40 protein-coding genes (1 of these 40 only partly in view) are annotated in these 52,601 nt (G+C 53.3%); 21 read left to right on the plus strand and 19 right to left on the minus strand.

Annotated features, from left to right (window positions below; genetic code table 11):
- Positions 1–1,014, minus strand: partial view of a citrate synthase gene (locus ABNT34_RS20380; protein WP_348734742.1) — the 5' portion only. Its footprint begins 276 nt before the window's first position; the window shows 1,014 of its 1,290 coding nt (coding positions 1–1,014); its start codon is at positions 1,012–1,014; its stop codon lies off the left edge, out of view.
- 326 nt (positions 1,015–1,340) lie between these two features.
- Here ABNT34_RS20380 and sdhC point away from each other — a divergent pair, with 326 nt between their 5' ends.
- The 8 genes from sdhC (at position 1,341) to sucD (ending at position 11,092) form a co-directional block, all read left to right on the plus strand.
- On the plus strand, positions 1,341–1,760 hold the full coding sequence (gene sdhC, locus ABNT34_RS20385) for a succinate dehydrogenase, cytochrome b556 subunit (RefSeq protein WP_084164489.1): 420 nt from the start codon (positions 1,341–1,343) through the stop codon (positions 1,758–1,760).
- Positions 1,751–2,098, plus strand: a complete 348-nt coding sequence (gene sdhD, locus ABNT34_RS20390; protein WP_348734743.1) for a succinate dehydrogenase, hydrophobic membrane anchor protein — start codon at positions 1,751–1,753, stop codon at positions 2,096–2,098. Before sdhC ends, sdhD begins: the two co-directional genes overlap by 10 nt.
- The gene (sdhA, locus tag ABNT34_RS20395) at positions 2,099–3,871 is read left to right on the plus strand and encodes a succinate dehydrogenase flavoprotein subunit (protein WP_348734744.1); all 1,773 of its coding nucleotides are present in this window, start codon (positions 2,099–2,101) and stop codon (positions 3,869–3,871) included.
- Between the two features lie 12 nt (positions 3,872–3,883).
- Entirely contained in the window at positions 3,884–4,603 is a 720-nt protein-coding gene (locus tag ABNT34_RS20400) for a succinate dehydrogenase iron-sulfur subunit (RefSeq protein WP_031570693.1), read from the plus strand.
- Positions 4,604–4,817: 214 nt separating this feature from the next.
- Positions 4,818–7,622 carry a 2-oxoglutarate dehydrogenase E1 component gene (locus ABNT34_RS20405; RefSeq protein ID WP_348734745.1) on the plus strand — a complete coding sequence of 935 codons (2,805 nt, stop codon included), beginning with the start codon at positions 4,818–4,820 and terminating at the stop codon, positions 7,620–7,622.
- A gap of 118 nt (positions 7,623–7,740) precedes the next feature.
- Positions 7,741–8,928, plus strand: a complete 1,188-nt coding sequence (odhB, locus tag ABNT34_RS20410) for a 2-oxoglutarate dehydrogenase complex dihydrolipoyllysine-residue succinyltransferase (RefSeq protein WP_348734746.1) — start codon at positions 7,741–7,743, stop codon at positions 8,926–8,928.
- A gap of 125 nt (positions 8,929–9,053) precedes the next feature.
- Positions 9,054–10,220 carry an ADP-forming succinate--CoA ligase subunit beta gene (gene sucC / locus ABNT34_RS20415; protein WP_348734747.1) on the plus strand — a complete coding sequence of 389 codons (1,167 nt, stop codon included), beginning with the start codon at positions 9,054–9,056 and terminating at the stop codon, positions 10,218–10,220.
- Positions 10,220–11,092, plus strand: coding sequence for a succinate--CoA ligase subunit alpha (gene sucD, locus ABNT34_RS20420; protein WP_031570684.1), 873 nt, complete (start codon positions 10,220–10,222; stop codon positions 11,090–11,092). The genes sucC and sucD overlap by 1 nt, the downstream gene beginning before the upstream one ends.
- Before the next feature lie 74 nt (positions 11,093–11,166).
- On the opposite strand, the gene ABNT34_RS20425 is transcribed toward sucD, so the two are convergent.
- Positions 11,167–13,230 carry an ATP-binding protein gene (locus ABNT34_RS20425; protein WP_348734748.1) on the minus strand — a complete coding sequence of 688 codons (2,064 nt, stop codon included), beginning with the start codon at positions 13,228–13,230 and terminating at the stop codon, positions 11,167–11,169.
- A gap of 247 nt (positions 13,231–13,477) precedes the next feature.
- Here ABNT34_RS20425 and ABNT34_RS20430 point away from each other — a divergent pair, with 247 nt between their 5' ends.
- Positions 13,478–15,007, plus strand: coding sequence for a carboxypeptidase (locus ABNT34_RS20430; RefSeq protein WP_348734749.1), 1,530 nt, complete (start codon positions 13,478–13,480; stop codon positions 15,005–15,007).
- Positions 15,008–15,060: 53 nt separating this feature from the next.
- On the opposite strand, the gene ABNT34_RS20435 is transcribed toward ABNT34_RS20430, so the two are convergent.
- Genes ABNT34_RS20435 through ABNT34_RS20450 form a run of 4 tightly spaced genes read right to left on the minus strand, consistent with a single transcriptional unit; the run spans position 15,061 to position 20,140 of the window.
- Entirely contained in the window at positions 15,061–16,824 is a 1,764-nt protein-coding gene (locus ABNT34_RS20435; RefSeq protein ID WP_348734750.1) for an MFS transporter, read from the minus strand.
- Between the two features lie 59 nt (positions 16,825–16,883).
- On the minus strand, positions 16,884–17,846 hold the full coding sequence (locus tag ABNT34_RS20440) for an ornithine cyclodeaminase family protein (protein WP_348734751.1): 963 nt from the start codon (positions 17,844–17,846) through the stop codon (positions 16,884–16,886).
- A gap of 9 nt (positions 17,847–17,855) precedes the next feature.
- Complete coding sequence (locus tag ABNT34_RS20445; protein WP_348734752.1) at positions 17,856–19,001, minus strand: aminopeptidase P family protein; 1,146 nt, start codon at positions 18,999–19,001, stop codon at positions 17,856–17,858.
- Positions 18,998–20,140, minus strand: a complete 1,143-nt coding sequence (locus ABNT34_RS20450; protein ID WP_348734753.1) for a proline racemase family protein — start codon at positions 20,138–20,140, stop codon at positions 18,998–19,000. The genes ABNT34_RS20445 and ABNT34_RS20450 overlap by 4 nt, the downstream gene beginning before the upstream one ends.
- Positions 20,141–20,267: 127 nt before the next feature.
- Between ABNT34_RS20450 and ABNT34_RS20455 the strand changes: the two genes are divergently transcribed.
- The 4 genes from ABNT34_RS20455 to ABNT34_RS20470 all read left to right on the plus strand — a co-directional run bounded on the left by ABNT34_RS20455 (position 20,268) and on the right by ABNT34_RS20470 (position 27,170).
- On the plus strand, positions 20,268–21,209 hold the full coding sequence (locus ABNT34_RS20455) for a collagenase (protein ID WP_348734754.1): 942 nt from the start codon (positions 20,268–20,270) through the stop codon (positions 21,207–21,209).
- 167 nt (positions 21,210–21,376) lie between these two features.
- On the plus strand, positions 21,377–24,388 hold the full coding sequence (locus tag ABNT34_RS20460) for a TonB-dependent receptor (protein WP_348734755.1): 3,012 nt from the start codon (positions 21,377–21,379) through the stop codon (positions 24,386–24,388).
- 210 nt (positions 24,389–24,598) lie between these two features.
- Complete coding sequence (gene glnS / locus ABNT34_RS20465; RefSeq protein WP_348734756.1) at positions 24,599–26,260, plus strand: glutamine--tRNA ligase; 1,662 nt, start codon at positions 24,599–24,601, stop codon at positions 26,258–26,260.
- Positions 26,261–26,345: 85 nt separating this feature from the next.
- A complete protein-coding gene (locus tag ABNT34_RS20470) occupies positions 26,346–27,170 on the plus strand; it encodes a transporter substrate-binding domain-containing protein (protein ID WP_348734757.1) in 825 nt (274 codons plus the stop codon).
- A gap of 9 nt (positions 27,171–27,179) precedes the next feature.
- Here the strand turns inward: ABNT34_RS20470 and ABNT34_RS20475 are convergent, their stop codons facing one another.
- Genes ABNT34_RS20475 through ABNT34_RS20485 form a run of 3 tightly spaced genes read right to left on the minus strand, consistent with a single transcriptional unit; the run spans position 27,180 to position 30,875 of the window.
- A complete protein-coding gene (locus ABNT34_RS20475) occupies positions 27,180–27,683 on the minus strand; it encodes a YfiR family protein (protein ID WP_348734758.1) in 504 nt (167 codons plus the stop codon).
- A complete protein-coding gene (locus tag ABNT34_RS20480; RefSeq protein WP_348734759.1) occupies positions 27,677–29,629 on the minus strand; it encodes a TonB-dependent receptor in 1,953 nt (650 codons plus the stop codon). The genes ABNT34_RS20475 and ABNT34_RS20480 overlap by 7 nt, the downstream gene beginning before the upstream one ends.
- The gene (locus ABNT34_RS20485; protein ID WP_348734760.1) at positions 29,619–30,875 is read right to left on the minus strand and encodes a diguanylate cyclase; all 1,257 of its coding nucleotides are present in this window, start codon (positions 30,873–30,875) and stop codon (positions 29,619–29,621) included. Before ABNT34_RS20485 ends, ABNT34_RS20480 begins: the two co-directional genes overlap by 11 nt.
- A gap of 104 nt (positions 30,876–30,979) precedes the next feature.
- Here ABNT34_RS20485 and ABNT34_RS20490 point away from each other — a divergent pair, with 104 nt between their 5' ends.
- From ABNT34_RS20490 to efp, 4 genes are read left to right on the plus strand one after another with little or no spacing between them, the layout of a single operon-like run.
- A complete protein-coding gene (locus ABNT34_RS20490; protein WP_348734761.1) occupies positions 30,980–31,492 on the plus strand; it encodes a hypothetical protein in 513 nt (170 codons plus the stop codon).
- Positions 31,492–31,866: a hypothetical protein gene (locus ABNT34_RS20495; protein WP_348734762.1), complete on the plus strand. Its 375-nt coding sequence runs from the start codon at positions 31,492–31,494 to the stop codon at positions 31,864–31,866. Before ABNT34_RS20490 ends, ABNT34_RS20495 begins: the two co-directional genes overlap by 1 nt.
- Before the next feature lie 23 nt (positions 31,867–31,889).
- A complete protein-coding gene (earP, locus tag ABNT34_RS20500) occupies positions 31,890–33,104 on the plus strand; it encodes an elongation factor P maturation arginine rhamnosyltransferase EarP (RefSeq protein ID WP_348734763.1) in 1,215 nt (404 codons plus the stop codon).
- Positions 33,105–33,125: 21 nt separating this feature from the next.
- The gene (gene efp, locus ABNT34_RS20505; RefSeq protein WP_031570660.1) at positions 33,126–33,683 is read left to right on the plus strand and encodes an elongation factor P; all 558 of its coding nucleotides are present in this window, start codon (positions 33,126–33,128) and stop codon (positions 33,681–33,683) included.
- A gap of 108 nt (positions 33,684–33,791) precedes the next feature.
- Here the strand turns inward: efp and ABNT34_RS20510 are convergent, their stop codons facing one another.
- The 4 genes from ABNT34_RS20510 to ABNT34_RS20525 all read right to left on the minus strand — a co-directional run bounded on the left by ABNT34_RS20510 (position 33,792) and on the right by ABNT34_RS20525 (position 38,335).
- Entirely contained in the window at positions 33,792–34,463 is a 672-nt protein-coding gene (locus ABNT34_RS20510) for a 3'-5' exonuclease (RefSeq protein WP_348734764.1), read from the minus strand.
- A gap of 2 nt (positions 34,464–34,465) precedes the next feature.
- Positions 34,466–36,271 (minus strand): putative nucleotidyltransferase substrate binding domain-containing protein, encoded by a 1,806-nt coding sequence (locus tag ABNT34_RS20515; RefSeq protein ID WP_348734765.1) that lies wholly within the window; start codon positions 36,269–36,271, stop codon positions 34,466–34,468.
- Between the two features lie 74 nt (positions 36,272–36,345).
- Positions 36,346–38,058 (minus strand): sodium:solute symporter family protein, encoded by a 1,713-nt coding sequence (locus ABNT34_RS20520; protein WP_348734766.1) that lies wholly within the window; start codon positions 38,056–38,058, stop codon positions 36,346–36,348.
- 10 nt (positions 38,059–38,068) lie between these two features.
- A complete protein-coding gene (locus ABNT34_RS20525) occupies positions 38,069–38,335 on the minus strand; it encodes a DUF4212 domain-containing protein (RefSeq protein WP_348734767.1) in 267 nt (88 codons plus the stop codon).
- 276 nt (positions 38,336–38,611) lie between these two features.
- On the opposite strand from ABNT34_RS20525, the gene ABNT34_RS20530 reads away from it, so the two are divergent.
- On the plus strand, positions 38,612–42,124 hold the full coding sequence (locus tag ABNT34_RS20530) for a PAS-domain containing protein (protein ID WP_348734768.1): 3,513 nt from the start codon (positions 38,612–38,614) through the stop codon (positions 42,122–42,124).
- 34 nt (positions 42,125–42,158) lie between these two features.
- The gene (locus ABNT34_RS20535) at positions 42,159–43,211 is read left to right on the plus strand and encodes an AI-2E family transporter (RefSeq protein WP_348734769.1); all 1,053 of its coding nucleotides are present in this window, start codon (positions 42,159–42,161) and stop codon (positions 43,209–43,211) included.
- Between the two features lie 35 nt (positions 43,212–43,246).
- On the opposite strand, the gene ABNT34_RS20540 is transcribed toward ABNT34_RS20535, so the two are convergent.
- The 3 genes from ABNT34_RS20540 to ABNT34_RS20550 are packed head-to-tail and all read right to left on the minus strand — an operon-like array spanning position 43,247 to position 46,504.
- Positions 43,247–44,137, minus strand: coding sequence for a M48 family metalloprotease (locus ABNT34_RS20540; RefSeq protein WP_348734770.1), 891 nt, complete (start codon positions 44,135–44,137; stop codon positions 43,247–43,249).
- Entirely contained in the window at positions 44,134–44,673 is a 540-nt protein-coding gene (locus ABNT34_RS20545; protein WP_348734771.1) for an SH3 domain-containing protein, read from the minus strand. Before ABNT34_RS20545 ends, ABNT34_RS20540 begins: the two co-directional genes overlap by 4 nt.
- Before the next feature lies 1 nt (position 44,674).
- Positions 44,675–46,504 carry an adenylate/guanylate cyclase domain-containing protein gene (locus ABNT34_RS20550; protein WP_348734772.1) on the minus strand — a complete coding sequence of 610 codons (1,830 nt, stop codon included), beginning with the start codon at positions 46,502–46,504 and terminating at the stop codon, positions 44,675–44,677.
- 96 nt (positions 46,505–46,600) lie between these two features.
- Between ABNT34_RS20550 and ABNT34_RS20555 the strand changes: the two genes are divergently transcribed.
- Complete coding sequence (locus tag ABNT34_RS20555) at positions 46,601–48,157, plus strand: HD domain-containing phosphohydrolase (protein ID WP_348734773.1); 1,557 nt, start codon at positions 46,601–46,603, stop codon at positions 48,155–48,157.
- Here the strand turns inward: ABNT34_RS20555 and ABNT34_RS20560 are convergent.
- A complete protein-coding gene (locus ABNT34_RS20560) occupies positions 48,154–48,831 on the minus strand; it encodes a response regulator transcription factor (protein ID WP_348734774.1) in 678 nt (225 codons plus the stop codon). The genes ABNT34_RS20555 and ABNT34_RS20560 overlap by 4 nt on opposite strands.
- 114 nt (positions 48,832–48,945) lie before the next feature.
- A complete protein-coding gene (acs, locus tag ABNT34_RS20565) occupies positions 48,946–50,895 on the minus strand; it encodes an acetate--CoA ligase (protein WP_348734775.1) in 1,950 nt (649 codons plus the stop codon).
- Positions 50,896–51,103: 208 nt separating this feature from the next.
- Between acs and ABNT34_RS20570 the strand changes: the two genes are divergently transcribed.
- Positions 51,104–52,303, plus strand: a complete 1,200-nt coding sequence (locus tag ABNT34_RS20570; protein ID WP_348734776.1) for a DcaP family trimeric outer membrane transporter — start codon at positions 51,104–51,106, stop codon at positions 52,301–52,303.
- On the opposite strand, the gene ABNT34_RS20575 is transcribed toward ABNT34_RS20570, so the two are convergent.
- A partial coding sequence (locus tag ABNT34_RS20575) for a hypothetical protein (RefSeq protein WP_348734777.1) occupies positions 52,276–52,601 on the minus strand: 326 nt, incomplete at its 5' end. The two genes, ABNT34_RS20570 and ABNT34_RS20575, sit on opposite strands and share 28 nt — an antisense overlap.

Genomic DNA, 52,601 nt, shown 5'->3' on the forward strand with positions numbered 1-52,601 from the left:
ATCCAGCAGTGGATCTTTGATATTCAGCTCTTTTAATACTTCATGGCACGTCTCACGCATCACTTTGGCGCGTGGGTCGAAGTTTTTATAGACGCGGTGACCAAAGCCCATCAGGCGGAAAGAGTCATTTTTGTCTTTGGCGCGCGCGACGAATTCAGGAATACGCGCGACTGAACCGATTTCCTGCAGCATCACCAGACAAGCTTCGTTGGCGCCACCGTGTGCCGGGCCCCACAATGAGGCAATACCGGCCGCGATACAGGCATAAGGGTTTGCACCTGAAGAGCCGGCCAGACGCACTGTAGAAGTCGAAGCGTTTTGCTCGTGGTCCGCGTGCAGCATAAAGATGCGGTCCATGGCTTTGGCGACGATTGGGCTGACTTTGTATTCTTCTGCCGGCACAGAGAACATCATGTGCAGGAAGTTTTCGGCGTAGCTCAGTTCGTTACGTGGATATACGAACGGCTGACCGATGGTGTATTTATAAGCCATGGCTGCAATCGTTGGCAGCTTGGCGATCAAACGGTGGGCAGAGCGTTTACGCTGCTCCGGGTCGTTGACGTTTAAATCTGAGTGATAGAACGACGACATGGCGCCAACCACACCACACAGCATCGCCATCGGGTGCGCGTCAACGCGGAAGCCCTGGAAGAACGACGCCAGTTTTTCATGCACCATCGTGTGGCGGGTGATGACGTGACGGAAATTTTTGTACTGTTCAGCAGAAGGTAATTCACCTTCGAGTAACAGATAACAGGTTTCTAAGTAGTCAGATTCAACGGCCAGTTGCTCAATCGGGTAGCCGCGGTGCAGCAACACGCCGTTGTCGCCGTCGATATAAGTAATTTTTGATTCACAAGAGCCTGTGGACATAAAGCCGGGGTCAAATGTGAAATAACCTTGTTGACCCAAAGCACGCACGTCGATCACATCAGTTCCCGCAGTGCCGGCGTAGATAGGCAACTCAAACGGCGCCAGACCTTCGATGTGCACGACAGCTTTTTTATCGGCCATTGGATTTCTCCTGTGTTGTTATTGATTTAAATCTGCTGCGAATTCTTATTCTACCCGTAATCAGGGCACCAAAGTCAATTTTAATGCGATGGCGGTTAATAAGTATTCGACTCTAGTCGTATTGTGTTCGTTGTGCGAACCGTTACTGTGGGTGCTGCAGAAATTATCCAACGAAATTAAACATAAATTGTAATCCGGGGTTGTGAAATATATACTGTCGCGGGTTCGAAATCAGTTCACCGATAGATAGAAAAATAAAAGGCTGAACCACTTAGGGTGAAGGCCAGTATATCCGTTGGGTGTTGACTGTTTATGCAGCAACGATAATGACAACAAAGCCCGCAAAGGGCGTTCATGGGCAAGAAACTGTGAAAAAGCAAAGACCTGTAAATCTCGATCTAACCACTATATCCATGCCTCCTACGGCGAAAGCCTCCATCCTGCATCGTGTCACCGGCGTTGCCATGTTCTTCGCACTGGTGTTTGTGATTTGGGCCTGGGCCGTTTCTTTATCTTCACCTGAAGGTTTTGCCACTGTGAAAGAAGTGATGACCTCATTCATCGCTAAATTCATCGCCTGGGGCACGCTGACAGTGTTGTCTTACCATATCATTGGCGGTATCCGTCACCTGATCATGGATATGGGTCACTGGGAAGAATTAGAGTCTGGCAACGCCAGTGCCAAAGCGGCCATCGGCCTGTGGCTGGTTGTTGCAGTATTAGCTGGAGTCTGGTTATGGTTCTGAATCAAGCATCTTTAAAACGCGACGGTGTGCAGGATTATGTGTCTCTGCGCGCGACCGCGATTATCCTGACGTTATATACGTTTTTTATTCTTGGCTTTTTCCTCTGCACGCCTGAAGTGACTTACGATGTCTGGAAAGCATTGTTTTCTAATCTGTTAGTCAAAGCCTTTACCTTATTGGCGCTGGTCTGTATCGCAGTTCACACCAAAATTGGTTTGTGGCAGGTGTTAACGGACTATGTGAAATCAGCCCGTCTGCGTGCCATTCTGCAATTCTTTCTGACCACGCTGGCATTTGGTTATGTGGCTGTTGGCCTGTTTGTTCTGTGGGGTGCTTAATTGAATATTCCAGTTCGCGAATTTGATGCCGTGGTGATCGGCGCTGGTGGTGCCGGTATGCGCGCCGCTCTGCAAATCACTGAATCAGGCCTGACCTGTGCTTTATTATCCAAAGTGTTCCCAACCCGTTCGCACACTGTATCTGCCCAGGGCGGTATCACAGTAGCGTTGGGGAACTCACACCCGGACAACTGGGAATGGCACATGTTTGATACCGTCAAAGGCTCCGACTATATCGGTGACCAGGACGCTATCGAATATATGTGTAAAACCGGCCCGGAAGCCATTACTGAGCTGGAAAACATGGGTTTACCATTCTCACGTTTTGAGAATGGCCGTGTTTATCAGCGTCCTTTTGGTGGTCAGTCGAAGAATTTCGGTGGCGAACAGGCCGCCCGTACTGCAGCTGCAGCAGACCGTACCGGTCACGCCTTATTGCACCTGCTGTATCAGCAAAACGTCAAAAACAAAACGCAAGTTTTCTCTGAGTGGTATGCGCTGGATCTGGTGAAAAACCAGGACGGTGCTGTGGTGGGTTGTACTGCCATCGATATCGAAAGCGGTGAAGTGGTGTACTTTAAATCCCGCGCTGTGGTGTTAGCCACTGGTGGTGCCGGTCGTATTTTCGCATCAACCACCAACGCGCACATCAACACTGGTGACGGTGTTGGTATGGCGCTGCGCGCCGGTGTGCCAATGCAAGATATGGAAATGTGGCAGTTCCACCCAACCGGTATTGCCGGTGCCGGTGTACTGGTCACAGAAGGCTGTCGTGGTGAAGGCGGTTACCTGCTGAACAAAGACGGTGAACGTTTCATGGAACGTTATGCACCAAACGCCAAAGACTTAGCCGGCCGTGACGTCGTTGCCCGTTCAATGATGACGGAAATCCGTGAAGGCCGTGGCTGTGATGGTCCATGGGGCCCACACATCAAGCTGAAACTGGATCACCTCGGTGAAGAAGTGCTGGAAAGCCGCTTACCAGGCATCTGTGAACTGTCGCGCACCTTCGCGCACGTTGATCCGGTGAAAGAACCAATTCCGGTGATTCCAACCTGTCACTATATGATGGGTGGCGTACCAACTAACGTCCACGGTCAGGCGTTACGCCCAACTGCTGACGGCAGTGCCGAAGTGATCCCAGGCTTATTTGCCTGTGGTGAAATCGCTTGTGTGTCTGTACACGGCGCGAACCGCTTAGGCGGTAACTCATTGTTAGACTTAGTCGTATTCGGCCGCGCAACCGGCCTGCATCTGGGCGAAGCCCTGGCTGCAACTGCTGAATATCGTCAGGCGTCTGATTCTGATCTGGAAGCATCGTTATCCCGTTTTAACCGGTGGGAAAGCTCGAAACCAGGTCAGGGTGAAGACCCAGTGCAAATCAAAAAAGACCTGCAGCAATGCATGCAGCTGAACTTCTCGGTATTCCGTGAAGGTGCGGCGATGGCTGAAGGCTTAGAACAGTTAAAAGTGATCCGTGAGCGGCTGAAGTATGCCCGTCTGGACGACAAGAGCGCTGAGTTCAACACTCAACGTATCGAATGTCTGGAACTGGACAACCTGATGGAAACCGCATTCTCGACTGCAGTTGCTGCCAACTACAGAACCGAGAGCCGTGGCGCCCACGCTCGCTTTGACTTCCCGGACCGTGATGACGAAAACTGGTTATGCCACAGCGTCTACTCGCCGGAGACTGAGTCTATGTTTAAGCGGAAAGTGAATATGGAAACTAAATTCCGTCCGGCTTTCCCTCCTAAAGCCCGTACTTACTAAGAGGGATACAGAATGAAGAAGTTAGAATTCTCTATCTACCGCTACAACCCGGACGTCGATACCGCGCCACGGATGCAGGACTATGTTCTGGACAATCCGGAAGGCCGCGACATGATGGTGTTGGACGCGCTGTTGAAATTAAAAGAGCAAGACCCAACCTTATCTTTCCGTCGCAGCTGCCGTGAAGGTGTATGTGGTTCAGACGGTCTGAATATGAATGGTAAAAATGGTCTGGCTTGTATCACGCCATTGTCTGCCTTAGGCAAAGGCAAAGGTGGCAAGCTGGTGATCCGTCCTTTACCGGGTTTGCCGGTGGTGCGTGACTTAGTCGTTGACATGTCACAGTTCTACACCCAGTACGAAAAAGTGAAGCCGTACCTGATTAACGACGATCTGCCGCCTGCCGGTGAATACCTGCAGTCGCCGGAACAACGCGAAAAGCTGGACGGTCTGTACGAGTGTATTCTGTGTGCTTGTTGTTCAACGTCATGCCCATCGTTCTGGTGGAACCCTGACAAGTTCATCGGCCCGGCTGGTTTGCTGCACGCATACCGTTTCCTGGCAGACAGCCGCGATACGGCGACCGAGCAACGTCTGAACGACCTGGACGATGCATTCAGCGTATTCCGCTGCCACGGTATCATGAACTGTGTCAACGTATGTCCAAAAGGCCTGAATCCGACCAAAGCCATCGGCCAGATCAAGTCTATGCTGTTAAACCGGGCGCTGTAAGCGCCCGTCTGTTATCCGGCATTTGCTGTATTTTTCAGCAAATCAGCGGAAAAGCAGAAAATATACCAACAGCCCGCTTGCGGGCTGTTTCTGTGAGTATAAAATACAGCCCGCTTTGGCGACTGGCTGTGCCCAGGAAAAAATAGTCATAAAGCCTGTAACCTGATTATTTTTTTGCTACTTTTTCCAGGTGCTTCGAGATAAGGGAACGTAAATGCACGAAGGTGTAATGAAGGCGTGGTTAGAGTCTTCTCATCTTGGCGGTGGCAACATGGCCTACGTTGATGAGCTCTATGAATCCTACTTAGCTGAACCAACCAGCGTTGGTGATGAATGGCGTGAGTTTTTCGCGAAGTTACCCCGTGTTGAGGGTGTCGAACTGGAATCCCGTCACTCGGATATCCGCCAACAGTTTGCCGAACTCGCCAAAAATAAACATCGTGAAGTGGTTGCCGTGCAAGGCAGCGGCGACAGCCGTCAGGTCAAAGTACTGCAACTGATCAATGCGTACCGTTTCCGCGGTCATCAGCATGCCAAGCTTGACCCGCTCGAACTGTGGAAGCGTCCACGGGTTCGTGATCTCGAATTATCCTTCCATGATTTAAGTCAGGCAGATTTTGATACTGAGTTTAATGTCGGCTCTTTTGTTGCCGGCAGCGACAAAATGAAACTCGGTGATTTAGTGCAGGCGCTGGAAACCACTTATTGTGGTTCTATCGGTGCTGAATATATGCACATTGTGTCGACTGACGAAAAACGCTGGATCCAGCAACGCCTCGAAGCAGTGCGTTCTACCCCGAATTATGACAAAGCCACCAAAGCACAGATTTTAAAAGGTCTGGTTGCAGCCGATGGTCTTGAGCGTTATTTATCCGCCAAATTCCCCGGCGCCAAACGTTTTGGCCTGGAAGGCGGCGACGCTATGGTGCCAATGCTCAAAGCGATGATCCACCGAGCCGGTGAACAAGGCGCCAAAGACTGCGTGATTGGCATGGCCCACCGTGGTCGTTTGAATACACTGGTCAACGTGTTAGGCAAAAACCCAAGCAAGCTGTTTGATGAATTTGCCGGTAAATATGAAGTCGTTGGTGCCGGTGACGTGAAATACCATATGGGTTTCTCGTCAGACTTTGCGACTCAAGGTGGTAACGTCCACTTAGCGCTGGCTTTTAACCCGTCGCATCTTGAAATCGTCAACCCGGTGGTGATGGGCTCAGTGCGCGCCCGTCTGGACCGTCGTGGTTGTACCGACGGCTCGCTGGCGCTGCCAATTACTATTCACGGTGACTCGGCGTTTGCTGGTCAGGGTGTCGTGGCTGAAACCTTTAATATCTCTCAGACCCGTGCCTTTAAGGTTGGTGGTTCTATCCGTCTGGTGATTAACAACCAGGTTGGTTTTACCACGTCGAACCCGGAAGATACCCGGTCAACCGAATACTGTACTGACATCGCGAAAATGGTGCAGGCGCCGATTTTCCACGTCAATGGCGATGACCCTGAAGCTGTGGTTTTCGTGGCGCAACTGGCAGTGGATTACCGCAACACCTTTAAACGTGACGTGGTGATTGACCTGGTGTGTTACCGTCGTAACGGTCACAACGAAGCGGACGAGCCGAATGCGACCCAGCCGCTGATGTACCAGAAAATCAAAAAACACCCGACGCCACGTGAGTTGTATGCCGACAAGCTGATTAAAGCCGGTCAGTTCAGTGCTGAAGAAGTGCAGGCTTTGATTGACGGTTACCGCAACGCGCTGGATAAAGGCGAGTGTGTGGTTGATGAGTGGCGCCAAATGACCGAAGTTGCCGTCGACTGGACACCATATATTGGCCACGACTGGACCACGGCTTACGATGCATCGATGTCCGTTGCCGATTTAGTGGCGATGGGCGAACAAGCGATCAAAGTGCCGGCTGAACACGCATTGCAACGTCAGGTTGGTAAGGTCTACGAAGACCGTGCGCTGATGCTCAAAGGCGAGAAGAAAATCGACTGGGGCTTCGCTGAAATTCTGGCGTACGCTTCTGTGGTCGGTAACGGTTCACGTATCCGCATCGTCGGTCAGGATTCTGGCCGCGGTACTTTCTTCCATCGTCATGCCGTATTGCACAACCAAAACGACGCTTCAACTTATACCCCGCTGGAAAACATGAGCCCGAGCCAAGGCCCATTCCAGGTGTATGACTCTGCTTTATCAGAAGAAGCGGTGCTGGCGTTTGAATATGGTTATGCCACCACAGAACCTCGCGCTTTAGTGATTTGGGAAGGCCAGTTTGGTGACTTCGCCAACGGCGCCCAGGTCGTCATCGACCAGTTCTTAAGTTCAGGCGAACAGAAGTGGGGTCGTCTCTGCGGTCTGACGCTGTTATTGCCACATGGCTACGAAGGCCAGGGCCCGGAACACTCTTCAGCCCGTCTGGAGCGTTTCCTTCAGCTGTGTGCTGACCACAATATGCAAGTGGTGGTCCCAACGACGCCGGCGCAGGTGTATGCGATGATCCGTCGTCAGATGGTGCGTCCAATGCGCCGTCCTTTAATCGTGATGTCGCCGAAGTCTTTACTGCGTCATCCGCTGGCGACTTCAACGCTGGAAGAGCTGGCTTCTGGCCAATTCCAGAACGTGATTGGCGAAGTGGACGCGCTGAACCCGGCCGACGTCAGCCGTGTGGTGTTCTGTAGCGGCAAGGTTTATTACGACCTGCTGGAAGAGCGCCGTAAACGCGACATTAAATCTATTGCCATCGTGCGGGTGGAGCAGCTGTATCCGTTCCCGCAGGACGAAATGGCCGCAGCCCTTGCGCAGTATCAGCACGTGAAAGATTTTGTCTGGTGTCAGGAAGAACCACAGAATCAGGGCGCCTGGTATTGCAGTCAGCATAACTTCTGGGCGGCAATCCCGGCCGGTGCCAAGCTGACTTATGCCGGTCGTGAGGCGTCATCGTCTCCGGCAGTCGGCTACCTGTCAGTGCACAACAAGCAGCAACAGGCTTTGGTCAACGCAGCGTTAACGCTGGCATAAACACATCACCCGCAGCTTCGGTTGCGGGTAGTTTTTTTCGGGTCAGCGCAGGTTTCTGCGCTGACTTTGGTTTTCCAAGATAAGACAGACATAAACCAATCTGTAAAAAGGTGACAAAGTGGAAATTAAAGTCCCGGTACTTCCAGAATCAGTTGCAGATGCAACAATCGCCACCTGGCATGTAAAAACAGGTGAAGCCGTCAGCCGTGATCAGGTATTGGTCGATATCGAAACTGACAAAGTAGTGTTAGAAGTCGTGGCGCAAGCTGACGGCGTGATGGGCGAAATCGTGCATGCTGAAGGTGCAACTGTACTGGCTGAGCAAGTTATTGGTCACCTGAACGCCGGTGCAACAGCTGCCGCAGCGCCTGCTGCCGCCGCAGCACCAGCTGCAGCCCCGGCCGCTGATGCCGGTGACGACGTACTGACCCCGTCAGTGCGCCGCCTGATCGCAGAAAAAGGCTTAGATGCTGCCAAAATCCAGGGTTCTGGTAAAAACGGCCGTGTCACCAAAGAAGACGTGGAAAAATTCCTGGCCGGCGCACCAGCTGCTCCTGCCAAAGCGGCAGCAGCTCCAGTCGCTGCTGCACCAGTGGTTTCAGGTGACCGTTCACAGAAACGCGTGCCGATGACGCGTCTGCGTAAAACCATCGCCAACCGCCTGCTGGAAGCGAAAAACTCTACCGCCATGCTGACGACGTTCAACGAAGTCAACATGAAACCAATCATGGACCTGCGTAAGCAATATGCTGACGTGTTTGAGAAGAAACACGGCATCCGTTTAGGTTTCATGTCGTTCTATGTTAAAGCGGTGACTGAAGCGCTGAAGCGTTTCCCTGAAGTCAATGCTGCTATTGACGGCGATGATATCGTTTATCACAACTACTTCGACGTCAGCATTGCGGTGTCGACGCCGCGTGGTCTGGTCACTCCAGTGCTGCGTGACTGTGACAAGATGAACCTGGCCGAAATCGAAAAAGCGATTAAAGATTTAGCGCTGAAAGGCCGTGACGGCAAGCTGTCAATCGACGACCTGACTGGCGGTAACTTCACCATCACCAACGGTGGTGTGTTTGGTTCTCTGATGTCGACGCCAATTATCAACCCACCACAATCTGCCATTCTGGGTATGCACAAGATCCAGGACCGCGTGATGGTTGTGGACGGCAAGATGGAAATTCTGCCAATGATGTACCTGGCGCTGTCTTATGACCACCGCATCATCGATGGTAAAGAATCTGTGGGCTTCCTGGTCACAGTGAAAGAGTTGTTAGAAGATCCAACGCGTATTCTGTTGGACATCTAAGCAAGAAACCGGAGGTGGCGGCTGTTTGGTCGCTACCTCTAAATCATCTGGGCAAGTGACACACTTCGCTCAATGGGTCAGGCCGGTTGTCCCGGTCACAAACTAAAGAAAAACGGAAATAAGCCATGAATTTGCACGAGTATCAGGCAAAACAGCTGTTTCGCGAATACGGTTTACCTGTATCTGAAGGCTATGCGGAAGAAACTCCACAAGCCGCCGCAGAAGCAGCGGATCGTATTGGTGGTAACAAGTGGGTAGTGAAAGCTCAGGTTCACGCTGGTGGTCGCGGTAAAGCGGGCGGTGTGAAATTAGTTACTTCTAAAGAAGAGATCCGTAACTTTGCCCAAAACTGGCTGGGCAAGAACCTGGTGACCTATCAGACTGACGAAAAAGGTCAGCCTGTCAGCAAGATCCTGGTTGAAACCTGTACAGATATCGAAAAAGAACTGTATTTAGGTGCTGTTGTTGACCGTTCAAGCCGTCGTATCGTGTTCATGGCCTCTACAGAAGGTGGTGTGGACATCGAGAAAGTTGCGGAAGAAACACCAGAAAAAATCATCAAGATGGCGATTGACCCGCTGGTTGGCGCTCAGCCATTCCAGGCGCGTGAAATCGGCTTCAAGCTGGGCTTAAACGCCACGCAAATCAAACAGTTCACTAACATCTACTTAGGCCTGGCCAAGATGTTCGTGGATCTGGACATTGCGCTGATCGAAGTGAACCCGCTGGTTATCACCACTGCAGGCAACCTGCACTGTTTAGATGCCAAACTGGTTGCTGACAGCAATGCACTGTACCGCCAGCCAAAACTGCGCGCTTTCCATGACCCATCACAAGAAGACGAGCGTGAAGCCCGTGCTGCTCAGTGGGAACTGAACTATGTTGCTTTAGAAGGTAACATCGGTTGTATGGTCAACGGTGCCGGTTTAGCTATGGGTACTATGGACATCGTGAAATTAAGCGGTGGCCAGCCAGCAAACTTCCTGGACGTTGGCGGTGGCGCGACCAAAGAGCGCGTAACCGAAGCATTCAAAATCATCCTGTCTGACTCTGCTGTTAAAGCAGTATTCGTCAACATCTTCGGTGGTATCGTTCGTTGCGACATGATCGCTGAAGGTATCATTGGTGCCGTTGAAGAAGTTGGCGTAAGCGTACCAGTAGTAGTGCGTTTAGAAGGTAACAACGCTGAATTAGGCGCTGAGAAACTGCAAAGTTCTGGCCTGAACATCATCGCTGCAACTTCATTGTCAGAAGCTGCTAAAGCTGTTGTGAAAGCCGCGGAGGGCAAATAATGTCTATTATCATCAACAAAGACACTAAGGTCATCTGCCAGGGTTTCACCGGTAGCCAAGGTACTTTCCACTCAACTCAGGCGCTGGAATACGGCACTAAAATGGTTGGTGGTGTAAGCCCAGGTAAAGGCGGCACGACGCACATTGGTTTACCAGTGTTTAACACAGTGAAAGAAGCTGTGGCTGCGACTGGCGCTACTGCGACTGTGATTTACGTTCCGGCTCCGTTCTGTAAAGACGCTATCATCGAAGCGGCTGATGCAGGTCTGGAACTGATCGTTTGTATCACTGAAGGTATCCCGACTATCGATATGCTGTTCGCCAAAGAATACGTTGATCGTAAAGGCGTTCGCATGATCGGCCCTAACTGCCCGGGCGTGATCACGCCAGGTGAATGCAAAATCGGTATCATGCCAGGCCACATCCACAAGCCAGGTAAAGTTGGTATCGTATCGCGTTCAGGTACACTGACTTATGAAGCTGTGAAACAAACCACAGACGAAGGTTTTGGTCAGTCTACTTGTGTTGGTATCGGTGGTGACCCAATCCCAGGTTCTAACTTCATCGACATCCTGAAATTATTCCAGGAAGATCCACAGACTGAAGCGATCATCATGATCGGTGAGATCGGTGGTACTGCTGAAGAAGAAGCGGCTGCCTATATCAAAGCTCACGTGACTAAGCCAGTTGTGTCTTACATCGCCGGTGTAACTGCACCAGCTGGTAAGCGCATGGGCCACGCCGGCGCCATCATCTCTGGTGGTAAAGGTACAGCTGACGACAAATTCCGCGCGTTGGAAGATGCAGGCGTGAAAACTGTGCGTTCACTGGCCGACATCGGTAAAGCACTGCGTGAACTGACTGGCTGGTAATAGCTGGTTTGTTTTCAGTGTTAAAAAACCCGTCCTTGTGACGGGTTTTTTTATGTCTGTGCCGGGTTTGGTACTTACCGCGACGGTGTGGCCAGCCAGCGGTTTGGCAGCCGGCAACATAAAGTAAAGCCTTGGCTTACCGGTAACGCCTTAATCTCACCCGATAAAGCGACAGTCACCAGGTTGTACACCAGATTAAGCCCCAGCCCGGTGTGGCCACTACTGCGGCTGGTGGTGAAAAAGGGCTCAAACACTTTATCCGGTGAACCTTGGGCAAAACCGACGCCATCGTCCTGATAAAGCAGCTCAAAATGAGTTTCACCCAAGTGAATACGGAGTTCAATGCAGCCGCTATCCCGGCCGCCAAAGGCATGCAATAAGGCATTATTCAGCAGTTCAATCAGCAATAACTGAAAATGTTGTACATCGGCATGCAGCATCAGTTCGGTGTCGGCATAGTTCAGCTGGATTCGTTGTTGCTGCAGTTTGGAGCCGAGCAGGGTGCTGATGTCGGTGATCAACAGCTGCAAATTAAAGTCGGTGAGCACATCACTGCGACCGACTGCCAACTGCTTAAAGTTTTGCACCAGTGCCGCACAGCGTTCGATGTTATTAGCGGCCAGCGCTGTGACTTCGCTGCTGGTTGCCAGATATTGCTGCAAGTCCTGCCGGGTCAGGCCTTGTTGCAGTTTGGCCTGAAACTCAGCGGTTTTTTCCTGGGCCAGGCTCACGGCGGTGGTCAGAATGCCGAGCGGGGTATTGAGCTCATGCGCCAGGCCCGCCACCATACCGGCGATGGCGGCCATTTTTTCTGACGTCACCAGTTCCTGCTGGGTATGCTGCAGCTGCTGATAGGAACTGGCAAGCTCTGAGGAAAAACGCTCCGTTTCAGCACGTTTGCGACGTTGCAGCTGTATCAGCATCAGCAGCAGTAAAATCAGCGTACTGGTCGCGATTGCAATCATCCAGCTGATGCGGGTCTGATGCGTCGTTTTTAATGCGTTCAGTTCAACTTGTTGTTTCAACGCGGAGATATCCTGCTCATGTTGCAGACTATCGATCTGACTGCGCAATGCCAGGGCTTGATCCTGTGCGGCTTCATTGTGATAGGCCTTGTAATATTGCAGGTGTAACTGCAACGATTTCAGTGCAGGAGCAAACTGCGCGGCTTGCTGTTGCAACTCGCTTTGTAACAAATAGCCATCGGACAGCTGCTCGTTTAAATGGTGTTTGTGCGCCAGTGCCAGAGCAGGCTGTAAATACTGTTGTGCTACAGCCGGTTTTTGTTGGTGCCGGGCTATCTGCGTCAACATCAGATAAACCTGACTTAAATAAAACGGATCGTTGCGTTGCTGATAACCCGCCAGCGCCTCAAGGGCATAGGGTAAGGCCTGGTCATATTGCTGTAACCCCAAATAAGCGCTGGCCAGATTCATCCGCACATACAACAAATCTGCCGGTAAAAATGCCGGGTCAGTCAGTGCCTGATTCAACAAGGTCAATGCTTGCTGATATTGGCCGACGTCGATATATAAGGCACTGAGATTGTTATGAATATTGACATGCAAGTAGGTAAATTTGTATTTGTCGTTTAATGCTTTTGCCTGCAGCAACAATGCTGTTGCGACGTCAAACTGGCCGGTATACATGGCCTGCATTGCGGTATAAATCCGGGTGGTAATTTGGCGCTCATGCTGCTGAAAGTAAGTGGCCTGTTCCAGCGCTTTGCGTAATAGCTTACTGGCGGTGGCATGGTCACCCCGGCGCATTGCAATATAACCGCTGATCTCCAGGGCTCGGGTGGTGCGCTGTGGGTGTTGTGCCTGTACTTCCTGTAGCCAGTTGTGCAGCAGCTGTTCGGCGGCCGTATGTTCAGACAAGATCACCAGGTTAAAGGCTTTGATGTTGATCAGTTGCTCGCGCAGTGCCAGATCACCAATAGGAACTTGGGTCAGCCATTGGTCAATTTTCAGATTCGCGTCGCGTGGCGCTGATTTACTTTGCAGTTGAATTTGCTCGAGCTGAGCCTGCCATTGTGTCGCATCTTGCCATGACGAAGCTTCCTGGCACCAAGTAGCAAAGGGCCAGCACAGGCAAAGCAGATAGTATAAGTAGCGGGACTGTAGGCTGATATTCATCGTTATTGCCAGGTGACTGCGCAAAAAGCATTCCGGTTGCGGCGCGTGAGCTCTCCCTGTGCCTGGGAGATCCGGGATTCTTAAAACAAAACATAGCGGAAAATCAGCAAGGAGGCGTTATTGCACGGGAGCAGATCCGCACTTAACCTGTATTTTGGTTATTGGTCTCAGTCTGACTATATTTCTTTGGCGCTCCCGCTGTTTAATCAGAATTAGCTGTTTTCTTTATCTAACCAAGAGTCTTCCAATGAAAAATAAAGTTTTTTTGCTGTCAGCCTTATTGCTGAGTATGCCGATGTTAACGGTGCAGGCCGCTGAGCCGGCACCAGCCAGCCATAATCGCCAGATTGATGTCGATTCTGTGGTCGTCACTAAACATCAGGCTGAAGTGAACAATGTCAGCTTCCCTTATACCGCTGAAACTGGTACTCAGCCGGTGTGGGACGAAGAGGGCAATCCGACTGCGACTTTGTTTTATACCTATTACGAACGCTCTGATGTTAAAGATAAATCCAAGCGGCCTTTGTTGATTTCCTTTAACGGCGGCCCCGGATCAGCATCGGTCTGGATGCAAATTGCCTACACCGGGCCACGCGCGCTGAATGTCGACAGCGAAGGTTATCCGCTGCAGCCATACGGCACCAAAGACAACCCATATTCGGTGCTGGATACCGCTGACATCGTGTTTGTAAACCCGGTCAATACTGCGTATTCACGGGTGTTACCAGGCAAAGATGGCAAAATGCCGTCGCGTGACGCCCAGCAAAAAATGTTCTTTGGCGTTAACGAAGATGTGAATTACCTGTCGTCGTGGATTGAGACTTTTGTCAGCCGGCATCAGCGCTGGCCGTCACCGAAGTTTTTGATTGGCGAAAGCTATGGCACCACGCGGGTGTCTGGCCTCGCGCTCGCGCTGCAAAACAAAGAGTGGATGTATTTAAACGGTGTGGTCCTGGTGTCACCCACTGAACTGGGTATCAAACGCGAAGGCCCGGTCGATGTGGCGAACCGCCTGCCGTATTACACCGCAACTGCCTGGTATCACAAGAAATTATCGCCTGAACTGCAGCAACTGGACCTGATGGACGTGCTGGCACAGTCCGAACAATTTACGCTGAACAGCTACTTGCCGCATTTGGCGAAAGGTTCTTTTGTTGAAGTGGCCGACCGCCAGCAAATCGCCGAGCAAGTGGCGAAATTCTCAGGTTTATCCTTACAGGCGGTGCTTGCCAATAATCTGGATATCCCAACCGACTATTTCTGGAAAGAGTTATTACGCGACCGCGGCCAGACTGTGGGCCGGCTGGATTCGCGTTATCTCGGCATTGACCGTAAAGAAGCTGGCGCTGAGCCGGATTACAATGCCGAACTGACCTCCTGGTTACATTCATTCACGCCGGCAATTAATCATTACCTGCGCACCAGCTTGAATTACAAAACCGACATCAAATACAACATGTTTGGCCCGGTGCATCCATGGAACCGCGATGGCGACCAGACCGGTGAAAACCTGCGTCAGGCCATGGCTCAAAACCCGTACCTGAACGTGATGATCCAGTCGGGTTATTATGACGGCGCAACGAACTACTTTGATGCTAAATACAGCATGTGGCAGTTGGACCCCAGCGGCAAAATGAAATCGCGCTTAAGTTTTAAAGGCTATCGCAGCGGCCATATGATGTATCTGCGCTACGAAGATTTAAAACAGTCGAATGACGACCTGCGTGAATTCATCAAAGCAGCGCTGCCAAAAGAAGGTCAGGCGGCGAAATACTAAGCGGAATACTAAGCGAGAACACCAAACCGGCATCAACAGATGCCGGTTTGCTTTTAATACGATGAGATTGGCCTGGTTTGTGCGCTGCTGTTGCTGCGACTCAGGCTCAGCTGGAACAAACACAATGCCCCTGCAGTCAGCACGGCAATAGCGCCAAATAAATACCACATCAGCACCGGTTGCTGAATGTTGAGGCCAAAATAGCCATAAGCCCAGCCCGACAATAATCCGGCAAACAGATTGCCGAGTGCCATCGCAACAAAATAATACCCCATGTACATCGCGGTCTGACGCTGTGGCGCAATGGCCGCGACATACTCCTGACTTTTTGGCGATGTAACCATTTCACCGACCGAAAATAACAACACCCCGGCAATGGCCAACAGGCCACCACCGGCAGCAGTCGCCGATAATCCACACAGCATCAGCCCTAAAGCAAGCAGCACAGTGCCGCCAACCAGCACCGGCAGGGCCTGCCAGCGCATAATAAAACGGCTGATGGCAATCTGACACAACACTATGGTTAAAAACCCAAGGTTCACAATATATTCCGGGTTGATTTGTCGGTACTGCGCCCGCCAGTCGCTGGCGAGGATCAGCGCATCCGTTTGCTGCTGCGCTAAAGCGGTCAGGCCTTGCGCCAGCACGGAAGTTGGCAGCTGAATTTTGTGATGCGCCAGCTGACGGCTGATGTCGGCAAGCACTGTCTCAATCGCCTGTTGATTTGGCAAGGCCTGCTGATCCAATAGCGCCTGCTGGTACTGTGTGGCAAAACCAGGCAGCGCATCGGCCAGCTGTTGCACATTAACCGCCGCCAGATAATCCAGTGAACCCGGCAGCCAGTGTGCCAATAACTGCACCAGATCTGCTGTGTTGACATAGTCCCGCAGGTACAGCGGTAAGGTGATAAACAGCTGCATATAAGCCGTGAAATAACCGGTCAGGATCAACAGATAAAGCACAAAAGCGCGGTTGCCGACCCGCAGCGGCTGGCGATACCAGGCTGTTGTAGCAACAGTTGTACTGGCGCCTGATTGCAGCAGGCTCCAGGCCAGATTCAGCAGTAGCCAGAATGCCGCGAGCCATAACAGCGGGGCGGGGTTATCAAGACGCGGGCTGATTAATAACAAAAACAGCAGCGGCAGCACCAGCAGTGCCAGCCGGCCATTGCCGAGCACCAGCTGCATATCGGCCAGCACTTGCCTGAGACTGCGCCGGTCGGCCGGCCCCGGCGCAGGCGGCTCGCGGTACCAGAGCCAGGCAGGCAGCACGTTGACTAAAATCCAGCAGGACGACAGTAAAAACACTAAATCCCAGCTGATGGCACGAAGGTATCCGGCAAGCAAAGGCCCGAGAAAACCGCCGATATTGACCATGGTATAAAAAATACCAAAGGCCAGCCCGCGGTTGCTGTCATTACTGCAGCGACCGACAGTGCCGACCACCACCGGTTTAAAGCATGCCGCCCCCGTTGCGACCAATAAAAACACCGCAAAAAACGCCCAGAAGCTATGCACCTGGCCTAATAAAAAATAACCTGGCGCCATCAATGCAAAAGAGCATAAAAACATCCGCCGGTAGCCATAGCGGTCGGCCAGGGCGCCGGTCAGTACCGGCAGCAAATACAGCAAAAACGGGATCATGCCCTGGATGTAACCGCGGTCCTGGTCGCTAAAACCAAGACCACCCTGGCTTATCGGGCTGGTCAGATATAACGACGACAGGCTGAAAAAGCCATACCAGGCCAGCCGTTCGAAAATTTCCATGCCATTGGCCAGATAAAAAGCCCGGCCAAACGGCTGGCGCTGTGCTGTCATGCTGTGGTCCTTATTGCAATGTGGGGGTCTGTTTTAACCGCGAATTGTTGACGTTGCTGTCAGCCAAAATAGGGTTGTCGCAGCACCAGCTCAGCACAGAGCAAGTCGGCCAGTGCAGTGCCAACCGACTTAAACAAAGTGATTTGCTGCGGGTCGTCATCGGCGGCCTGATTGGCGCGGACGTTTTGATTGTTGCGGCAAAGCCCGGCCAGGTCGTTGCGGATCTGTGCCGCGCTAAACTGACCTTCTGCGATAGGAATAAGCAGTTCACCGGCTTCATTCAGCACGTTTTGCCGGTCATCGACATAAACAGCGGCGCGGCGCACCAAAGCCGAGTCGCATTCACGCTGCGCCGGGCTGTGATTACCGAGCAGGCTGACAAAACTGCCCGGCTTGATGTCGGCGCCACTAATCAACGGACTCTTAGCACCAGTAGCGGCAACGATGATGTCGGTGCGGGCGCAAGTCGCCGGCAGGTCCTGACAGACTTCAACGTGCAGCGCCGGATAAAGCTGTTGCAGCCGGTCGCGCAGCTGTGCCGCTTTTGCCATGTTGCGTCCCCAAATGCTGATGTGACGCAGCGGATGTTCGCTTAAATGCGCGCGCAGCAGCGGCAGCGCCAAAGCGCCGGTACCGAGCAGCAACAAATGCTGGCTGTCGCGCTGCGCCAGATAACGGGCCGCCAGCGCGGATACGGCCGCCGTGCGCCAGCAGGTCACGCTGCTGCCTTCGACCATCGCCAGCGGCTGGCCGTCGCTGCGGCGGTACAGCAGGATATTTGAATGCAGAATTGGTACAGCCGGTGTGGCGGTGCTGTTGTCCGGAAAATAACAAAAGGCTTTGACGGCGATGCTGTTATCGGTCCAGGCCGGCAGCAGCGCAAAGGCACTTTTACCGCTATCGAGCCCATAAAGCTGTCGTTGCGGCATCTGAAAGTCGGCGGCAAAACCTTGTTGTAATGCGTTGATTAAGTTTGGAAAATCTAAAACCTGGTCGACCTGCTGCGCACTGATAAATTGCATTGGGGCTCCTTAAATATCTAACTGGAAGCGCACCGGCGCCTGGGTCAACTGTTGATAGCCCTGCGCTGTGACCAGTACATCGTCTTCCAGCCGGACGCCGCCATAGTTCGGCAGATATAAACCGGGTTCGATGGTGACAATCATGCCGCTTTGCAGCGGTTGTGGATTATTCGGGCTTAAAAACGGCTGTTCATGCAGCTGCAAACCAACCCCATGGCCAAGGCCCGGGCCGGCATAACGGCCAAATTCGGATTGCTGCAATACATGGTCGGAGATGCGGAATAACTCAGCGGCGCTGATACCGGCGCGTACTTTACTGAGCGCCGCCTGCTGGGCCTGTTGCACTGTCTGAAACAACGCCAGTTGCATCACGTCTGGTTTGCCGGCGACATAACTGCGGGTCATGTCAGATCGGTAACCATTGAGACTGGCGCCAAAATCAATCAGCACCAAATCGCCTTTTTGCAGTTTTTTGTCACCCGGTAGCGCATGCGGTAATGCCGAACGGGCACCAAAACCGACGATAGTGGCAAAGGACAAACCGTCAGCGCCGTGTCTTTTCAGCTGATATTCCAGTTCAGTGGCAAATTCATGCTCGCGGATGCCGGGTTTTAACAGCGGTAACACCGTTGCCAAAGCGCGGTCGGCGATCAGTGCCGCGGTCTGAATTTGGCCGGCTTCATACTCATCTTTGACCATGCGCTGCGCCACCAGTACCGGTGGGCAAGGGCTCAGCTGCAGCGGCAGGGCAGCGAGTTCCGTGGCAATCGCCTGATATTGCGTCAGGCTGATATGTTCAGCTTCAAACCACAGTGCCCGGCAAGCCAGGTCACCAATCAACTGATTTAACAGCGCACCGAGACTTTGCCGGTCGCGGTCGCGGATCACCACCTGACAGCTGGCCTGCGCCAGCGCGGTTTCCTGCCGCGCCTGCAGTTCAAAGCGATAATCGGTGATTAACCAAACTGCCGTTGCAGTCACCACGGCCATGGCCGCTTCGCCGCTGTAGTTCAGCAAATAACGTAAATGCTCAGGGGCAAACAGCAGCGCGCCTTGTTGATCGCTCCTCTCCAGTGCCTGGCGAAACTGCTGCAAGCGTTGCTCAAATTGTGGCTTGGCGGCATGCTCCAGCCGCATCGGAATAGTGGTATTCATCGGAAAATAAATCCTTGTGGAAATGGGTCTTGTGGGTCTAAGAAAAACTGGTGGCGGCCACTGACAAAGGCCTGACCGCGCACTTGTGGGATCACCGCCTCAAAAGCGCCGAGTTGAAGTTGCTGTTGAATACTGATGCTAAATACAGCGCCGGTAATGCTTTCCACCCGCAGTTGGTTGCTGACCGGCCAGTTGCCGTTGCGATGTAAAATGGCTGACAGGCCACTGACACCACTGCCGGTGGGGCTGCGGTCCAGCTCACCGTCGGCGAAGACACAGACGTTGCGCTGGTCGGCGTTTTCGCTGAGTGCCGGGCCGGTGAAAATCACGCCGTATAAAAAGCTGAGCTCAGCATCAGTCGGGTGTTTAATAGGGTGTTGTGCGGCAACTTGCTGTTTGATGCGCCGGCCAGCTGCAATGATGGCCTGATGATTTTCGGCGGCCAGCGACAGCCCGATGCTGTTGGCATCGACATAAGCGTAATAAGCCCCGCCATAAGCCAGCTGATAAGTCACAGTGCCAAGCCCGGCAACTTCAACCTGCCGGGGCAGGCCGTCGGCAAAAGCCGGCACATTATCAAACCAGCTGTCGGTAACCCGGTAGCCGGCTTCGGTCTGGTGGACCTGCGCATACAACGTTACCTGACCGCAGGGCGCATCGACCTGAAACTGGCTGACCGGCAATGTCACAGCAACAGCGCCAGTTTCCACCGCCACTTTGGCCAGCGCAATCATGGCGTGGCCACACATAGTGCTGTAGCCCTCGTTATGCAAAAAAATCACGCCAAAGGCGCTGTCCGGCCGCTCGGCTGGCGTCAGCACACAGCCGTACATGTCGGCATGGCCACGCGGTTCAAACATCAGCAACTGCCGCAGCGCGTCATGGTGCTGTGCGCAGTCGGCGCGTTGCGCCAGCACTGTGCTGCCGTTCAGCGGCGCAAAGCCGGTGGTGATGATACGCAGCGGTTCACCGCCGGTATGACAATCCAGCGTCTGGATAGCCAAAGCGCCTGCGGGCGGCTGCCAATGGTTGAAGGCTAAGGCTGCATCCGAGCCGGATTGGCCGCTTGGCGCTTGCGATGGTGACTCTTTCAAATACGGCTTCGGCGAAAATGATTTAGCCGCCAATGGTTCAGGCATAGGGAAAAGCTCTCTGCAGACAGGTTGCATAACAGTATATGGATATTGTATACAATATATCTATCATCAATGTAAAGCAGCATTCTGCAATCTTGCCGATTGATTGCTGCGCAACCCGGAGAGCCCTATGTCTGATTTTCGTCAGAAGTTTTATCCCGTATTACCGCTGCTGGCGGCGCTGACCGCACCGATGCTACAGGCCGCGGCCACGGCGCCTGCAAGTGCGTCTGCAAGTGCGCCTGCATCGGCCCCGACGCTTGCTGTTGTCGCGAAGGTGCTGAGCCAGCAACATCGTTGCAGCGACACTTTGCTGCTGCGTCATGCAAAGTTAACCACGGCGCAGACCAGTGCGATCTGTGCAGAACTCACCGCCATCGAACAACGTTTTCACCAGCTGCTGAACACCGGGCGGACGCCGGTCGCTGATGATGGCAATAGCGCGCTGCGCGCCAATATCTATGCCTCCCGTGCTGATTTTGAGCGCTTTGCCGGCGCGCATTTTAATATGCCGACCGATAATGGCGGCATGTATCTGGAAGGGTTGCCGGATAAAGCCGGTAATCAGGCTGAGTTTGTCGCTTATCAGCGCGGCAGCGGTGAAGTCTGGAACCTGCGCCATGAATATGTCCATTACCTTGATGGCCGTTTTAACCTGCATGGTGATTTCTGCGCCAATCTGCACGACTCGCACGCCGCACCGGAAAACTGCCCGCAGCCAGCGCCACTGACGCCTTATCTGGTGTGGTGGACTGAAGGATTGGCGGAATATATCGCCCAAGGCACCGACAATCCGGCGGCAATAGCACTGGCGCGCGACAAGGCAGGCAAGCAGCAGGCTTATCCGCTCAGTGAATTGTTCAACACAGGTTATATCAGCCAGGGCGGCACTGAACGGGTGTACCGCTGGGGTTATCTCGCCACCCGCTATCTGCACGAGCAACATCCGGACAAAGTCAGCCAACTGTTGCAGTTTTTGCGGCACGGCGATTACCCACGTTATCAGGCTGTAGTGAAAGGCTGGGGCACCAGTCTTGATGCGGATTTCCAGCGTTGGTTGGCGCAGCTGTGATCATTGCTTTAGCCAGTGCTGAGACGAGGGCTGTTGCCGGTTTGTGCTTTTTGTTACAGAAAAACTCTGCGAACAGTGCTTTACAGCCGGCGAAATTTTCATCTAGGATAGCTCCCGCCAGAAATGGTATACAATATTCAATATACTAAAATAAGAAGGATGCACCTGTGAAACCCCGTGAGCAAGACAGTTCTTTTTCAAATCAACAAGTCACTTTTTCCACCCAACGACTGCGTTATTCAGTGCTGGCCAGCGCACTGGCGCTGGCGCTGCAAACCAGCCCATTACTGGCGCAGGACAATACGTCCGGTCTGTTAAAAGGTGTGGTCAGCAGTGCGGCCGGCCAGCAGCTTGCTGGTGTCACTATCACTGTGAAGCACCTGGAGCAGGGCTTTACCCGTTCCGCTCAGACCAACAGCAAAGGTGAATATGTGCTGCGCGCCTTGCCGGTTGGCCGTTATCAGGTACTGGCGAGCCGCGATGGCCAGCCGCCGCAGGAACTGCAGCAACTGAATATCAGTCTGGGTCAGGCCCAGACTTTCGCCCCGGTGTTAACTGACAATGGCGACGTGGAACGCATTGAAGTGCGCGGCGCTGTGATGCGGCAAATTGATACCGCTGATTCAACCGCGGGTCTGACTTTGGACGCCGCCACGCTGGACCTGATGCCGGTCAATACCGGTTTTGACAACATCGCTTTGTTAACGCCGGGTGTGGCGCGCAGCTCACAGTTTAAAGCCTCCAGCTTTGGCGGGGCTTCATCTGCCGAGAACGGCTACTTCTTAAACGGCATGAATATCAGTGCCTTGCGTACCGGTATTGGCTCTATTGATTTGCCATGGGAAGCGATCTCGCAGACGCAGGTGAAAACCGGTGGTATTTCCGCTGAGTACGACCGTTTTATCGGTGGTGTCGTTAATGCGGTATCGCAGTCGGGCACTAACGACTTCCGCTACGGCGCTGAACTGCGTTATGACCCAGAAACGCTGGCATCAGCTCACAACACTGTGTACAACCCGAACGGCAGCATGTCGATTAACAATGACGCCAGCGAAAAACAATTCCGTGAAGCCAGTGTCTGGCTTAGTGGCCCGCTGGTTGAAGACAAAGCGTTTTTCTACGCCTTGTTTAACCCGCGCCGTTATCAGGAAGAGTATGCCAACTCGGCCGGCACCGGCTTTACTGAGCACACCAAAGACGACAACCGCTGGTTTGTTAATTTGGATTGGTACATCACCGAAGATCACTCACTGACGGTGACGGCGCTGGATAACAGCGCAGATTTGACTTATCACAATTACAAATGGAACCCACAAAGCGGCGTGGGCGATTCGACCGGCACCACGTTGTCATCGAGTGGCGGCAAGATGTACTCCGCCCGTTATCAGGGTTTTCTGACCGACGATTTCTCGGTATCTGCCACGGTCGGCCGGGTTGAAGACAGCAGTGATACAGTACCGACTAACGACCTGCCGGGCGTGTGGGATTACGTCAATCTGAACGGTGAGCGAATCGGCGACTGGACTACCAGTAATCTTGTTGGTGAAGAGTATCAGCGTGACCAAATCCGCCTGGATTTCACCTGGCAACTGGCCGACCACACGCTGCAATTTGGTTATGACAGCGAAAATTTAGCCGTCGATTATCTGGAATATCAGAACGGCGTGGATGCCGCCCGTGGCTGGTGGGAATACCGTACTTATGGTGCTATTCCACGCATCGGCTTGCCGGCCGGCACTTATATCCGCAAACGCCAGCGTGATACCGGCGGTGAAACTGAAGTCAATTCGGCGGCGTTTTATCTGCAGGACAGCTGGCAGCTGACCGAGCAACTGGTGCTGAATGCCGGTATTCGCCACAGTAATTTTGAAAATACCGCCACCACAGGCCAGCCGTATGCCGAGCTCAAAAATCAAATTGCGCCGCGCTTCCAGCTGATTTGGGACGCCAAAGGTGATGGCAGTCAGAAAATTTTTGCCACCGCCGGCCGTTATTTCCAGCCGATCGCCGCCAATATGAACATCAAACAGGCCAGCGGCCAGAAAGATGTGCATTTTTATTACAAACCAGGCCAGTTAAGCGCCAATGGCCAGCCGCAGTTAAAAGCCGACGGTTCGCCGGATATCGGTGCGTTGGTTGCAACTAACACAGTGCAAAGCGGCGAAGTAGATGTCGAGCGCATCGCGGCACAGGACTTGGGCCCGATGTATTCCGATGAGTGGACGCTCGGTTTTGAGCAGGAAATCAATGAACGTTTTAAAGGCGGCGCCCGTTTGGTGTATCGCGACTTAAAACAATCGATTGAAGATTCTGACTTGGGCCCGGTGGTCGCGCAGTGGCTGAAGACCAACAAAGTACAAAATAAATCGAACGAAAGTTATTTCTACACGCTGATTAACCCGGGGCAGGATGTCACTTTCCTCTATGACTTTGATAAAGATGGTAAAAAAGAGCGGGTTGAATTAAAAGCCAGCGATTTACAACTGCCGGATCCAAAACGTCGTTACCTGGCTGCTGAGTTTACGCTGGAAGGCCGGCCGCTGGATGAGCTGCAAATCTTCGCCTCTTATGTCTGGTCGCACAGCTGGGGCATGACCGAAGGTCTGGTCCGCACCGACAATGGTCAGGCTGATCCGGGTTGGACCACCTCTTATGACTATGCCGACTTAATGGACCATGGTTATGGCAATTTGCCGAACGATCACCGCCATGCGCTGAAGTTCAGTGGTATTTATCAGCTCAGTGACGACTGGAATGTCGGTTTAGTCGCCCGCGCCACTTCGGGCGCGCCGAAAAATCGCTTCAGTATTCACCCAACCGGCGTCGATACCTGTAAAGCTCCGTCGCTGTGGGCCGACTGGTGCGCCAGCCAATGGTACGATCAGGCATCCTTCTACAACTGGGACGGTACGCCTGCGCCACGCGGCAGCGCGGGCCGGCTCGACTGGTTGTATGAACTGGATCTGTCACTGACTTACCAGACTACAGTGGCCGGTGGCGACCTGACCGTCAAAGGTACTGTCTACAACCTGTTTAATTTTGATACACCAACCCGGGTCAACGAAATTGCCCAGGTCACCAAAACCGATGGCAGTTTTGCCGCCAACCCGGATTGGGACGTGGCGCAGGGACTTCAGCCTTCACGGGTGACCTCGCTGGTGGTGCGTTATCAGTTCTGATGTTCAGATCTGAGTAAAAAGTCTCACAGGCAGCGGCTGCGACAAGGAATGTCGGGCCGCCAGCCTGCTGTTCGTTGGATGCTGTTTTTGTTGTTGCGGTGTGCAAACTGTCGCGTCGTTCAGCACATGCTTTGCTACTGGTCAGCGCCTGCGCCGGTGTTATAATGCCCCTCAGCATTCAGCATTTATTCCAACAAGGATTTGATTTATATGGCGGACATCGAGACACGCCCCACCAATTTTATCCGGCAAATCATTGATGCCGACCTCGCTTCAGGCAAGCACAATACTGTACAAACCCGTTTCCCGCCTGAACCCAATGGTTATCTGCACATTGGTCATGCCAAATCTATCTGTTTGAATTTTGGTATCGCTCAGGATTATCAGGGCGCCTGTAATCTGCGTTTTGATGACACCAACCCGGAAAAAGAAAACATCGATTTCGTTAATTCCATTCAGCGCGACGTGCAATGGCTGGGTTTCCAGTGGGATGGTAATGTCCGGTATTCGTCTGATTATTTTGACGCGCTTTATGGTTATGCGGTTGAACTGATTAACAAAGGCCTGGCCTATGTCTGTTTCTTAAACGCTGAAGAAATGCGCGAATACCGCGGCAGCCTGACGCAGCCGGGCAAACCAAGCCCGACCCGCGACACTTCGCCGGCGGAAAACCTGGCGCTGTTTGAAAAAATGCGCGCTGGTGGTTTTAAAGAAGGCGAGTGTTCGCTGCGTGCCAAAATTGACATGTCATCGTCTTTTATCTGTATGCGCGACCCGGTGATTTACCGCGTCAAGTTCGCTCATCATCACCAGACCGGTGACAAATGGTGCATCTACCCGATGTACGATTTTACCCACTGTATTTCAGATGCGCTCGAAGGCATCACGCATTCACTCTGCACGCTGGAATTCCAGGACAACCGCCGGTTGTACGACTGGATCCTCGACAACATCACCATTCCTTGCCACCCGCAGCAAATCGAGTTTTCGCGGCTGAACCTGGAATATCAGGTGATGAGTAAACGCAAATTACACCAGCTGGTTGAAGGCAATCATGTGTCCGGCTGGGATGATCCGCGGATGCCAACTATTGCCGGCCTGCGTCGTCGCGGTTATACACCGGCGTCGCTGCGTGAGTTTGCTAAGCGCATCGGTATTACCAAACAAGACAACGTCATCGAGATGAGCGCATTGGAAGCCTGTATCCGTGAAGATCTGGATGCGCACGCACCGCGCGCCATGGCTGTGCTGGACCCGCTGAAAGTCACTATCAGCAATTTTAACGCTGACGTGGAATGGCTGGACGTGGCCAATCATCCGAAAGATGAAAGTATGGGCAGCCGCAAAGTGCCGTTTGGCAAAGTGCTGTATATTGACCGTGCTGATTTCCGCGAAGAAGCTAACAAGCATTACAAACGTATGGTTACCGGCGGTGAAGTGCGGCTGCGTGGTGCTTATGTCATTCGCGCCGATGAAGTCATCAAAGATGCCGACGGCAACATTCTGGAACTGATTTGTAGCTATGACCCGGAAACTCTGGGTAAAAACCCGGCGGATGGTCGTAAAGTGCGTGGTGTGATCCACTGGGTTGAAGCCTCACAAGCAAAAACCGCTGAGTTCCGGGTTTATGACCGCTTGTTCAGCGTGCCAAATCCGGCGGCCGAGGATGACTTTATTCAGGTGATCAACCCGGCGTCGCTGCAGGTGAAGCACGGTTTTGTCGAGCCTAGCCTTGTTCAAGCTGCGCCAGAACTTGCTTTCCAGTTTGAACGGGAAGGCTATTACTGCGCGGACAACCGCGACAGCAGCCCAACAGCCTTGGTGTTTAACCGCACCGTTGGGTTACGTGACAGCTTCGCTGCAGAAGCTTAACCTGCTAAAACCAGCCTTAGGGTTGGTTTTTTTTCGTCGGTAGCAACAGAAATAAGGTGCTCCAGGGACTACAGAAGGGACAAGGATGATGATGCGGTGGCTGCTGGCAACGATATGGCTTGGTTGGTGCGCACAGGTGTTGGCGGCGCCAGCCGTGGCGCGTTATCCACAGCCTCAGCATGCGCAGGATCACCGCTCTGATTATGCCATTGCGTTATTGACGACAGCGCTGGCCCGCAGTGCGCCGCAGACGCAAGTGGTGCCGTCGCGCCATGTGTTTTCCCGCAGCCGCGCGCTGGAAGAACTGGCGCCCGGCGGCGGGGTCGATGTGGTCTGGACTTTAACCTCGGTGGAGCGTGAACAAAAATACCTGCCGGTGCGCGTGCCAATTTACTTTGGTTATGGCGGCTACCGCGTGCTGCTTATTCATCAGCAACAGGCCAGCCGTTTTGCCGCACTGCGTACCGGCGCGCAGTGGCGTGAATTGCGTTTTGCCCAGGTGCACGACTGGCTGGATACCGGCTTGCTGCGTCAGCATGGCTGGCAGGTGCAGGGTGTATCGCAATACGCCAATTTATTTCCGTTATTGCTGAAAAACCGCGTCGACGCTGTGCCACGTGGGGTGTTGGAAATTACCGACGAAGCGGCGCAGTGGCAGGCCAAAGGGCTTATCATTGAAAGTCAGTGGCTGTTGAAATACCCGTCGGCAGAGTATTTTTTTGTCAGTCAGCAAAACCCACAGCTTGCGCTGCTGCTTCAGCAAGGCTTACAGCAAATGCAGCAGGATGGTAGTTTGCAGCGGCTGTTTGAGCAGCATTTTGCCGCCAAGCTGAAGGCATTAGATTTACCCAAACGGCGTGTGATCACCATCCAAAACCCTTATCTGCCGGTGCGACCACGCAGTCAATAAGGCTATTGGTTAATCGACCTGACGGGCGAGCTTCAACAGTTGCGCCCCCAGTTTAATCTGGTGTGCCGCCGCGCGTTGCAAATTAACCTGAAAGCTGATGCCGTCCGGGGAAGTGATGAGCTGGATCACGCCAAGCTGGCGGTAAGCTTCGTTATTATCGGTGACGATTAACAGCGGCGTGCCGGCGAGGTCGCGTTGCCACTGCGTCAGCGTCTGCCGGTCAGATAATCCCAGCATCAGCACATCACACTGCGACAAGGCCTGTTTTCCGGACAGTTCTTTGACATCCAGTGCTTTGACATCCGGCGGCAATTTGAGCTCAGCAAATGCCTGCAGCAAAGCCGGATGACCGAGCAGACAAAACCGGACCTGCGCACGCGGCGGCGGGGGCCATTCGGTGAACTGCGCGAAGCGATACAGAAATGTCGCTTTGAGACTGTATTCATCGGCGGCCTGCAGCGGGCCGGCGATACTCAGCCAACAAAGCAGAGCCAGCAAAATGCGCCTTACCATAATTGCCAGCTCCAGCTGAGGCTCAGCATCCGGCCAGGCTGTACTGTTGGCGGGTTCAGCAGCATTGGCCTGTCGTATACCGCTTTGTCCAGCAGGTTGTAAAGCTGCAGCACCAGTTGATGGTGCGGATGTAGCTGAAACTGCAAGCCTGCGTGTAGCAAGCCGTAGCCGGGTAATAAGCTGTCCCCGACCTGACGCCGGCTCAGCGCCAGCGCCTGAATAGTCAGTTGTGTATGCCAGAGCGGCAGGGGCTGCGAATACTGCAATTTCAGCAAATGCTGCGGTGAATTTTGTAGCGGATAGTCACTGGCATCGCGGCCACGTTGCCAGGACCAGGCGGCGGTCAGCATCTGGCCGCTGTCGAACCGCCAGTCCAGATCCAGATTCAGGCCGTGCTGATGCAGTCGATCAGCGTTACTGAATACTGCAGCATCCGGCGTCATGCGGATCAGCCGGCGCATGTCCGCATCAAACCAGGCCAGACGATAGCTAAAACGCGGCGACAGGCGCTGCTCATACACCAACTCCGTGGAATTGATCACTTCATCCTGCGGCACTGGCTGGTCAAAGCTGAAGTTGGTGGCAAATTCGTATAAATTCGCCGCGCGATATGCCGAGCCATACAACACCTTGAATTGTTGCGCTTCTGACCATTGCCAGACCCAGCCTAACCTTGGGCTGATGCGGCTGCCGTTGACTCTGGCGTTGTCATAACGAGCTCCGAGCAACAAGCTTTGTGTCGCACTGTATTGCCACTGGTCCTGCAGGAACAACGAGCGGCGTTGATTGTGGCCATAGTAGCCTTGCAATAATTCGTCATCGTCGCGCAACCGTACTTCAATCTGCTGGCGGACATCGTCCTGAAACTCCACGCCGGCCAGCAGGTCATGCGCAGCCAGTCCCTGATACTGCAGCAGCAAATCGCCGCTGTACCAGCGGCCGAGCTGGTCACTGTCTAAGCTGGTGAGACCAAGTTCCGGATGAAATAGCGGCATAGCACGCTGATATTCGCTACTGCTGTAGTTCAGATGGCCGCTGAGGTTCAGATTGTCGTCAAGTTGTTGTTGATGGGCCAGCGACAACAGCAGGTTATCGTTTTGATCCCGCACCGGTGCGGCCAACCAGCCTTGTGGCATGGTTACCAGATCCGGTGAATGACGCCGCTGCGCCGACCAGAGCGCCTGCAACCGCAGGCCCTGATGTTTGCCGCCAAGCCGCAGCCGGGTTAAATGTTCATTGTTTAATGGCGCAAAGCTGTCGGCGAAACCCTCAGGTATCGGAAAAGCCAGCGGAATTTGCGGATGTTGTTGATGGCCCGCACTGAACCACCATTCACTGCCTTGCTCCAACCGCTGTGCGGTATGGAAAAAATACTTGTTGGCGCCATCCGACTGCAGGCTGAGTTTCACCGCAGCGCCGCGCAGTTGCTGGGCGGTTTTGGTCAGGATATTCACCACACCAAAAAACGCGTTGTTACCATACACGGCGGCGCCTGGGCCGGCGGCAAATTCGATGCGCTCAATGTTCTCCACATCGATAATGGCGTCGCTGCCGAGCAGGCCGGCGTCATAGATATTTTCATTGATGCGCACACCATCGAGTAAAAACAACAACCTGGAGTTAAAGTCGCCGGGTTGGCCCAAACCCCGTACGCCAATGTATTGAAAAGCGCCGTCTGTGCTCAGGTAAATTCCTGGCAGGCTCTGCAGAATTTGCGCCAGCGTCTGATACTGAAACAATGCAATGTCGCTGGCGGTGACGACATAAGTCAGATTGGCGCTGTGGCTGTTGGCCTGGGTAAATCGTGAAGCGGTGCTGACTTCAATTTGTGCCGGTATGTCGGTCAGTGGTGTGTTTAACAGTTGTTCCAGACTAGGCGTTTCCTGGGGATGGCAAAGTGTTGGCCACAGCAGCAGCAAAGCAAGGCGGGCGGCGCTAGTTCGCATCACTGTACCTGCGGAAGGTATTTTTGCCGGCGCGTTTGGCCTGATACATCGCTTCGTCAGCCTGTTGCAACAGCTGATGGGCATCGCTGCTGTGATCTGGGCACAGGGCCAGCCCCACAGTCGCACCAACCGGCATCAGTGCCGCTTTCACCCACATGGGTTCGCGGATGGACTGGATGATGCGATCTGCCAGCTGCTCAGCACGCTCTGGTTGCGTCAGATCTGTTAACAGCACTGCGAATTCGTCGCCACCGAGGCGAAATACCAAATCACTCTGACGTAACTGCGACAACATCCGTTTGGCGACAATCTGCAGCACTTCATCGCCGGCATCATGGCCCCACTGGTCATTGACGGTCTTAAAGTTGTCGAGATCAATAAACAACAACGCCAGATGCTGGTTGTTTAGCTGCGTATGCGCAACGGCACGGGGCAGTTCAGCTTCAAAATACAGCCGGTTGGCAAGGCCGGTCAGATGGTCATAATGCGCCAGTTTATCCAGTTGCTGGCTGGCCTGCTTTTGCGCCTGCAGTTGTTGCTGCAGGTCGTGCTGCCAAATTTCGGTACGTTTAAACAATTCATTCAGCCGCTCACCAAGCCGGCCCACTTCGTCACGCCGGCGGATATTGGCGCGGATGCTGTAATCCTGATGTTTGGCGGCAAATTCTGCCAGTTCCGCCAGTTCCAGCACCGGTTTCAGCGCCCGGAGCTGTACCCAGCGCAGCAAGCGGCTGGCGAGCAAGAGCGCCGCGAGCATAATGCCGATAAATAGCGCCAGCATCGACAACAAACTTTGCTGCAGGCTCTGCAGGCTTTCCGTGACTACTACAAAGCCGACAACTTCGTTTTGCAGCCGGACAGGCCTTTTGATTTGCAACTGCTGCAAGCGCTGTAATTCATATGAAGCGCTGTCTTGCCAGAACTGTGGCGACGGTGCCGGGCTAAACAGCTGCATTTTTGCATCAAATACGACCACTGACTGCACATCCGGGCGCAGAGAGTAGGCGGCAATTTCGCGCTGCGCTGCATTTTTGTCCTGAAACACCAGACTTGACGCCAGGTTCAGCGCCAGTTGTTCGGTATTGGCGACGGCAACCGCCAAATGCCGTGCCCGTGCGGAGTGCCAGGTTACTGCTCCAAGGATTGCGACGGTCAGACATATAGTGCCGGCCAGGATCAGCAGGTTAAGCCGGGTGAGCCGGCTGACCAGAGAAAGCGCGCTGGGTTGCGCTGGTGTTTCAGCCACAAATTCCTCGGTAACAAGGCAGATGACCCCTGTGGATTACTATAGATGCCACGCGGAAAACTGCAGTAGAATCAGAATTGTTTCTTCGTGGGCAGGGTAGATTTATGCAGGTGTTGACAGAAAAGGTCCGGTTGGAGCACGAGGCGGCGCGCTTATTTATGCGGTTGTATCAGCGCCGTTTTGGTGTTTCGATGCGCCATATCTGGCACAACGAGCCAGCGAAACCGGATGTTTCCTGTTATCTGGAGCAGCAGCGGCTGGATCTGGAAATCGCCCATTTGTATGGCAGTGAAGCGGAGGCGATGTTACTGCTTGGGCGCGAGCTGAGCCCGCAAACCCGTGAAGCTTTAGCGGCATTACATCAAGTACCGGTACAGGAGCGGATGTTGGCGGCACTGGACCGGCTGATCCGGCAAAAAACTCATAAAAGTTATGACAGCGAGCGCGTGTGGCTGGTGATCAGAAATACCCATCCGGTGTGGCATCCGGACCAATTACAGCCGTTTCGTCAGAATATCCGGCTGCCGGCGGCGCAGCCTTTTGACCAGATCTGGTTGGTTGCCGATTATCGCGGTGAGCATGGCATTGCCGCCGTCTATCCACCGGAATTAACCTGATGCGCCGGTTCTGGCTGCGCTACCAACAAGCGCTGCAGTCTTGCTGCCGCTGGTTGTCGCCGCGGCAATTGCAGCTGCTGGCGTTGCTTTGCTTCAGCACGACAGTGCTGTTGTTTTTGCAGCCACAGCGTAGCGAATGGTTGTTATTGCCGCTGCTGCTGTTGTTGTGGAGTTTGCTGTTGTTGTTTGCCCGCCAGATGTTTTTAACTCCCCCAACCGAACCCGGGGCCGCCGGGTTTTTCACCCGTTGTCGGTATTGGCTGCACTTTGGCTGGTATCAGTTGATGTTACTGCTGTTTTTGCTGCTCTGTGGCGTGGCGCTGGCGTTTAGCCTGAAATTAGCCGGTGTTATACTGCGCGCCTTACTGGCTTAAGTGCGCTGCCATGGAGTCTGATTTTGACTGACGTTGCTGTTTCCAACCCTTGTATTGAGCCGGTGTTACCGGTGGTGATCTTTTGCTCTGTCGTCGACAATTTCGGTGATATCGGTATCTGCTGGCGTTTGGCGCGCCAGCTGGTCGCTGAGCAGCACTGTCAGGTGCGGCTGTTTGTCGATGACTTAGAGAGTTTTGCCAGGATTTGCCCGGAACTGGACCCAAAACAAAGCCGTCAGCAAATGAACGGTGTGACGGTGCTGTACTGGCAAAGCGCAGTTGCGCCGCAACATCAGTTAACTCCGGCTGAGCTGACGCAGACAGCACTGTGCATCGAGGCGCTGGCCTGTACTATTCCGGCTGAGTTTTTAAATGCGCTGGCGCTGGCAAATCCCAATGCGCTTTGGCTCAATCTGGAATATCTGACCGCCGAAGACTGGGCTGCCGGTTGCCATGGCTTACCGTCGCCACAGCAGGGCGTCAGGCTCAAAAAGTATTTTTTCTTCCCCGGCTTTACTGCCGATGTGGGTGGCCTGTTGCGGGAGCAGCATGTGGTTGCACAGGCGCAGGCGTTGCAGCAAAGCACTCAGCTTCAGCAGCAAGCCTGGCAGCAGCTCGGTCTAAATCCGCCGGCGCCCGGCAGCCGGGTGATGTCGTTATTCGCTTACAGTCAGACCGGCATCGCAAGCTGGCTGGCGCTGCTAGCGCAGGATGTCAGACCCAATCTGTTATTGGTCGCTGAAGGCGCCCTGGCAGAGTCGCTGCGCCGGCAATATCCCGATTTGGCAACTAATGGCAAATTTGTACAGGGCAGTCTGACGCTGCAAATTCTGCCTTTTGTACCACAGCCGGACTATGACCTGTTGCTGGCACTGTGTGATCTGAATTTTGTCCGCGGCGAGGACTCGGTGATCCGCGCGCACTGGGCCGGCAAACCTTTTATCTGGCAGATTTACCGCCAGGCAGAAGCGGCGCATCTGGATAAGTTACAGGCGTTTTTGCAGCTGATGCTGGCAGATGCGCCTGAAGCGCTGGCAGAACTGATGCTGGCACTACATCTGGCCTTTGAACAGGAGCAAAACTTTGCCGAGCTCTGGCCGGAATTTATCCAAAATTATGATGCAATACAGAGTCTTACACTTGATTGGCAAGGTAAATTATTGGCGCAACAAGATCTTGCCAGCAACCTCGTGCGTTTTGTGCAAAACCATCATATAATGTCGCGCAATTTTTCCTAACGAGAAGATAAAACTATCATGATGAAGACTGCTCAAGAAGTACGTGCCGGCAATGTGATCATGGTCGATAACGAGCCGATGGTTGTTCAGAAAGCTGAATTCAACAAATCAGGCCGTAACGCCGCTGTGGTTAAAATGAAATTAAAAGGTCTGCTGTCTGGTCAGGGCACAGAGACAGTGTACCGCGCGGACGACAAGTTCGAGCAGGTGATGCTGGATACCAAAGAAGTGACTTACTCTTACTTCGCTGACCCAATGTATGTATTCATGGATGCTGAGTACAACCAGTACGAAATCGAAGCAGAAAACATGACTGACGCCCTGAAATATCTGGTGCCGGAAATGGGCTGTTCAGTCGTATTCTACGGCGAGCGCGCTATCTCTGTTGACCTGCCAACCATCGTGGTGCGTGAAGTGACTTACACTGAGCCAGCGGCCCGTGGTGATACTTCAGGTAAAGTGATGAAAATCGCTAAAATTGAAACTGGTTTTGAACTGCAAGTGCCAGCTTTCGTTGAGATCGGTGACAAAATCGAAATCGACACCCGCACTGACGAATACCGCAGCCGCGCCAAGTAATTGGCCTTCTGCTGAAAAAACCGCCGTTGGCGGTTTTTTTTTGCCTGCGACATGGCAGTGCTCATCAGGATCAAGCTGTGTCTGCACCTGTCTGTTGCGACCAAGGCGTCATGGTATATGCGGATTCAGTAAATCCTTCAACGTCAGGTCGTTACTGCGTTGTCTGATGATGCTGAGTAACAACAATGCGCAGCCATAGGCATCTTCCAGTGCGTTATGGGCCCGGATTTGCGGCAGTCCATGGCGGGTCAGGCAATGATTCAGACTTAATGTATTGGTTTTCACCACAGAGCCCTGACGTTGTAACCGTTGCAGCTCCAAAGCCAGCGTATCGACAAATTTCAGCGCCGGGCTTTGCGGATGATGCCGCAAAAAAGCTTGCTGTAAAAACCGGCTTTCAATGGCACTGTGATGACAAACCAAAACACGGCCAGCAGCCGCCTGAATAAATGCAGCCAGCAGCTCCGCTTCAGTCAAACCAGATGCCAAATCAGCCTGATGCAAGCCGTGGATCACCGCACTTTGGCCTAATGTGGCATCTTCTGCCGGACGCACAGTACAATAAAAACTATTGTGCAAATGCAGCTGAAGCTTATCAATACAGACCCAGCCGGCGCTGACAATATGGTGTTGTCTGGCATCGAGGCCTGAAGTTTCCAAATCCAATACCAAAAAATTTGCCTGTCGCGCCAGCAATTGACCGGATATTGGCTGCAACGCCGCAAATGCCTGTTGTGGTGCTGTGCCTAACAGCCTCCGAAACCAGTGTTGCCAGCTCATCGTCACAGCTCCCGGCAATAACGCTGTGCGACAATTTGCTGGTGCTGACTAATCACCGCAAAAGCGTCTTTCAGTTGATGGCGCTGCAAGACATTAAGCTCGGCCGGGTCCTGCAGATTGCTGAAACTACCGCCTTGCGCTAACGCGGCATACTGCAATTGCCAGCGCAGCTGATGTAGCAGTGCAAAAGCGGCAGTTAAATCGCGTGCCTGACAGTCTGTCAGCACTTGCTGGCTGACCAGCGCCGACAGCCTCGCCGGCGTATTCACTGCGTGAATTCCGTGCGCCAGCGCATGCACCCGCACCAAATCATGAATAAGCGCAATACCGCGTTTTTTTAAATCCAGCCCGCGCCGTTTGGCGCCGTCCTGCTCCAGAATAAAATGTTTAAAAAAGCCCAGCGGGGGTTGATGCGCCAGCGCATTTTTCGCCAGTTGCCAGATAAACAGTTGCTGATGACTGGCGTTCAGAATATCCGACTGCAGTGCGTTAAACAGTGCCTGACTGCCGGCGACGACGCGGGCATCAAAATAGATGGTACTGTCGAGCAGTGCCTGTGGCGTCGGGGTTTGGATCATACCGGCAAAACGGGCCGACCAGCCGGCGAGACTTAAGCAAAGTTTTTCGTTGGTCGCCATCACATTGCCAGGACATAGAATCTGACCGGAACTGGCGAGGCCATCACAGACAAACCGGGCGAGGGCGCTGAAATAACGCCCGATGTCGCCAACAGGTTCTTTTTCCAGCAACAGTGCATTGTCCTGATCGGCGCTTAATAACATATCCTGACGCGCCTGCGAGCCAAAACACAGCCAACTGAAAGCGCAAGGGGCCGGTCCCAGATGTTGCTGCGCCAGCTTCAGCCAGCTTTGCGCCAGCGCATCATATAAAGTGCTTAAAATCTGACTGATTTCGGTGGACGGCAGCTGCTGCTGACCGAGCTGGCGGCTCAGTTCGTGAATGGCTTGTGCACAGGCACTTAAGCCGGCGCTGTCGTGCTGGCGATGAATGTGGCTGATCAAAAACAGCGGATGTTCCTGGGTGCTGCGCACCAGGTCGCTGGTGGTCAGCACGCCGCTGACCACACCAGAGCGTTCGACTGGTAAGTGGTGAATATTATGCTGGCTCATCAGCTGCAGCGCTTCAAAAGCAAAAGCGTCGGCGTGGATCCGATACGGGTTTCGCGTCATCACCTCGGCCACCGGGGTCAACGCCGACTTGCCCTGTGCCAGTACTTTACTGCGCAGGTCGCGGTCAGTCAGGATGCCGGTGAGCTGCTGTTCATCTATCACCAGCAATGAAGAGATACGTTGCTGTGTCATCAGTTGGGCAGCCTGTTGAATGGTGGCCTGGCTTTGAATACTGATCACTTGCAGCGCGCATAAATCGCCGACCCGCCGGTTGTCTGTGGCACTTTGTTGATGTAAATGCAGTGACCGGCCGAGCAGGCGTTGGAAATACAAGGCAAAGTTCTTAAACTGCTGCTGATACTGCACAAACACCGGCTGTGGGATCAGGTACACCAGGCCGTCTTCCTGACAATGCAGTTGTTCGTTTTGGTCCTGCTGTGCCAATAACTGGCGATAACCCCAGCAATCACCACTTTGCAGTGGATAAAGCTGTTGCTGTTGTTGCATCAGAAATAAACCGGTCCGCACCAGTACCAGTTGATTAGTAAATGGCAGTTGCTCGGACTGGACTGCGTAATACACGGTGATCTGCTGGCTTAAGGCGGTGAGATCAGCCGCGGGTAAATCGGCAAAAGGGGGAACCTGCGTTAAAAACTGCACAACATCCTGAATTTGCATCACAAGCTCCTGCATAAAAAAGGTCAGCGCCGGGATGCTGACCTGTATTTCGGTATGTTACCGCTGTCGTCAGCTTAGTGGGACGATGCCGCACCAGCCCCTTTCGGGAAACGGATGGATTCGACGATGTCCTGTACTTCAGCCGGTACTTCTTTCGTCACTTTGCTCACGGCAAAGGCCACGATAAAATTCACCAGCATACCCACGGTACCAATGCCTTCCGGTGAGATCCCGAGGAACCAGTTGGCTGGTACGTTGGCGGCCATTGGTGTGATGAAAATGCCTTTGAAGTAAACAATGTAGCCGATGGTAAACACCATCCCGGCTAACATGCCTGCCACTGCGCCTTCTTTATTCATTTTCTTGTAGAAAATGCCGAGAATAATTGCCGGGAAGAAGCTTGCTGCGGCCAAACCAAAGGCGAAGGCAACCACTTCTGCCACAAAGCCGGGTGGGTTAATGCCGAGGTAACCAGCCACCAGGATGGCCACGGCTGCAGCGCCACGGGCATAGCGCAATTCCATTTTATCGGAGATGTTCGGCATCAGATTTCGCTTCAGTAAGTCATGCGAAATCGATGTCGAGATCACCAGCAACAAGCCCGCTGCTGTGGACAATGCTGCCGCAATCGCGCCTGCCGCCACCAGTGCAATGACCCAGTTTGGTAATTTCGCAATTTCCGGGTTCGCCAATACCATGATGTCGCGGTCAATAGTCATTTCATTGCGCTCATCGCCTGAGTAAAACATCCGGCCGTCACCGTTTTTGTCTTCATGTTTAATCAGACCGGTTTTCGCCCAGTTGGACATCCACTGTGGTGTTTCGCTGACCAGCGTGCCCTGATGGTCCGGACCGTTAATAGTATCAATCAGATTGTAGCGGGCAAAAGCGCCGATAGATGGGGCTGTGGTGTACAGGATCATGATGAAAATCAGCGCCCAGCCAGCAGAAATACGTGCATCTTTGACCCGTGGCACAGTGAAGAAACGCACAATCACATGCGGTAAGCCGGCAGTACCCACCATCAGTGCGGCGGTGATGGCAAACACGTCCATCATCGATTTGGTGCCATCGGTATAGAGCGCAAAACCGAGTTCTTTGGATAAACCATCGAGTTTGTCCAGCAGGTAAACATCAGTCCCTTCAATAGTGCTACCAAAACCCAGTTGTGGAATTGGATTGCCGGTGATCATCAGGGAGATAAATACCGCAGGCACCAGATAAGCAAAAATCAGCACACAATACTGCGCAACCTGGGTATAGGTGATGCCTTTCATGCCGCCTAATACCGCATAGAAAAACACCACGGCCATGCCAACGACAACGCCGGTTTCAATATCCACTTCGAGGAAGCGGCTGAATACCACACCGACGCCACGCATTTGACCGGCAACGTAGACAAAAGACACCAGAATGGCGCAGACCACGGCCACAGTCCGGGCGGTTTGGGAGTAATAGCGGTCACCGATAAAATCCGGCACGGTAAATTTGCCGAATTTACGTAAGTAGGGCGCCAGGCACAGTGCCAGTAACACATAACCGCCGGTCCAGCCCATCAGATAAACGGAGCCGTCGTAGCCCATAAAGGAAATCAGGCCGGCCATCGAAATAAAAGATGCAGCAGACATCCAGTCAGCTGCGGTTGCCATACCATTTGCTAAAGGGGATACGCCACCACCGGCGACATAAAATTCCTGGGTAGAACCGGCGCGGGCCCAGACTGCGATACCGATGTACAGCAGAAAGGTCGCACCGACGATAATATAAGTGAGAGTCTGTAAATCCATGGCGCGCCCCTTATTCTTCGTGGACGTTATATTTCTGGTCTAACTGATTCATCTTCACTACGTAGACGAAAATCAGCAGCACAAAAACGTAGATTGAACCTTGTTGCGCAAACCAGAAACCGAGCTTAAAGCCGAAAAACTGGACTGCGTTCAATGCGTCGACAAATAAAATGCCGGCACCAAATGACACTGCGAACCAAATGGCCAGCAGTTTTAGCATCAGACTGACATTTTCCCGCCAATAGGCACTGGCTTGTTCAGAGCTTTGAAACGCCATAACGTCTCTCCTCGTTGTGTTTTGTTTATTGTTATAACCTGTTGTGAGCTGGCAACTGCCGCTGATTACACAATAGCCGGTGCTGGCAAAACGCCTAGCCCGACTTTAGTCGAAGTGGTTGAAGCCGCTGGTTTTTTGCTTTGGCTCAGCATTGACAGCGCCGTTAAATTCCCCAAGACTGCAGCGATACCCCCGCGCAGCGTTATCGTGACGCTGCAAGCTAACATATTGAATTTAAATGAGGTATTGACGGTGGCTGCTGGCTGGATCATTCTGATGGCAATTGCCTATATCGGTGGGCTCTTTGCAATCGCAAACTGGGCGGACCGGCCGCGGCATGACCCGCTACTACAAAAGTATGGGGGGGCGATTTATAGTCTGGCGCTGGCGGTGTATTGCACGTCCTGGACTTATTATGGTGCTGTGGGGTCTGCCGTCAGTTCCGGCTGGGATTATCTGCCAATTTATCTCGGGCCTGTGCTGCTGTATCTGTTTGGCCATCGTCTGCTGCGCAAATTGTTATTTGTCGCGAAAAAACACAACGTTACCTCGCTGACCGACTTTATCAGTGCCCGCTATGGCAAACGCCAGGCCATCGCTGCGTTGACCGCGTTGCTCTGTCTGGTGGTGGTGGTGCCTTATATAGCGCTGCAATTAAAAGCCGTGACGAATTCTTATCAGGTGCTGGCAGGATTACCTGCTGAAGGCAGTACTGCGGTCTGGCAGGATTCGGCACTGTGGAGCGCAGTCACTATGGCGCTATTTGCCATTTTATTCGGCACCCGCAAGTTACACCTGACCGAACAGAACCGCGGCGTGATGGCCGCTATTGCTTTTGAATCCGTGGTGAAGCTTGCGGCTCTATTGCTGCTGGCGGGCGCTGTGGTGTATTGGCTGCTGCCAGAACCGGCAAGCTTGTTACAGCAATTCCAGCAGCACAGCGACGCCCAATCTGCCGGCCAGTTCAGCCTGACCGGCTTTCTGACCAAAACCCTGCTGGCGGTCACTGCAGTGTTTTTATTACCGCGACAGTTTCATGTGACTTTTGTCGAGAACACCGATCCTGGCCATTTACATCAGGCGCGGCGCTGGTTTGTCTGGTATTTGCTGTTAGTGACTCTTGTTGTGGTACCCGTCGCTATCGCCGGTATACACCTATTTCCACAACAACTAGCGCATGCCGACAGTTTTGTACTGTTAATCCCGGCGAGTCAAGGCTGGGACTTATTAAGCGCATTGGTATTTATTGGCGGTTTCTCCGCCGCGACCTCGATGATTGTTATCGCCACGCTGGCGCTTGGCACTATGATCAGTAATGACGTCGTGATGCCGGCCTTATTGCGCCGCCAGCAACTACATAGGCAACAACGCGATTACAGCGTGTTGATCCTGCGGGTGCGCCGGCTGATGATTTTGCTGGTGATGGCTTTGTCCTGGGGTTATTACCGCTGGTTTGCCCGCAATTACGAGTTGGCTGAAACCGGCTTGTTGGCTTTTGCGCTGATTATTCAGCTGGCACCGGCGGTGATTGGCGGGCTGTACTGGAAGCGCGGGCACGCCTGGGGCGTTTATGCCGGTGTTTCGGTCGGTTTTGTGCTGTGGTTTTATTGCCTGATGTTGCCGCAGCTGGTCAGTGCCGGCGTGATGGCGGCGACAGTGTTGGAGCAAGGCGCTTTTGGCCTTAGCTGGTTAAAACCAACGGCGCTATTTGGTCTGGAGCTGGATGCTTTAAGCCATGGTGTGTTTTGGTCTTTGGGGCTCAATTCGTTGGCCTATGTGCTGATGTCGTTGCTGCACAAGGCGGATTTAAACGACCGTCTGCAAGCCGTCGCTTTTGTCAAACCCAATCTGCCGCTGCCGGATGATGGCAAAACACTCAAACGCAATTTAGTGGCGTCTGCCGATATTCTGACGCTGCTCGAGCGCTTTGTCGGTGCTCACCGGGTGCGCGAATCGCTGGATGAATTCGAACAGCGTCACGGCTACCGGCCATCGTCGGACGATGTGCTGCAGGTGCAGCTGCTGCGCCATGTCGAGCGAGAACTCGCTGGTGTGATTGGCTCATCAAGCGCCGCTGCCATGGTTAAAGCCGTGCTGGAAGGCCGCTCTTTTGCTTTTGAAGACGTGGTGACGATGTTTGACGACACGCGGGAAGCGATCCAGTTTTCCCGCAAGATTTTGTTCTCGACGCTGGAGAACTTAAGTCAGGGCGTCAGTGTGGTGGACCGGGATTTACAGCTGGTGGCCTGGAATAAAAAGTATCTGGAGATGTTTGATTATCCGGCCGGCATGATTAGAGTTGGCCGCGCTGTGGCGGACATAGTGCGCTTTAACGCCGAGCGTGGTTTGTGTGGGCCTGGTAACGCCGATGAGCACGTGGCCAAGCGCATCAGCCATTTGCAAAATGGTACTGCCCATGTGTTTCAGCGCGTCCGGCCTGATGGCTCGGTCATCGAAATTCGCGGCAATCCAATTCCGGGCGGTGGTTTTGTTACCAGTTTTACTGACATCACCGAGCATGTAAAAGCAGTACAGGCATTAGCGGCAGCAAAAGAGCATCTGGAACAGCGCGTGTCCGAGCGTACAGCACAAATCAGCCAGATGAACGCAGAACTGCTGGCAGAGGTGGAACTACGCCGCACCACAGAGCAGCAGTTGCTGCAGGCCAAGGCCGAAGCCGAAGCAGCCAATGCGTCAAAAACCCGGTTTCTGGCGCTGGCGAGCCACGACATTCTGCAGCCGCTCAATGCGGCGCGGTTATTTGCGGCAGCACTGGACGATCAGCAGTTAAACAGCAAAGGCCGGCAGATGTTGGGTCAGCTGGATAATTCGCTGAAAGCCACTGAAGAGCTGATGGCGACTTTGCTCGATATCGCCCGGCTGGACGAAGGCAAGCTGGAGTTCCCGGTCAGTGCCGTCGATTTACGCGCGATGTTGTTACAACTGTCCGATGAAAGTCAGTTGTTGGTGGCGCAAAAACAGCTGCAGCTGCATGTCCGCGCCGGGCATTTTTTGGTCAGCAGTCACCCGACTTATCTGCGTCGTATCATTCAGAATATTCTGAGTAATGCCATTAAATATACCCAGTCCGGCAAAGTGCTGATGGGCTGTCGTAGGCGCGGTGATTTGGTCTGGATAGAAGTGTGGGACACAGGCCCGGGCCTGGCTGAGCAGGACCTGCAGCAGATTTTCACTGACTTTTACCGGGTGCAGGCGACAGCACGGGGTCAGCAGGGCGTCGGGCTTGGGCTTGGTGTGGTGCAGAGGATGGCGCGCAGTCTGGGGCATCCGCTGGAAGTTCTTTCGGTGCCGGGGAAAGGCAGTTGTTTCCGTTTGGCGGTACCTGTTATTGCCGCCCCCCTGCTGCAGCCGGTCTCTGATCCAGCGCTCAGCATGCCAGTGCCGCAGACAGCGCCGGACGCGCTGAGCATTCTGTGTATTGATGATGACAATACTAATCTTGCGGCTTTGCAGCAGTTGTTAACACAATGGCAGCTTGGCACTGTGGCGTGCCTCGACGATGCCGAAAAGGCGCTGCAACTGCAGCAGCAGGTGGATATAGTCATCGCTGACTATCAGCTAGGCCAACCGCCAGACGGCTTGCAGCTGTTTATTGCGTTAAAACAGCGCTGGCCTGAGCTGCGTGGCGTCTTAGTGTCGGCCGCGCCGGATCCGGGTTTGCCGGAGCGCGCCAAAACGGCAGGCATGTTGTTTTTACCCAAACCTATCAAAGCGGCGGCCTTGCGCGCTGCGTTGAATTCACTGAAACTGCAGGGCCGTGGAAGCTGAAATTACTTCCATCTGTACAAACAAGGAGAACTGCATGCGGGCAGAACTGGAACGCCGCTTTTTTTTGTGGATGTTAATTGCTGTTACTTTGTTATTTGGTTGGGTGTTAGAGCCGTTTTGGGGCGCGGTGTTTTGGGCCTGTGTGCTCAGTGTGATTTTCTATCCGTTACAGCAATGGCTGCTGCAGCATTTTTCCGCCCGCCGCGGCCGGATGGCACTGTTGACGTTGTGCTGTTCTGTGCTGGTGGTGGTATTGCCGCTGCTGGCGATTGGCGCTTCTTTTGTGCAGGAAGGCATCAATTTTTATGCCCGGTTACAAAGCGGTGAAGTGGACCCGGCGAAGATGATCGATGCGGTTAAATCAGCGTTTCCGACTGCAGTGTCGACCTTGCAGGGCTTTGGTATCGATACCGACAATCTGCGATTAAAACTCACCGAATTTGCTATGGGCACCAGTAAAGTGCTGGCTGGTGAGATGCTGGCAATAGGTCAGAATGCCGCTGGTTTGTTCCTCAATATTGCCCTGATGTTGTATCTGGCGTTTTTCCTGCTGCGTGACGGTCCCAAACTGCTGCATTTGTTGGTTGAAGCCTTGCCGCTTGGCGATGAACGTGAACATCTGCTGCTGGCAAAATTTGCCGAAGTGACGCGCGCGACTGTCAAAGGCAATCTGGTAGTGGCGGTGGTGCAGGGTACTTTAGGCGGCATTATTTTTTTCCTGCTGGACATTCCGGCGCCGATTTTGTGGGGCGTGGTGATGACCTTCCTGAGCCTGCTGCCGGCCGTTGGCGCAGCGCTGGTCTGGTTACCGGTTTCCTTGTATTTGTACGCCACCGGGCAATGGGTGCCGGCGACTGTGCTTATCGCCTATGGCGCGTTGGTGATTGGCCTCGCCGATAACATCCTGCGGCCATTATTAGTCGGCCGTGACACCAAGTTGCCGGATTATGTGGTGTTGTTCTCGACACTCGGCGGCATCAGCTTGTTTGGCATCAATGGTTTTGTGTTAGGGCCGCTGGTCGCGGCATTATTTATGGTGTTCTGGCAGATTTTTATGACCGAATTCAGCCATCCGCCAAAAGCCTGAACTGTTTTTGTTTCATCGTTCTTTGGGCTGCAGCTTTAGTGCTGCAGCGCCGCGATAAAACGCTCGGACAACGCTAGTTTTGGCTGTGCCAAAACAGGAAGCTGGTTCAGCTGCTGTTCCAGCTGACTGAGCCGGTCCGCCGGCGCCGGATGCGTGGCCAGCAGCAGGCTCAGTGCGCTGCTGTCGCTGTTGACGCGATCAAGTTGCTGCAGCACAGCGGCCAAAGCATAAGGGTCGTAGCCAGCTTTGGCACAAAGCCGCACCGCCATAGCGTCGGCGGCCAGTTCATCATCGCGGCCAAGCCCTTTGGTATACAGCTGATGGCCGGCACTCAATACATTTTCAGCGATTTGCCGGTTTTGATAGGCGCGGGCGCTGGGCCGTTCTGAATTGTGCTCCTGACGATATTCCTCTGCTGCGCTGGCGATAGCGGTTAGAAGTCCTACTGAATTTTGTCGTTCAATTTCACGTAAGTGATGACGCTCGGTGATATGGCTAATTTCGTGGCTGAGTACCGCCGCGAGTTCAGCTTCTGAGTTCAGCGTAGCCAACAATCCCGAGCTGATAAACACATAACCTCCCGGGATGGCAAAAGCGTTCAGATCGGGGGTATCCAGGACGGCGAAAGTCCAGGGCAAATCTGGTCTGGCCGATTGAGTGGCGAGGTAGGTGCCCACTTTATTCACATATTGTTGCAGCGCCTGGTCCGGATGCAGCCGGCTGGCCCCGAGCAGCATTGCTGAAAATTCATCGCCAAGCTGCATTTCCTGTTTTTCGTCAATGCCGCCGGATTGGCTTAAATGTTGCCCGACCGTCGCCAGTTTGCCGAAGTTAACTCCATTCGCCGTCATGTTACAGGCGCTAAGAGCTGCCAGCAGGGAGCCAGCGAGCACATTCCTGTACAAACGAATACTGATAGCGTTCATCGTTGCACCTCTTTTAGTGGCACTGCGGGTTCGCTGTGCAGTCCGCCCGCTTTGGCAAAAGCTTCTGCTGTTGCTGGCTGTTGCTGAAAGGATTGCAGGGTAACCAGCGCATTAAAATCAGCAGTGGCGGATTCGATAGCAACTTTGTCTAAACCCCGTACACCGGTGCTGCTGGTCACCTGATTGTGGCCCGGAAGGACCAGACCATTGAGGTCGGTCAGCGGCTGATTGTCAGGCCGGAACATGGTTTTGCTCAGCTGCAACGCAAAGAGCCGCACCCAGCCATTCGGTTGTGCAATTGGCGCCACCTGATACCAGCCGCCCTGGCGGGCCAGCACCTGCAGCGCTGCAGCTTTGGGCAGTTCAGTGACTATTGCCGCATCTGGTACCGGTTGCGCCAGCAAAGGTGTGGGCTGGCGGGTTGTGGCTTTGGGCTTTGCGGGCAGACCGGATGGCGGGTTGCCCTGAGCTGTCATACTCAGCAGCATCAGACATAACAGAACGGTGTGACGCGGGTGTACTGCATGTGTTCGCATATTAATCTCCGAGTCGATAGATACGGATACCGGAGCTTCGGCCCTTCAGCTGAATGTCTCCAACCAAGTGTAGTGCATGGGCTTGTTGGCAGTGTGCGACGGTGTCGGCCGAGCATAAAATCCGGCCATAGTCCTTTGTGGCGGATTCCAGCCGACTCGCGACATTGACGGTGTCGCCAATAGCCGTGTAATCCAGTCGTTGTTCTGTGCCTAATAAACCAACAATGGCGCTGCCGGTGTGAATACCGATGCCGATATCAAAATGCGGCAGATCTGCTGGCAGGCGGGCGCAAAACTGCTGCAGGTTATCCACCAGCGCGACGGCAGCCTTTAAGGCTAAATCCGCTTGTTGCGCTTGGGGCAACGGCGCTCCCCAGAACGCCATAATGGCGTCGCCGATGAATTTATCCAGCGTCGCCTGGTGGGCAAACAAGGTTGCAACCTGCAGTTGCAGATAGTCATTCAGCAGCTGTAAAACTGTGTCAGCGTCCAGCTGTTCACTCAGGCTGGTAAAACCGCGGATGTCGGTGAACAACACGGTGATTTGGCACTTCTGCGTGGCCAGTGCCTGTTGCTGACTGATTAACGAGCGCACGACCCGGGGGTCGACAAAACGACTGAATAAGCGGGTGGTATGTTGCCGCGTCTGATATTCGCCAATGGCGCTGTAAGTATTAAAAGCGGCGGTGTTGAGTAAAAGCCAAAGACCATAAGTGCTGGCAGCCAGTAGTTGACCCTGTTTTAGCAGTAACACCCAGCCCACGCTGCTACACAAAATGATGATGACCAGAATCAACAGACTGAACAGACAAAATTGCTGAAAGCCGGCCGTGCGCCGATAGGCGAGCTGTAGCGCAAGCAGTTGCAGGCACAGCAGCGCCAGCAAAGGCATGTCGCTCTGTCGTTGCAAGGCGTTGTTTTGCAGCAGATTATCGATGGCAGTGGCGAGCAACACCATACCAGGTTGCTGTGCTGCAATAGCGGTATGTTTTAAATCAGCCAGGCCCACGGCGCTGCTGCCAATGATCAGGATCTTGCCGGCAAAAATGCGCTGTGCGTCGGCGCTTGGCTCGAATGCCAGTGCAAAAGCGTCGGCAAAACTGATACTGGGATAAGGCACAGCCAGCGGGCTTTGAAAGGTCAGCCATAAGTCCTGTTGTGCGGGCAACGCCTTGGGCTGGCTGAACCGCCAGGGTAACGACGGAAAAAGCCAACCGGCAATCTGATGTTGCAATGGGTAACGACGATAGATTCCGTCCGGATCGGCAGTCGCGTTGATCAGACCAACCCGCGTCGGCATATCGCTGGTACCCAGCGGCCACAACACCGGAACTGCCGGATTGTGCGGGCCCGGTTGTAGCAGCAGCGCCGGGTCTAAACTTTTTGCCTGCTGCGCTATGCCTTGCTCCGGACCAAGCCGCACCGCACTTAAATACAGGTTGTCGTGTTTGGGTAATATTGACAACCAGTAGGCGTCATCGTCCGGGCGGTCCAAATCAGCTTCACTGAGTAACAAATCAAATACCCAGGCTTTGGGTTTGTGCGGCTGTATACCTTCTAACAAATACGCATAAACACTGCGTGGCCAGGGCCAGGCGCCGACCTGTGCCGCCATCTGGCTGAGCGATTTGTCGTCGATGTCAATCAGCAGGATATCCGGATGTGGTGTGCCATGATGCGTAGCGTGCCAGCGCTGGGCCAGATCAAGACTGGCTGCGTCCAGCGGGCGAAACCAAGCCTGCAAGAAGCTGAGAGTTGCGAACAGAAATAACAACACAATCAACCAGATGCTGTGTTTAATCCCGACAAACTGCTGAGATGACGCTGACAAATGCAATTTTGTCCTGCTCCTGGTGTCTGGTGCAAATATTCTCTGACTATACTCAGCGTTAACCATAGCTGAACAACAAGCGCAAGGGCCAATGCAGTGGGAAATCTTGAGCAATTAGAGCACTTTGTAAATATTGGTCTGGCGCTGGCCAGACAAACTGACCGCACCGTGTTACTGGAGCAAATTCTGCAAAGTGCACAGCATATCAGTCAGGCCGACGGTGGGACTATTTACCGGCTGACCAGTGATAACCAACTCGAATTCGCCACTTTATTTAACCGCAGCCTTGGGTTTCACCAGGGCGGAACGTCGGGGATACAATCGGCACAGGCGCCTATTCCGCTGTATAAAGACGGTCAGCCCAATCACAGTGCCGTGGTTGCGATTGCTGCGCTGCAAAAACAACCGATAGTCATCGATGATGTTTACTTCAGCCCATTGGTCAACCAGGAGCGGGCCCGGCAGTTTGACCAGCAACATGGTTATCGCACCCAATCGATGCTGACAGTGCCGCTGCTTGACCATCAGGGTGATGTCACCGGGGTGTTGCAACTGGTCAATTGCCTTGACAACTCAGGGAAGGTCCACGCATTTTCTGCCCAGACACAACGGCTGGTCATAGCTCTGTCGTCAATGGCTGCGATGGTGCTGAGCAACAAACAGCTAGTACAGGATTTAGAGGAACTGTTTGGCGCGTTGAGCCGGTTACTGGCTAAAGCAATTGACGAAAAGTCACCTTACACCGGTGGTCACTGTAAAAGAGTGCCGGCCATCACCATGTTGCTGGCGCACGCCTGCAGCGAGACGACAGAAGGCCCGCTGGCGGATTTTTCGATGAATGAAGCGGATGTCCATGAATTGTCGGTTGCGGCCTGGTTACACGATTGCGGCAAAATCGCCACGCCCGAATACATCATGGACAAAGCAACTAAATTACATGGTCTGCACGACAATATCGCGCTGGTGGAAGCGCGGTTTGAAATTGCCCGGCGCGATATTCTGCTGGACCAGAGTCTGGATCAGACCAGCCGGGACGATTTACTTGACCAGCTGCGGGTCGATCTGAAATTCCTGCAGGCCAGCAATATCGGCGGGGAATTTATGTCGTGGGAGCTGCAAAAACGCGTACGCGACATCGCTGCCCGCTACCATATTGTCATCGCCGGGGTTGAACAGTCGGTATTAACACCAGCCGAAGTCAGTAATTTATGTGTAGAGCGCGGTACTTTAAACCCGGAAGAGCGCCGTGTGATCAATCGTCATATTGATATCACTATCGAGATGCTTGAATCGTTACCATTCCCGAAACATCTGCGCAATGTGCCTGAATATGCCGGCGGTCATCATGAGAAAATGGATGGCACCGGCTATCCGCGGGGTCTGAAAAAAGAGCAAATGTCGGTGCAAGCCAGGATCATGGCTATTGCCGATATTTTTGAGGCTTTAACGGCGTCGGACCGGCCTTACAAAAAAGCCAAGACGTTATCGGAGTCGCTGCGGATTTTAGGGTTTATGGCCAAAGAGCAGCACATCGATGCCGATTTATTCCGCATTTTTGTCGAGAAAAAAGTCTATCTGGAGTTTGCCCGGCAGTTTCTGTCGGCCGAGCAAATTGATGAGGTCGACCACAATAGTTTGCCGGGCTTACATTAAGTCGATTGCCGGGCTAAATCACGGTCAACCGGCGCTTCGAGCTGCAGGCGCTGGGCCTGGATCACAACCTGCGTGCGGTTGGTGACACCGAGTTTGCGGAATATCGCGGTCATATGAGCTTTCACTGTCGCTTCAGAGATATGTAAATCGTAGGCGATTTGTTTATTCAGCCAACCTTCGGTCAGGTAATACAACACCTTATATTGTTGCTGCGTCAATTGCGCGATACGGGCGGCGAGGTCTAAGTCTTCATGTTGCTGCGGGTTTGCCCGCAACAGATGCTGATATTTTTCCGGCAACCAAATCTCGCCAGCCATCACGGCATGTAAGGCGTTGGCGATCTCTGTCGGATGTGCTGATTTGGGCACGTAAGCCGAAGCACCGAAATTCATCACGCGGCGGATCACGTCCTGATCATCACTGGCTGAAATGACCACAATTGGCATGGTCGGGAAAGTCTTCCGCAGTTGGATCAGACCCAGAAAACCGCAATTGCCTGGCATATGCAAATCCAATAGCAGCAAATCTGCATCAGGGTGCTGTTCCAACGCTTGTACTGTGGCATCAAAACAGTCGGTTTCAACTGTTGCAGTCGTAGCAAAAGTATTGCTGATGGCACTGATGAGGGCATTGCGAAACAGAGGATGATCGTCTGCGACTATAAGTTTTGCCATTTCTGATCTCCGCAAAAGAATTTATCAACACAGCACAGCTTAATCAGCCGGAACTAATCTGTCCATGGAAGAAAGACCATAAGCCTTTGATAGACTTATGGTCTTTTTGTCGACTTATTTATTGAGGCGGTTGTTGATCAGGTGCTCAACGACCGACGGATCTGCCAGCGTGGAGATATCGCCTAAAGAGTCGTGCTCGTTGGCGGCAATTTTACGCAAGATACGCCGCATGATTTTGCCAGAGCGGGTTTTAGGTAAGCCCGGCGCCCACTGAATTAAATCCGGTGAAGCGATTGGTGAAATCTCACGACGCACCCAATCACGCACTGCTTTAGTCAGTTCATCGCTGGGTTCCACGCCGACGCGTGGCGCGATAAACACATAAATGCCCTGGCCTTTGAGGTCGTGTGGATAACCGACGACGGCAGCTTCGGCAATGGCTTCGTGCGCGACCAGACAACTTTCGATTTCGGCAGTACCTAAACGGTGGCCGGAGACGTTTAATACATCATCGACGCGGCCGGTCAGCCAGTAATACCCATCTTCATCGCGCTTGGCGCCATCACCAGTGAAATACATACCTTTATATGTGGAGAAGTAGGTCTGCTCAAACCGCTCATGGTCGCCATAGACTGAACGCATCTGACCCGGCCAGCTGTCGAGCAGCACCAGGTTACCTTCACAAGTGCCGTCGAGTAAGTTGCCTTCGTTGTCGACGATGGCTGGCTGGACGCCAAAAAACGGCCGGGTGGCAGAGCCGGGTTTTAAAGCAGTAGCGCCAGGTAATGGCGTGATCAGAATGCCGCCGGTTTCGGTTTGCCACCAGGTGTCGACGACAGGACAACGGCCTTTGCCGACATTGTCATGGTACCAGTGCCAGGCTTCCGGATTAATTGGTTCGCCGACGCTGCCCAGTACCTTTAATGAAGTTAAAGTGCTGCCTTCAACCGGCGCTGTGCCATGCGCCATCAGCGCACGAATAGCAGTCGGTGCGGTGTAGAGAATGTTGACCTGATATTTATCCACAATTTGCGCAATTCGCTTGACGTTCGGATAAGTCGGCACCCCTTCAAACATCACGCTGGTCGCGCCGTTGGCCAGTGGCCCGTACACTATATATGTGTGACCGGTAACCCAGCCTACGTCAGCGGCACACCAGTAGACGTCGCCCGGGTGATAATCAAACACATATTGGTGGGTCATCGATGCCCACACCATATAACCACCGGTGGTGTGTAATACACCTTTCGGTTTACCGGTGGAGCCTGAGGTGTAGAGGATAAACAGCGGGTCTTCGGCGCTCATCGCCTCTGGTTCGCAATGTTTTGGCTGAGCGGCCAGTAATTCGTGATACCAGACATCACGACCCGGATGTTCATCAATATTCTGACCAACGTGTTTGACGACTATGACATGTTTGACCGGGTTAGCTTTGCCTAAATGGGCTAACGCCTGGTCTGTGTTGTCTTTTAATGCTGTCAGCCGGGCCCCACGCAGGGCCTGATCAGCGGTGATGACCAATTTAGAGTCACAATCGACAATGCGGCTACCCAGAGCATCCGGAGAGAATCCGGCGAAAACAACTGAGTGAATAGCGCCAATCCGCGCACAAGCCAATAAGGCGACTGCAGCTTGCGGGATCATCGGCAGATAAACAGTGACCCGGTCGCCTTTACCGACACCTAAAGCACGCATGCCATTCGCCAGCTGACACACCTCGTCATACAGTTCCTGATAAGTCACCGCTTTTTGCACGCCAGGCTCGTCGCCTTCCCAATAATAAGCGACTTGATTGGCTTTCTCCGGCAGATGCCGGTCCAGGCAGTTGTAACTGGCGTTCAGAGTGCCATCGCTGAACCAATTGACATGGACATCACCAAGCACAAAACTGGTGTCCTTCACTTGGGTAAATGGCTTGAACCAATCGATACGTTTGCCATGCTCGGCCCAAAATGCTGTCGGGTTGTCCAGTGAGGCCCGGTACATTTGCAGATAAGTGTCGTTGTCGGCCCAGGTGCGTTCCTGAGCCGCTGGCGGGACCGGATATACAGATTGATGTGTCATGGTTCGTCTTCCCCGTATGGCGTTTTCCGCCTGATGTTCTTTGATAATGCAGTTCTACCGAAAGCGCCCTTCAGGGCAAATTAGACATTAGTCTACAACAGCCCTTTGTTACGACTAATGGCTAATTGAGCAATCGGGCGCCGTCTACCAGATTTGCAATGGCAATAAAACCACAACAGATCAACAGACAAGGTAGCGGAGTACAACTATGCAACAAATTCTGCCCACACAAGGTCACACCAGCCGGCTTTTTATGACGCGCACTGCAATGGCGGTCGCATTATGTATGGCGGCTTATAGTCAAAGCGCAGTCGCCGGATTTAAGGTCGGTGACACGACAGAAATCAATATCGGTGGTTACGTCAAACTGGATGCAATGCTCACTGATACATCCGATGGCCAGATAGCCACGGGGATAGGCCGTGACTTCTATGTACCGAGCTTAACGCCGGTGGGTGGTACCGGTGAATCCGCGACCTGGGACATGCATGCCCGCCAGTCGCGGTTTTTTATCAGTAGTGACACCTTGCTGGAAAACGGCAAAAAGGTCACTGGCCGTTTTGAGTTTGACATGATGGCAACCACCGGTACCGGTGACCAGCGGGTCAGTAATGGCTATGCACCGGAGATCCGTCACGCTTTTATCAGCTACGATGGTTGGTTGTTTGGTCAGACCTGGACCACCTTTATGGACACTAATGCGTTGCCGGACAGTCTGGACTTTGTCGGCACGACTGACGGAACCGTGTTTGTGCGCCAGGCCCAGGTAAGATACACCATGGGCGGCTGGCAATTCGCGGTCGAAAACCCGGAGACAACAGTGACCCCAAACGGTGGCGGCACCCGCGTAGTGACGGATGACAATTCAATGCCGGATCTGGTTGTGCGCTACAATCATACAGCGGATTGGGGCGGATTGACGGTGTCTGCGTTAAGCCGGCAGCTGTCAATGCAACAAGGGTTGGTTGACGACTCAGTCCAAGGTTACGGTTTATCGTTCAGTGGCAAAATTAATGTCTCGAAAACCGATGATATCCGCTTTGCCGTGACCTACGGCGATGGATTGGGGCGTTACCTCAGCCTCAATACCGGCAATGATGCGGTATTAACTAAAGCAGGGGCTTTAGACGCCATCAGCAGTATCGGTTATACCCTGGCATATAAGCATTCGTGGAATGATAAGCTGCGTTCAAGCTTCTTTTATTCTGCGCAGCAAATTGATAACCCAACTGACCTGACTGGTATGGCGCAAACAGAAAGCACAGAGAGCTATAGCGCGAACCTGATTTACCAGCTGGCCAGTAAAGTGTCAGTAGGTGTGGAAGTACGCCATGCGACTCGGGTATTGGAATCGGATTTAGATGGTGATTTGAATCGCATTCAGTTCTCCGCGAAATACGATTTTTGATTAATGTCAGGGCTGCTTCGGTTGAAACAGCCCTGTTCTGCTGAAGTAATCAGCGATTTGTGTATAAAGTCAGCGAACGATCGCAAAAGCGCAACTTTTCTCAAATTTAAGCTTGCGTAAGTTTCGTGACGGCCTATAATGCGCGCCATGCCGACGGGGTGAAGCGAAACGCGAAACGCCGGGTGAGTTTGAAAAGTGAAAAAATAGTCGATAAAAAGACGCTTGACACGAATTAAAAACTGACTAAAATGGCCGCCTCGCAGCGAGGTTGGGGTGAAAGCCTTAAAATCGCAAGCAA

The sequence above is a fragment of the Rheinheimera texasensis genome, assembly GCF_964031785.1.
Taxonomy (GTDB): Bacteria; Pseudomonadota; Gammaproteobacteria; order Enterobacterales; family Alteromonadaceae; genus Pararheinheimera; species Pararheinheimera texasensis_A.

Excerpts from the sequence above, each read along its gene's own strand:
- ABNT34_RS20440 (WP_348734751.1), bottom strand. The coding sequence starts at position 17,846 with ATGCAATTTATCAGTGCGCAGCAGGTCGACCAGGTTTTAGATTTTCCA.
- sdhD (WP_348734743.1), top strand. The coding sequence starts at position 1,751 with ATGGTTCTGAATCAAGCATCTTTAAAACGCGACGGTGTGCAGGATTAT.
- ABNT34_RS20435 (WP_348734750.1), bottom strand. The coding sequence starts at position 16,824 with ATGACAGCACAGCGCCAGCCGTTTGGCCGGGCTTTTTATCTGGCCAAT.
- ABNT34_RS20430 (WP_348734749.1), top strand. The coding sequence starts at position 13,478 with ATGAAAAATAAAGTTTTTTTGCTGTCAGCCTTATTGCTGAGTATGCCG.
- glnS (WP_348734756.1), top strand. The coding sequence starts at position 24,599 with ATGGCGGACATCGAGACACGCCCCACCAATTTTATCCGGCAAATCATT.
- ABNT34_RS20525 (WP_348734767.1), bottom strand. The coding sequence starts at position 38,335 with ATGGCGTTTCAAAGCTCTGAACAAGCCAGTGCCTATTGGCGGGAAAAT.
- ABNT34_RS20455 (WP_348734754.1), top strand. The coding sequence starts at position 20,268 with ATGTCTGATTTTCGTCAGAAGTTTTATCCCGTATTACCGCTGCTGGCG.
- ABNT34_RS20535 (WP_348734769.1), top strand. The coding sequence starts at position 42,159 with ATGCGGGCAGAACTGGAACGCCGCTTTTTTTTGTGGATGTTAATTGCT.
- ABNT34_RS20510 (WP_348734764.1), bottom strand. The coding sequence starts at position 34,463 with ATGAGCTGGCAACACTGGTTTCGGAGGCTGTTAGGCACAGCACCACAA.
- efp (WP_031570660.1), top strand. The coding sequence starts at position 33,126 with ATGAAGACTGCTCAAGAAGTACGTGCCGGCAATGTGATCATGGTCGAT.
- ABNT34_RS20425 (WP_348734748.1), bottom strand. The coding sequence starts at position 13,230 with ATGAATATCAGCCTACAGTCCCGCTACTTATACTATCTGCTTTGCCTG.
- ABNT34_RS20520 (WP_348734766.1), bottom strand. The coding sequence starts at position 38,058 with ATGGATTTACAGACTCTCACTTATATTATCGTCGGTGCGACCTTTCTG.
- ABNT34_RS20445 (WP_348734752.1), bottom strand. The coding sequence starts at position 19,001 with ATGAATACCACTATTCCGATGCGGCTGGAGCATGCCGCCAAGCCACAA.
- sucC (WP_348734747.1), top strand. The coding sequence starts at position 9,054 with ATGAATTTGCACGAGTATCAGGCAAAACAGCTGTTTCGCGAATACGGT.
- ABNT34_RS20480 (WP_348734759.1), bottom strand. The coding sequence starts at position 29,629 with ATGCGAACTAGCGCCGCCCGCCTTGCTTTGCTGCTGCTGTGGCCAACA.
- ABNT34_RS20545 (WP_348734771.1), bottom strand. The coding sequence starts at position 44,673 with ATGCGAACACATGCAGTACACCCGCGTCACACCGTTCTGTTATGTCTG.
- ABNT34_RS20530 (WP_348734768.1), top strand. The coding sequence starts at position 38,612 with ATGGCAATTGCCTATATCGGTGGGCTCTTTGCAATCGCAAACTGGGCG.
- acs (WP_348734775.1), bottom strand. The coding sequence starts at position 50,895 with ATGACACATCAATCTGTATATCCGGTCCCGCCAGCGGCTCAGGAACGC.
- ABNT34_RS20540 (WP_348734770.1), bottom strand. The coding sequence starts at position 44,137 with ATGAACGCTATCAGTATTCGTTTGTACAGGAATGTGCTCGCTGGCTCC.
- ABNT34_RS20495 (WP_348734762.1), top strand. The coding sequence starts at position 31,492 with ATGCGCCGGTTCTGGCTGCGCTACCAACAAGCGCTGCAGTCTTGCTGC.
- ABNT34_RS20470 (WP_348734757.1), top strand. The coding sequence starts at position 26,346 with ATGATGATGCGGTGGCTGCTGGCAACGATATGGCTTGGTTGGTGCGCA.
- ABNT34_RS20405 (WP_348734745.1), top strand. The coding sequence starts at position 4,818 with ATGCACGAAGGTGTAATGAAGGCGTGGTTAGAGTCTTCTCATCTTGGC.
- ABNT34_RS20560 (WP_348734774.1), bottom strand. The coding sequence starts at position 48,831 with ATGGCAAAACTTATAGTCGCAGACGATCATCCTCTGTTTCGCAATGCC.
- ABNT34_RS20515 (WP_348734765.1), bottom strand. The coding sequence starts at position 36,271 with ATGCAAATTCAGGATGTTGTGCAGTTTTTAACGCAGGTTCCCCCTTTT.
- sucD (WP_031570684.1), top strand. The coding sequence starts at position 10,220 with ATGTCTATTATCATCAACAAAGACACTAAGGTCATCTGCCAGGGTTTC.
- ABNT34_RS20400 (WP_031570693.1), top strand. The coding sequence starts at position 3,884 with ATGAAGAAGTTAGAATTCTCTATCTACCGCTACAACCCGGACGTCGAT.
- ABNT34_RS20570 (WP_348734776.1), top strand. The coding sequence starts at position 51,104 with ATGCAACAAATTCTGCCCACACAAGGTCACACCAGCCGGCTTTTTATG.
- ABNT34_RS20450 (WP_348734753.1), bottom strand. The coding sequence starts at position 20,140 with ATGCCTGAACCATTGGCGGCTAAATCATTTTCGCCGAAGCCGTATTTG.
- sdhC (WP_084164489.1), top strand. The coding sequence starts at position 1,341 with ATGACAACAAAGCCCGCAAAGGGCGTTCATGGGCAAGAAACTGTGAAA.
- ABNT34_RS20490 (WP_348734761.1), top strand. The coding sequence starts at position 30,980 with ATGCAGGTGTTGACAGAAAAGGTCCGGTTGGAGCACGAGGCGGCGCGC.
- ABNT34_RS20475 (WP_348734758.1), bottom strand. The coding sequence starts at position 27,683 with ATGGTAAGGCGCATTTTGCTGGCTCTGCTTTGTTGGCTGAGTATCGCC.